Origin of the sequence: Leptolyngbya boryana PCC 6306, assembly GCF_000353285.1 — a bacterium.
Lineage (GTDB): Bacteria > Cyanobacteriota > Cyanobacteriia > Leptolyngbyales > Leptolyngbyaceae > Leptolyngbya > Leptolyngbya boryana.
Window position 1 is genome coordinate 18577 of the sequence record NZ_KB731324.1, and the last position, 57671, is coordinate 76247.

The 57671-nt window shown below is 46.8% G+C and carries 37 protein-coding genes and 7 pseudogenes; 16 read left to right on the forward strand and 28 right to left on the reverse strand.

All coding sequences use genetic code 11. The features are described from left to right. Nucleotides 1–95: pseudogene (locus LEPBO_RS42100) on the forward strand (IS1 family transposase); the annotation flags it as partial. A gap of 11 nt (nucleotides 96–106) precedes the next feature. Here the strand turns inward: LEPBO_RS42100 and LEPBO_RS43820 are convergent. Next, nucleotides 107–672, reverse strand: a pseudogene (locus tag LEPBO_RS43820) (IS1 family transposase); the annotation flags it as partial. A 98-nt stretch (nucleotides 673–770) separates the two neighbouring features. On the opposite strand from LEPBO_RS43820, the gene LEPBO_RS35630 reads away from it, so the two are divergent. After that, complete coding sequence (locus LEPBO_RS35630; protein ID WP_263970844.1) at nucleotides 771–1343, forward strand: SDR family oxidoreductase; 573 nt, start codon at nucleotides 771–773, stop codon at nucleotides 1341–1343. 22 nt (nucleotides 1344–1365) lie between these two features. On the opposite strand, the gene LEPBO_RS44245 is transcribed toward LEPBO_RS35630, so the two are convergent. From LEPBO_RS44245 to LEPBO_RS0100175, 13 genes are all read right to left on the reverse strand, one after another. Further along, complete coding sequence (locus tag LEPBO_RS44245) at nucleotides 1366–1515, reverse strand: hypothetical protein (protein WP_017285485.1); 150 nt, start codon at nucleotides 1513–1515, stop codon at nucleotides 1366–1368. A 66-nt stretch (nucleotides 1516–1581) separates the two neighbouring features. Next, on the reverse strand, nucleotides 1582–1983 hold the full coding sequence (locus LEPBO_RS0100120) for a RidA family protein (RefSeq protein ID WP_017285486.1): 402 nt from the start codon (nucleotides 1981–1983) through the stop codon (nucleotides 1582–1584). A gap of 226 nt (nucleotides 1984–2209) precedes the next feature. Continuing rightward, on the reverse strand, nucleotides 2210–2518 hold the full coding sequence (locus LEPBO_RS0100125; RefSeq protein WP_017285487.1) for a hypothetical protein: 309 nt from the start codon (nucleotides 2516–2518) through the stop codon (nucleotides 2210–2212). 107 nt (nucleotides 2519–2625) lie between these two features. Continuing rightward, complete coding sequence (locus LEPBO_RS0100130) at nucleotides 2626–3321, reverse strand: stage II sporulation protein M (RefSeq protein ID WP_017285488.1); 696 nt, start codon at nucleotides 3319–3321, stop codon at nucleotides 2626–2628. 53 nt (nucleotides 3322–3374) lie between these two features. After that, nucleotides 3375–4166: a CPBP family intramembrane glutamic endopeptidase gene (locus tag LEPBO_RS0100135; protein ID WP_017285489.1), complete on the reverse strand. Its 792-nt coding sequence runs from the start codon at nucleotides 4164–4166 to the stop codon at nucleotides 3375–3377. 28 nt (nucleotides 4167–4194) lie between these two features. Then, entirely contained in the window at nucleotides 4195–4917 is a 723-nt protein-coding gene (locus LEPBO_RS0100140) for a CPBP family intramembrane glutamic endopeptidase (protein ID WP_017285490.1), read from the reverse strand. 35 nt (nucleotides 4918–4952) lie between these two features. Continuing rightward, complete coding sequence (locus LEPBO_RS0100145; RefSeq protein ID WP_017285491.1) at nucleotides 4953–5915, reverse strand: CPBP family intramembrane glutamic endopeptidase; 963 nt, start codon at nucleotides 5913–5915, stop codon at nucleotides 4953–4955. Between the two features lie 51 nt (nucleotides 5916–5966). After that, nucleotides 5967–6254: a hypothetical protein gene (locus LEPBO_RS0100150; RefSeq protein ID WP_026148303.1), complete on the reverse strand. Its 288-nt coding sequence runs from the start codon at nucleotides 6252–6254 to the stop codon at nucleotides 5967–5969. A gap of 47 nt (nucleotides 6255–6301) precedes the next feature. Then, nucleotides 6302–6760 (reverse strand): peptidoglycan-binding domain-containing protein, encoded by a 459-nt coding sequence (locus tag LEPBO_RS0100155; protein WP_197693300.1) that lies wholly within the window; start codon nucleotides 6758–6760, stop codon nucleotides 6302–6304. A 65-nt stretch (nucleotides 6761–6825) separates the two neighbouring features. Further along, on the reverse strand, nucleotides 6826–7383 hold the full coding sequence (locus LEPBO_RS0100160; protein ID WP_017285494.1) for a DsbA family protein: 558 nt from the start codon (nucleotides 7381–7383) through the stop codon (nucleotides 6826–6828). Nucleotides 7384–7485: 102 nt separating this feature from the next. After that, nucleotides 7486–8166: a GOLPH3/VPS74 family protein gene (locus LEPBO_RS0100165; protein ID WP_026148305.1), complete on the reverse strand. Its 681-nt coding sequence runs from the start codon at nucleotides 8164–8166 to the stop codon at nucleotides 7486–7488. A gap of 271 nt (nucleotides 8167–8437) precedes the next feature. Further along, nucleotides 8438–9061 carry a response regulator gene (locus LEPBO_RS0100170; protein WP_017285496.1) on the reverse strand — a complete coding sequence of 208 codons (624 nt, stop codon included), beginning with the start codon at nucleotides 9059–9061 and terminating at the stop codon, nucleotides 8438–8440. 7 nt (nucleotides 9062–9068) lie between these two features. Then, the gene (locus tag LEPBO_RS0100175; RefSeq protein ID WP_017285497.1) at nucleotides 9069–11354 is read right to left on the reverse strand and encodes a PAS domain S-box protein; all 2286 of its coding nucleotides are present in this window, start codon (nucleotides 11352–11354) and stop codon (nucleotides 9069–9071) included. Between the two features lie 542 nt (nucleotides 11355–11896). Here LEPBO_RS0100175 and LEPBO_RS42735 point away from each other — a divergent pair. Beyond that, the gene (locus tag LEPBO_RS42735; RefSeq protein ID WP_154660816.1) at nucleotides 11897–12055 is read left to right on the forward strand and encodes a hypothetical protein; all 159 of its coding nucleotides are present in this window, start codon (nucleotides 11897–11899) and stop codon (nucleotides 12053–12055) included. A gap of 163 nt (nucleotides 12056–12218) precedes the next feature. Here the strand turns inward: LEPBO_RS42735 and LEPBO_RS0100185 are convergent, their stop codons facing one another. The 3 genes and pseudogenes from LEPBO_RS0100185 to LEPBO_RS41525 all read right to left on the reverse strand — a co-directional run. Then, the gene (locus LEPBO_RS0100185; protein WP_017285499.1) at nucleotides 12219–12959 is read right to left on the reverse strand and encodes a MerR family transcriptional regulator; all 741 of its coding nucleotides are present in this window, start codon (nucleotides 12957–12959) and stop codon (nucleotides 12219–12221) included. 29 nt (nucleotides 12960–12988) lie between these two features. Continuing rightward, entirely contained in the window at nucleotides 12989–13432 is a 444-nt protein-coding gene (locus LEPBO_RS35635) for a nucleotidyltransferase domain-containing protein (RefSeq protein WP_017285500.1), read from the reverse strand. A 146-nt stretch (nucleotides 13433–13578) separates the two neighbouring features. Further along, nucleotides 13579–14453, reverse strand: a pseudogene (locus LEPBO_RS41525) (IS630 family transposase); the annotation flags it as partial. Between the two features lie 175 nt (nucleotides 14454–14628). Between LEPBO_RS41525 and LEPBO_RS0100205 the strand changes: the two are divergent. Next, on the forward strand, nucleotides 14629–15150 hold the full coding sequence (locus LEPBO_RS0100205) for a hypothetical protein (protein ID WP_017285503.1): 522 nt from the start codon (nucleotides 14629–14631) through the stop codon (nucleotides 15148–15150). Nucleotides 15151–15174: 24 nt separating this feature from the next. On the opposite strand, the pseudogene LEPBO_RS42105 reads toward LEPBO_RS0100205, so the two are convergent. Beyond that, a pseudogene (locus tag LEPBO_RS42105) lies at nucleotides 15175–15318 on the reverse strand (IS3-like element ISAcma13 family transposase); the annotation flags it as partial. 158 nt (nucleotides 15319–15476) lie between these two features. Here LEPBO_RS42105 and LEPBO_RS35645 point away from each other — a divergent pair. Then, nucleotides 15477–16151, forward strand: a pseudogene (locus LEPBO_RS35645) (IS6 family transposase). A gap of 80 nt (nucleotides 16152–16231) precedes the next feature. Here LEPBO_RS35645 and LEPBO_RS42110 read toward each other — a convergent pair. Continuing rightward, complete coding sequence (locus tag LEPBO_RS42110; protein ID WP_017285506.1) at nucleotides 16232–34579, reverse strand: Ig-like domain-containing protein; 18348 nt, start codon at nucleotides 34577–34579, stop codon at nucleotides 16232–16234. Between the two features lie 577 nt (nucleotides 34580–35156). On the opposite strand from LEPBO_RS42110, the gene LEPBO_RS35650 reads away from it, so the two are divergent. Beyond that, nucleotides 35157–35903: a hypothetical protein gene (locus tag LEPBO_RS35650; protein WP_017285507.1), complete on the forward strand. Its 747-nt coding sequence runs from the start codon at nucleotides 35157–35159 to the stop codon at nucleotides 35901–35903. A gap of 167 nt (nucleotides 35904–36070) precedes the next feature. On the opposite strand, the gene LEPBO_RS0100230 is transcribed toward LEPBO_RS35650, so the two are convergent. Then, nucleotides 36071–37123: a GNAT family N-acetyltransferase gene (locus LEPBO_RS0100230; protein ID WP_017285508.1), complete on the reverse strand. Its 1053-nt coding sequence runs from the start codon at nucleotides 37121–37123 to the stop codon at nucleotides 36071–36073. 234 nt (nucleotides 37124–37357) lie between these two features. Between LEPBO_RS0100230 and LEPBO_RS0100235 the strand changes: the two genes are divergently transcribed. The 4 genes from LEPBO_RS0100235 to LEPBO_RS0100255 all read left to right on the forward strand — a co-directional run bounded on the left by LEPBO_RS0100235 (nucleotide 37358) and on the right by LEPBO_RS0100255 (nucleotide 44316). Then, nucleotides 37358–41008, forward strand: coding sequence for a WD40 domain-containing protein (locus LEPBO_RS0100235; protein ID WP_017285509.1), 3651 nt, complete (start codon nucleotides 37358–37360; stop codon nucleotides 41006–41008). Nucleotides 41009–41125: 117 nt separating this feature from the next. Then, entirely contained in the window at nucleotides 41126–42481 is a 1356-nt protein-coding gene (locus LEPBO_RS0100240) for an AAA-like domain-containing protein (RefSeq protein WP_197693298.1), read from the forward strand. A gap of 273 nt (nucleotides 42482–42754) precedes the next feature. Continuing rightward, nucleotides 42755–43861: a DNA polymerase IV gene (gene dinB / locus LEPBO_RS0100250; protein WP_239741249.1), complete on the forward strand. Its 1107-nt coding sequence runs from the start codon at nucleotides 42755–42757 to the stop codon at nucleotides 43859–43861. A 146-nt stretch (nucleotides 43862–44007) separates the two neighbouring features. Next, nucleotides 44008–44316: a hypothetical protein gene (locus LEPBO_RS0100255; protein WP_051077744.1), complete on the forward strand. Its 309-nt coding sequence runs from the start codon at nucleotides 44008–44010 to the stop codon at nucleotides 44314–44316. An 82-nt stretch (nucleotides 44317–44398) separates the two neighbouring features. Here LEPBO_RS0100255 and LEPBO_RS0100260 read toward each other — a convergent pair whose 3' ends face one another. After that, nucleotides 44399–44884, reverse strand: coding sequence for a PKD domain-containing protein (locus LEPBO_RS0100260; protein WP_017285513.1), 486 nt, complete (start codon nucleotides 44882–44884; stop codon nucleotides 44399–44401). Nucleotides 44885–44975: 91 nt separating this feature from the next. Between LEPBO_RS0100260 and LEPBO_RS0100265 the strand changes: the two are divergent. Continuing rightward, nucleotides 44976–45367 (forward strand): annotated as a pseudogene (locus LEPBO_RS0100265) (IS1/IS1595 family N-terminal zinc-binding domain-containing protein); the annotation flags it as partial. A 64-nt stretch (nucleotides 45368–45431) separates the two neighbouring features. On the opposite strand, the gene LEPBO_RS0100270 reads toward LEPBO_RS0100265, so the two are convergent. Both LEPBO_RS0100270 and LEPBO_RS0100275 read right to left on the reverse strand, forming a co-directional pair. Beyond that, nucleotides 45432–46673 (reverse strand): GAF domain-containing sensor histidine kinase, encoded by a 1242-nt coding sequence (locus tag LEPBO_RS0100270; RefSeq protein WP_017285515.1) that lies wholly within the window; start codon nucleotides 46671–46673, stop codon nucleotides 45432–45434. A gap of 139 nt (nucleotides 46674–46812) precedes the next feature. Continuing rightward, nucleotides 46813–47412 (reverse strand): Crp/Fnr family transcriptional regulator, encoded by a 600-nt coding sequence (locus tag LEPBO_RS0100275; protein WP_017285516.1) that lies wholly within the window; start codon nucleotides 47410–47412, stop codon nucleotides 46813–46815. A 322-nt stretch (nucleotides 47413–47734) separates the two neighbouring features. Between LEPBO_RS0100275 and LEPBO_RS0100280 the strand changes: the two genes are divergently transcribed. Both LEPBO_RS0100280 and LEPBO_RS0100285 read left to right on the forward strand, forming a co-directional pair. Further along, nucleotides 47735–48766 carry a sensor histidine kinase gene (locus tag LEPBO_RS0100280; protein WP_225885723.1) on the forward strand — a complete coding sequence of 344 codons (1032 nt, stop codon included), beginning with the start codon at nucleotides 47735–47737 and terminating at the stop codon, nucleotides 48764–48766. Beyond that, a complete protein-coding gene (locus tag LEPBO_RS0100285) occupies nucleotides 48763–49449 on the forward strand; it encodes a response regulator transcription factor (RefSeq protein WP_017285518.1) in 687 nt (228 codons plus the stop codon). The genes LEPBO_RS0100280 and LEPBO_RS0100285 overlap by 4 nt, the downstream gene beginning before the upstream one ends. 112 nt (nucleotides 49450–49561) lie before the next feature. On the opposite strand, the gene LEPBO_RS0100290 is transcribed toward LEPBO_RS0100285, so the two are convergent. The 3 genes from LEPBO_RS0100290 to LEPBO_RS39665 form a co-directional block, all read right to left on the reverse strand. Then, nucleotides 49562–51832, reverse strand: coding sequence for a glycosyltransferase (locus tag LEPBO_RS0100290; RefSeq protein WP_017285519.1), 2271 nt, complete (start codon nucleotides 51830–51832; stop codon nucleotides 49562–49564). A gap of 360 nt (nucleotides 51833–52192) precedes the next feature. Continuing rightward, nucleotides 52193–52681, reverse strand: a complete 489-nt coding sequence (locus LEPBO_RS0100295; protein WP_017285520.1) for a hypothetical protein — start codon at nucleotides 52679–52681, stop codon at nucleotides 52193–52195. A gap of 148 nt (nucleotides 52682–52829) precedes the next feature. Continuing rightward, entirely contained in the window at nucleotides 52830–53174 is a 345-nt protein-coding gene (locus LEPBO_RS39665) for a hypothetical protein (RefSeq protein WP_190653403.1), read from the reverse strand. Between the two features lie 211 nt (nucleotides 53175–53385). Here LEPBO_RS39665 and LEPBO_RS0100305 point away from each other — a divergent pair, with 211 nt between their 5' ends. Both LEPBO_RS0100305 and LEPBO_RS0100310 read left to right on the forward strand, forming a co-directional pair. Next, nucleotides 53386–53772 carry a hypothetical protein gene (locus LEPBO_RS0100305; protein ID WP_017285522.1) on the forward strand — a complete coding sequence of 129 codons (387 nt, stop codon included), beginning with the start codon at nucleotides 53386–53388 and terminating at the stop codon, nucleotides 53770–53772. Between the two features lie 147 nt (nucleotides 53773–53919). Beyond that, complete coding sequence (locus LEPBO_RS0100310) at nucleotides 53920–54951, forward strand: DMT family transporter (RefSeq protein ID WP_026148310.1); 1032 nt, start codon at nucleotides 53920–53922, stop codon at nucleotides 54949–54951. Between the two features lie 76 nt (nucleotides 54952–55027). Here LEPBO_RS0100310 and folE read toward each other — a convergent pair. Continuing rightward, nucleotides 55028–55560, reverse strand: a pseudogene (folE, locus tag LEPBO_RS35660) (GTP cyclohydrolase I FolE); the annotation flags it as partial. 184 nt (nucleotides 55561–55744) lie between these two features. Between folE and LEPBO_RS0100320 the strand changes: the two are divergent. Then, entirely contained in the window at nucleotides 55745–56887 is a 1143-nt protein-coding gene (locus LEPBO_RS0100320; RefSeq protein ID WP_017285525.1) for an IS4 family transposase, read from the forward strand. A 23-nt stretch (nucleotides 56888–56910) separates the two neighbouring features. Here the strand turns inward: LEPBO_RS0100320 and LEPBO_RS0100325 are convergent, their stop codons facing one another. Further along, nucleotides 56911–57405: a hypothetical protein gene (locus tag LEPBO_RS0100325; RefSeq protein ID WP_017285526.1), complete on the reverse strand. Its 495-nt coding sequence runs from the start codon at nucleotides 57403–57405 to the stop codon at nucleotides 56911–56913. Between the last annotated feature and the right edge of the window lie 266 nt (nucleotides 57406–57671).

Consider the following 57671-nt stretch of genomic DNA (forward strand, 5'->3'; position numbering starts at 1 on the left):
TGCGAAAACCCTTGTCTTTCTCCAAGAAGGTGGACAATCACATTGGAACGATCTGGTACTTCATTCATCACTACAATGCATCCTTACCTGTTTAGGACTACCTCCGATTGGTCAAACCACTCTCCTTGCCAACCGCCCGATGCCGTTTACTGGGGAAAACTGCTGCATAAGCTGCCCAGAAGTCGGTATAGCAGATGGCACATTGTCGGTAGACTGGCGGCAAAGATTGCCACAAGGCTTTAGCTCCCGCTTCTGAACGGTTTCCGATATGCACCCCCACAATTTCCCGTGTCTTTGCATCTATCGCCAGCCAAACCCACTGCTTGTTCCCTCGGTGGGAAACGAACGACCACAACTCGTCGCACTGGATCGTTAATCGCCCCTTTTTTTAGCGCTCACGCTCACTCGTCGCGGCACAGTCACATATTTAGCGTTCACGTAGCGTTGCAGCCATAACTCAGACACCCCGGTGACTCTCGCAATTCCTGCTAACGACAGGCGTTCCAAGATCAGCTTATCAATCAAGTCTTTGGTCGCCTGGTCAATCAGTTTGTTCTGCGGGTCTTGCACGAACTGTCGTCCACAGTCCCGACAGCGATAGTTCTGTTTGCCGTTATGGATTCTGCCATTTTTGACCGTGTGTTTTGACTCGCAACTTGGACAAGAAAGCATGACTGCGACACCAGGAAAACCTAAACATCAGCTTTCATTTTATCCTTACCTGTTTAGGACTACCTGGAGCAGAACATTTTGCCGAGTTTGATAACCCCATTTGGGAAGTTGATTTAGACCGGGGATTACGCCTGTTACGATCGGCGATTGAGACTCATCTCATTACCAGTCACTTTGCCCTGCCACTGCTGATCCAGAAGCCAGGAGGATTCGTCGTTGAACTCACCGATGGCACAGCAGATTACAACAATCAGCACTATCGGCAAGCCTTAATTTATGATGTCGCAAAGAATGCAATTATTCGGATGGCGTGGGCATTAGCGCAAGAGCTTCAACCGCATGGCTGCACAGCAGTGTGCCTGACTCCCGGTTGGTTGCGATCGGAAATGATGCTGGATAGTTTTGGTGTGAGTGAAGCGAACTGGCAGGATGCGGCAGTCAAGGAACCGCACTTCATCGTTTCCGAAACACCCCACTTTGTTGGACGTGCCGTTGCTCATCTGGCAGTTGATCCGGAGGTCGCCCGTTGGAATGGTCAATCGCTTTCCAGTGGTCAACTTGCCAAGGTGTATGGTTTTACTGATTTGGATGGTTCTCAACCGGATGCTTGGCGTTACATTCAGGAGGTAACAGAAATGGGCAAACCTGCTGATGCAACTGGATACCGATGAGATCAGCACTTACTCTGATTCTCTAAGGTGGGCGATCGCCCGAACACGGTTCCAGAACGTCTAGTGCATCAGGATCGTTGTCGTCGGTGCAGAACGACAAAAATCTTTCATAGTTGCCTTGGGCGATCGCCGCGTTTGCCGCTTCTAAGATGGCTTTACTGTTGTTTGACATCTAAATTTTTCCTCTGTTCAAGTGGATACTTTAACGGAGCCGCCTCTGCTGCCACTGATACGAAACTCATGGAACAATTGCAGTAACGCGGATTTCAATTCGCATCGTTGGAAGTCCAAGAGCCGCGACTCCTACCTGTGTCCAAATTGGGGCATGGTTGGGCATGTAATGGCGATATAGCCTGACCATCACATCGTTAACCTCTGGGGGCAACCCGCCAACATGGTAAGAATTGACGTGGACAACGTGCTCCCAACCCGCCCCGGCAGTTGCCAGGGTTTGCTCCACGTTCCGAAACGCCTGAGCAATCTCGTCCGCGAGCGATTCAGGAATTTGTAGGTTGTCATTCCAGCCACCTTGACCGGATGTCTCTACGCGATCGCCAATCTTTACCGCTTGCGAGTAATGCAAGTTATTCAGCATGTATTCCCCATAGCCGGGGGTAACAAAAAACTCGGGCTTATTCATGGTGTGACTTGTTCTGATTGAGATACTAATGTTCAGGATTTACTTGCCATGTAATCACAATGATTTCTGCAAGTATTAAGACGGCTAATAGCCACGAAAACGCTTGTAACATGGCTTCCATCGTCCAGTTCTGACTCTCAAGCGCGATCGCCGTCAGGCAAACTCCAAGCGCTAGATACAGGAAAGTAAACCAGGTAGATCATTTCATTACTTTCTCCGATGAAGCTTATTCTCTGTACCAGACACGCACACATTGAAAGCAATTGATTGCAAGACCCTGGCTGATCATCACTGGGTGGAAAGCATTACTGGTCGTCACTCCGTAGACATCATCACTGGTGCCTTCGATGCGATCGGGTAAAACAACGGTTTCAACATTGATTACCTGTATCGTTGTACTTTCGATCCACTGATTTACAGTACTAACAACATCAGAGAAGGATTCATAATCGGAAGCTCCGCCGAAGGGTCCCCGTTCAGTAATTCGAGGCGCAAAATCTTTGTACTTAATCAAAGCCACTTCATCTTGTCTCATTCTGCTTCTCCTGTTTTAATCAAGACCGACTTTCAGCCCAAAATCACACTGCGAACAGTCTGTAAAACCCTTCACAGTAAAGTTTTGTGGGCAGTATCACCTACTGGCTACAACAACCATTGGGTCAGCGGAGGAACCAGGTAGCGCAGCGAGAACGCCTCCCAGATCGCGCCGACGATGAACAGTGGGAGCGTGGACAGACTCAGCCAACCGAACTGTTGCAGCCCACGGACGTAACCCTGACGATGGTTCCGAGTGCCGATGGTGGCGGGGCGAACCCAAGACCGACCCAGGATATATGCGCCAAACATCAGGAGGGCGTAAGCTTGGAATTCGATGAGTATTGTCAGCGAGTGCGGGATCAGTGCCACCGCCATCATCTTGGTAGTCGGAGCCATTGCTAAACCCAGAGTGAACGTCTTATACGCAAACATGGCGATACCAGCAAAGGGAACGATCAGCGAAGGGAGCACGATCCACAGCGCGCCGGTCGTGAGGTTGACTCCCAGGATAGTCAGCGAGAACAGCCAGGGGTTATTGAATAGCGATCGGACAAGAGCCGCCGTTCCGTTGTCTTCCAGGATGGCTGCCTGAGTTGCGCTCAGGTTGGGGAAGACCATCGCCACTACCAACCCGATGATGACTAAGCCATACACAATGGCGTTGATAGTGAGGTAGGCGCGAAAATTAGTGCCAATGATCTGAAAGGGTTTGCGAAGAAATCGCCGAAGCGGGTCTTTGGCACTAGGAGTAAGCGATCGTTGTGGAGACTGGTCTTTGGTGGCGATCGTTTTGCGTGACATGTTTTAGCTCCAATATTGGGTGATGGCTACAGTGATGCTTGCCAGCAAAAAGCTTAGGCAGATCTTGCCAGCAAAAGGCTAAGAGCAAAGGAAAAGGCATGAAAGCTGACATGGGATAACATCGCAGCCTCAAGCGAGTATTGCCAAAAGAGCCAACCAAACGCAATGCCAGCAATCCCATTGAGTAATATCGCTCGGATAATCACAACTGGAGTGAGGGGAACGATCGCGGCAGTCGCTGGCAGGTGTAGCAGTCCAAATACCAACGCGGCTAGAACGATCGCACCTTGATAAATTCCTTGACTTGGCAGCGTAACGCCTTGTTTTAGACCTTTCCACGCGATCCAAACAAGCAGCGACATTAAACCCCAACGCATCAAAATTTCCTCAGTGATGCCGCCATAGAACATTGCTGTGAGCAAATTCAACCAACTTCGTTCTGTATTATTGGCTGCCCGTAGTGCTTCAGGTAGGGCAGGTTGCATCAACCGATCGAGCAACAAGAGAACGAGCGCTGCCGCTGCGCCCACACCCAAACTCCACTTCATCTCAACAGCAAAAGATAGAGACTTAGTGGTATGAAACACCCAATGATCAACCAAATGGGAGCGTAATCCAACACGGTAGGCACAACCAATGCCGATCAGAATGCTGATTGCCAGTAGAACTGAATACTGTAGTCCTTGCAAAAGCATTAAAATCCACAATGGAGGCACTTTTTCGATTGTTTCTGGAGACAGTTTCGCTAACTGTTGCTCGATTAAAGGAATAGACGTGACCGTAAACATCACAATTCCCACACTGCCCAATACAAATAAAATCCCGAATTGTTTCAGAATTGCCATTGGTTTAATCTCCAGATGATCTGTCCTATTAGTTCATGCCAGCAATTATCATCACCGGGATTGTAGGCAAATTGAAAACGACGTGAACAACGACAGCAGTCCAAATTGATCCGCTATGGCGGAAGATCTCGGCAGTAGCGAGACCAGCCACTATAGCTGCGGGAAAGACAATGTTGATGCCATGAACAAGGGCAAAGATCAGGGTGCTACCCACAACCCCAATGAAAGGACCATAGCGCAGCAGCGCGTTGGTGACGACCCCCCGAAAGAGCAACTCCTCGCCGAGGGGCGTGACGATTCCAAGGAAAAATGTTGCTAAAACCAAAGATAGTACTCCGCCGCTACCGCCCTCTGCGTACACACTCTGGACACTGTTATTGTTCCCGGTGATCTGAATCCAACCCAGAACAGCCAGCCCTTTGAGTACGAAGGCAACCAGTCCGACTCCGATCGCGATGAGTAACCAGCGCTTAGAGACCGGACGCAAACCAAAGGCGTTCAGGGAACGAATCCGCAGTAGCACTGCTGCTGCAAATCCGGCAATTCCAGCGATACCAGAGAGCGCGGTGAAGACCAGTCCGTAAACCACGGGGTTAAGACCGAGCCGCTTGAGTTGCGAGCCAATCCCGATTCCCACGATCGCGAAGACGACAAGACCGACGGCGATTTCAGACCAACCCGGACGGGAGGCACGGTTTGGTGCGATCGCGGCAGGGGTCTTTTGTGGGTGGTTAGAAGACACTTTGGACATGGTGATGAACTCCTTTGATCGAGTTGCTGATGGGTTCAGGAATCGACGGGTTCGGCTGCCTTGTCACGCTTGAACACCTTGTAAGCGATCGCCAGGAAGACGGGAATCAGCACGAGAGAGGTGATGTCGTAGAATCTTGCGTGGTACTCACTGATGCTGAATAGAGCTGGCGCGGAGAAGAAGCTTCCAGACCAGTTGAACAAGAGAAAATACGCGATGTTGTTGGCAAAGTGTGCGCCGATCGCAAGCTCGGTCGTGCCGTCGATCAATGAAACGATCGCATACAGCAGACCCGTGCCGACGAAGATTCCGACGAACATCCCGATCCAGCCACCCTCCTGTGACTCTGGGTTAGTGGCGTGCGGCAGGGTGAAGATCACGGCTGAGACGATCGCCAGAAACACACGGTTCGACCAGATTAGGCTTGCACCCTGCACAATGTACCCGCGAAAGAAAAGCTCCTCGGTGGTCGTCTGGATTGCAGTGAGGATTAGCGCGATCGGTACAAAGAGCGCGAACGTCTTGAGGTCGGAGTTGAAAGAGAAGCTATCGGGGTAGAGGAGGTACTGCCCCAACCCGCCGAGCAGTACCCAGGGCACAAATCCAGCCACGAAGCCGTGACCGACGCGCCGCCAACTGATCTGCTTCCGCGCCGTGATCAGCGTCCGGGGATGGCGCTGGTGGATGAGGGTGACGGCGATGAGAATTCCTGCGAGGAACACCGGAAAACCCGCCATGGACACGACGAAGCCCCCCACAGGACCAAACGCCGCGAAATCCAGCCGACCAAGCGCTGCGGCACCCTCTTTGCCGCCGAGCGCCAGCGCGACAAGCGCACTGGCAAGGTTGGCGACGACCATCCATGCAAAGAGGATAATCATCAGCCCCAGAACATACCGCCACCACCGATACTTACCCCACCCAGCAGCCTCGACGTAAGTCGCGTCTTTCACTTCCGTTCCGATTCTCGGCGTTCCTTTGGTTGCTTTGAATCTCATCTTTGTCTCCTTAACTTTTGTGTGGATGTAGTGCCTGGATCTGACCGCTAGTTACGTGGGAGAACGCTTACACTGAATTGCTTTCACATTTCGTAGATAGCTCAACTCAGGCTCAAAATCTGTAGGACAGAAAGCATACACAATGTCCTGAGGTTGGCTAATGACTAAACGGTAAGCGGGTGGAATTCCTTCAGAACTTTCAATCACTTCAATTCTGGGAATCACCTGTGGACTAATTTGAGCCAGAGATGGGAAACTGAACAGCAACAATAGGCTGACCAATATTGTTGCTGAAATAACTCGCGGGGATTGTTGAAGCCTGGACAGAATCTTATTCATTAGAAGTATCCTTATGAGTTTTTTCGGAAGTTTTTCTGAATGATTAATTAGGATTTCCAGGGAAGCGGCGATCGATAGGGATTCTCCCGCATATCCAGCACTTCCCAAGTCATAGGGTTGACCTGTCCTGTGACGGAGATGTCGTAGCGTTGTTGTAAATCTCTCACCGCAGACTCTGTAATCGCACCAAATACACCATCAACAGCAGCACCATTGGGAGTTCCTAACCTGACTCCGGCAGCATGCAAAAAACCATTATCCGAGAGAATTTGCTGCAACATTTGTACCTCTCTACCGCGATCGCCCCGTCTTAGGGTTGGCAACGACAGATCCGTGTAGGCGGTTGCAACGAGAATAGGAGATTGTTGCGGTGGAGGGGTGGCGATCGCTGGGTGCGTTCGTGAACTCCCAATCACTCCTGTCACCGTGATGATTGATAGAGTAGTTTTAGCAAATATCGCAGTGATTCTAGAAGTTAATCGTCGTATTGTGGTTAATTGCATCATCTTTCTCCTATTTGTCGCTATGAATGATTTGCATCGTGTAAGCGAACCTGTTTTGAGGGTATTCCTTAATGACTTGCAGCAATCATAGCTGTCGTCAATTCTGTCATTTTCCAGCGTCTGGTATAGCGAATGTTGTTGATAAATAGGGCTGGAGCCGTTTTTACTCCACTGTGTATTCCACCTTCGATATCTTCATTGATGCGATCGATATGGACATGTTTAGACAAGTCTTTGAGAAACTGCGGAATATCAAGCTCCAAATCGTTGGCGTATTCTAGAAGGTAGCCGTTCTCTAACTTCTGTTGATGAACAAATAAAGTATCGTGCATTGACCAAAACTGTCCCTGGGCAGCGGCGGCTTCAGCAACTTCGGCGGCTCGTTGAGCATGAGGATGAATCTGTGTTTGCGGAAAATGACGGAAGACAAAGCATAAATAATCTTCTCCAAGAGAAGCACTATGCTCTTGTTTGAGCCGTTTAATCAGCTTGTAAGCGTCCGCACTTTTAGGGTCTTGATAGTCTCCATACATCACCAACATAACCTTTGCACTCAGCACACCTTGCATCCAATCTTGGGTTGAAGGAGGGACAAGTAAGGGACTGTAACTACTATCGTCGTTCATTTTTCTACGTTTGCATCCAGCAGAACACTCTGGACAAGTCTGACAGAAAAGCTTTCCTGTCAAATTTTCCCGGGCTATCGTTCTATAAAACTCCTAACGATTTCATCTGACATTGACTGCACCCAGAGTCGCGGCTGTTTGAACGGTGAAAATTGCTTTTGAAACTGCTTTGCCGACCAACTCCCCTTCTGCGATCGCCTTAATTCGCGATCGTGCTTCAGGACGTTCTTCAGGCGTGAACACCGCATCGGTCAGGTGAGAGGCTTGCATCAAACTAATCAATGCTGCCATTCGAGAATTCAGTCCAATGCCTTCTAATACGGCTGCACGAACTTGCTGGACAATCTCGCGTTGAATGGATTCATCGGTGAGAAAATATCGCTGCGTTGGGAACAGTCCAAAAATGCGTTGCTCTTGTCGTTCTAAAACACCTAAATCAACTAAGTTTTGCAACACAATCGTTTGAATGCCCAGGTATCTTCGTCTCCAGCGAGTCACCCAGAACCTTGCAGTTCGAGGACGAGACGATGCTAGGACTTCACTGAGGCGTTGATCTAAGAATTCATTGCCTGTATTGCCTGCGGTTCCTGCGGAGTTGCGCAAAGCGCTAACCGCACCGATCACACGATTATCGTTGTCGATCTCAAGTTTGCCTTGCAGTACTAAGTCTAGTAATAAAGAACCAACCAAGCCATAATCGAGCGCAGAGTACCAAGAGAAGCGAGTTTTCCCAGTTTGAGGATTGAGTGCAAGAAGAATTAAGTCCTGTGAAAGATATTGCATGATGAATTCCTTTCGCATTGAGCAATTGTTATAGCTCAGTAACAGCAGCATCGAATCGTGTTGGATCTATAGTGATGAAAGTAGAGATCCTAGATTTATCTTTTGACTGCATGACAGTTTGCATACATTCAATATAGGAAATTGCTTTCAGTCCGTCGTCTACAGTGGGTTAAATTTTTTACAGTACAAATTGATATAGTAACTCTGCGATCGCAAAGTAGAAGACTGGTTATAACTTAAGTTAGAATCCGAATTCGATCGAAAGTACACTCTACAAACTGACAATGCCGCGTTTAACGGCAACAATCACAGCTTGAGTGCGATCGCCCACATCTAACTTATTCAAAATCCGATTCACATGAGATTTAACCGTACCTTCCCCAATACTCAAAGCAGTGGCAATCTCAGCATTACTCATTCCCTGAGCCAGTAAGCGGAGTACTTCTAGCTCTCTTTCACTCAGTTCTGGATTGCTGAGGCGTTGTGCTAACTTTGCGCCCACATCAGGCGGAATATACTGCTGACCCCGATGAACGGTGCGAATCGCATTCAGAAGCTCGTCCGGTTCAGTTTCTTTCAACAGATACCCTTTGGCTCCTGCCTGCAATCCCCGATAAATATCTTCGTCACTATCATAGGTGGTCAGCACAATAATCCGAGCGGATTTAGCGATCGCACAAATTGCAGTAATGGCGGCAACTCCTTCCATTTCTGGCATTCGCAGATCCATCAGCGTGACATCCGGTTGATGTTCCTCAAATAGCGCGATCGCCTGTTCCCCATTTTCCGCTTGGGCAATCACGTTCATATCTGGATCACGGTTAATAATTGTGGCTAATCCTTGCCGAAAAATGGCATGATCGTCTGCAATCAGAACCCGAATGGCTTGATTCATCGTGTTGCTACTCCCGATTAACGGTGACAATCATCTGCGTTCCCTGTCCAGGTTGACTCCTAATTGTGAGTTGTGCGCCGATGCGCTCTGCCCGTTCGCTCATGCCGAGTAAGCCAAACCCCTTAGAGGAGGGAATGCTACCGACTCCAAAGCCCTGCCCATTGTCTTTCACGCGCAAGCAAAATTGATCGCGATCGTAGACTAGCTCCACTCGGATTTCGTCAGCGTTGGCGTGCTTGATCGCATTGGTTAATGCTTCCTGCCCAATTCGCAGTAGGTTACTCTCTACTTCAGTTGATAGAGTATACGCTGTCCCCTTGACTTCATAATACAAAGTGGTATCGTTTGCAGCCGCTCTGATTTGAGTTACGAGACGATGTAGAGCGTTCTGTAGACTGCCTTCTTCTAAAAGCTGAGGACGGAGTGCAACGACCGATCGCCGTGCTTCAGTCAGTCCAGTTCGCGCCAATTCTTTGATCAGGTCTAGGTGCGCCTGGGTTGCTTCTACATCATCCGTTAGCACCTGGTTTGCCGCTCCGACTTGAGCCAGAATGCCTGTAAACGACTGAGCAAGGGTGTCGTGAATCTCGCGTGCCATACGGTTGCGTTCTTCCAGAATCGAGGTGGCTTCTGCTTGCTTTTGCGGCGTAATATCTCGCGCCAACCAAATCACCTGCTCATGCCGAATCGGGGAAATGCGAGCCGAAAACCAGATTTCTCGTCCAGCTATCCACTGACTGTATTCAACTGTAAGTACTTGTTGAGTTCTCAACACCTGCTGAATATAACTCAGGAATTCATCAGCTTGTTCCCTGTCATAGAGTCGATGCAGTGTCTTACCAATATACTCCTCCCGATATAACTCTCCATAGGACGGATTCCCTTTGATTGCACAGATCAATTGCCCCTCACCATTGAAGATACACATTGGATCGGGAATGGCTGAAAAGAGCGATCGCAGTTCTGCTTCAGAGGCTTGCAACGCGACTTCTGCCTGTTTACGATCGCTAATATCCGCAATCACTCCTTCGATGTAGTCATCCCCTGTATTCAGATAAGAAGAGAAAAGCCCCCAAAAGACTGTCCCATCTCGTTTTCGCATCTGTGCTTCATAGCTTCGCACTTCCCCATCCCGCTTCATCACCTCGATGCCTTGTTGGCGATCTCTGAGATTGACCCAGTAGCCTGTAGTGTGTTCAATCCCAATCATCTCCTGGGGTGAATCAAAGCCAAACAGATCGGCAAAGCGTTGATTAGCATCGAGAATTAATCCATCACCGATACGAGTACGGTAGATACCAACCTGCGAGTTTGCAAAGATGTTGCGGAACTTGGCTTCACTGCGTTGTAATGCCTCTTCTGCTTGTCTACGCTGAGTGGTGTCATTGCCCACCGATAAGATTTCAACGACATCTCCCTGGTCATTAAAAATAGCTTGATTCGACCAGACCATCCAAATGCGCCGACCGTCTCGACACAGGTTTTCACCCTCGCCTTGCGGGTACGATTTGGGATTGCGAAGTAAATCATGGACAAAGGGTTTAACATCGCGTCCAGAGATTTCGATGTCTGGAATGATGGTTTCAAATAAGGTTCGCCCTAAAATCTGATGTTCTTCATAGCCCAGAAGTTTTATCCCATAATCATTGATGTAGCGAATCCGTCCTTGCGGATCATAGCGAATGATGACCGAATTCGCGGTTTGTAGCAGGTTGCGATAATTTGCTTCACTTTGTCGTAATGCGTCTTCTGTTCGTTCGCGATCGATGATCTCCTGCTGTAGAGCTTGAGTTTGTTCTTCTAGTTTCCTTTCCAGTGTTTCGGCATAGTTTGCTAACCGTTCATACCGCCGAGTATTTTCTAGTGAAATTGTTGCTTGAGCTATCAACAGTTCAAGGATTTGTAAGCGATCGCGGGTAAACACTCCGGTACTGAGATTGTTCTCTAGATAAAGGATGCCGATCAGCTGACGTTGCTGAAGAATTGGCATACACAGGAGAGATCGCGTCTGGTGGTGTTGGATGTAAGGAGCAGTTGAAAAAGACAATTCGGTGACTGCATCATCAAGCACTAAAGTTTCTTGAGTGCGTTCTACCGAGTGAATGACGGAGACAGGAATCGTTGCACAATCAGCAACAGCAAGCTTTTCCAGGTCACACTGTCTATTTCCGCTGCATTGAGCGACTACAATGAGTTGATCCTCTTCCAAGAGAATCAGAGCGCCCCTTTCGGCTCCTGCATATTCGATCACCCCCTGCATCAATGTGGCTGTTAATTGCTCAAGATGGATCATTAAATGCTCCTCCGACGAAGGACTGTTAGCCACCTCCCAAAGTATATCGCTTGACAAAATCCAGAAAATTAAGCTTCTGGACGAATTTTTTGAAGGTTTTCCAATGGTTGCATTAAAGCCTTGAATGATGAGATATAGTTTGTCAGATTCTTAAGCCATTAGCGAACCTACTTGGAGATTATCCCAGTGAGGCGTTTGAACTGTTGTGTCAGATGGCTTTAACTAAAGAAACCAACTTATAAGCCGATGCCTACGTCAACATCTCTCTAACAGGAGGAATTTTGCCAATCTGTAAGCAGATCATTCATCAAGGGCTGCTGTTGTCTCAGTCTAACTGATGTTTTGAGAGAGACAAATGTGGTAACACCGATGTCAGCAAGCAGGGCATGAGTTTGCCAGAAACTTTATCCATTCTCACGCAGTTTCCGACGAGTTCGATACGATCGATAAAGCAGCAATTTTTAAGACTCAAGCGATCACTACCAGGATTTGAACTTCAGGACCACAATTAATCGACAACCTCAAATGCGGAGGAATCAGTGATGGGAAATTCACAACGTAGCATGGGTGCGAGTATTGCTTTGGGTTTATCGATTGGAGTTGCAATTGGATTAATCGTAGAAAATCTTGTTTTTGGAATCGGCATTGGTTTAGCTGTTGCGATCGCTCTTAATCTTGTGCTTGAGCAAAGTAAAAGATAAATCTCAACAGAGGCATAATATGTCTTTTGCCATTGGACTGAGCCTCATTACCCACCTGTTTTTTCCCGTTGCTGGTTTAGTTGGGCTGTGGCGAGGAAATGAACTCAGCGCTCTTAATGCCCTATAGTGGGAGATCGCAAGCAAATCAGACCGCCCACTTCTATCACTCGGATTGCTCCAGAGCAGATCTAGCCCTAGCCAAATATTCCATCATCGCTGCATCGACCATTCCTCGACTAACCACTTCAGGCTGCTCCTGTTGCCACATCCGGTTTAAGGCTTGTTCAACTCCAGGATCACCTCCTGTAAACGCTTGGATTAATTCAATTGATCGTCGCGCTAGAGCTTTAACGGGTGCGGCGGTTAGATCAGTCCCTTTCGCCATCTCTACTTGGACTTGATCAAATAAATCTTGCCAGTCAGCTTGAACTTGCTGAATCCGTTCTTCGCCTAATGATTCCTGACGTTGCCGAAGGGATTTCAATTGTTCAGGGGTGTAATATCGTTCCAACATATTCATTGCCTCAATGGTTTGGATGACTGCTTCCACAGATACGGTTTGCATCGAACCCACCGCTTGAGCGATCGCGTCCAGTCGATTGAGCAATTTTTGAGAAAGTTCAATTTGCTCACGCAGGCGGGCAGTATGGAGTTGAATAATGTGATCGAAGGAAAAACTGTGTTGCTCTAGGCACTCACGAATTTCTTCGAGGGAGAAGCCAATTTGCCGCAGCGATACGATTTGCTGCAAGCGAATGATGTCTTCCCTGTCATACAGTCGATAACCTGCTTCAGTGCGATGAGAGGGCGAAAGTAAGCCGATTTCGTCATAGTAATGTAACGTCCGTACCGAGACCCCAGTTTGTTTTGCGAGATCACCGACCTTGAGTGCAACTGATTGCATCTTCCCCTCCTGACCTAGTCCAGACAACCTTAAGCTGTGAATGCATCTATGGTAAGAACCTCACGCTCCGTCAGGGTCAAGGGGTGAAGCCAAAAAGTTTTGAACTGCTCATGTAAGTTTTGTGTTGCAGTTTCACCAAACGATTCTCTGGCAAGTGCAAAACTCGAAAAATCTTTGGGTCGCCACTCGCTCTGTGGAACTTCTTCAATGTAGTAAAAATAATCCCAGAGAATGGCTGCCCAACTGGTGCAGCGTAGCATCCTACCTCCAAGACTTCCTGTGGGTTCGGATGGGCAGGTTCCCGGAGGTAAGCCTTCAAGCTCATAGCTCTCTTCAACGCGAATACAGGGTTCACAGTCCAGGAGAATGCCCTGCATTTCTGCCAGAAAACCGTAGGAGGTTTGTTCTGTAATGACACCACCAAGGGAGTGTAGTAACGCCAGAAACTCAGTAATGCGATCGCCTGGATACACAATATCAATATCCTTATGCTCACGGGTGATGCGATTTAATTTGGCATCGGTGACTTCGGCTCACGCGAAGCGTGTTCGCCCAGCCACCCTGCAACCACAATGGCAGATTTATCTGATCTGCTGCCGAAAATATAGCCCGACCTAAGTACGTTAGGACTATCTCTAAAAGCGACATCGACACAGTCGCGAAAGGTCTCAAATTCATCCCAGCGTTGCCGCATCCAATTCTTCAGCACAAACCACCATCGCTCGATTTTGTTCAAGTCTGGTGAATAGGGCGGTAGATACCAGAGTTCACACTCAGCTTGCGCCACAATTTCATCCATGGCTTGGGAGCGATGGAAACTGGCATTGTCAATGATAATCACACTGCCCGGTTGCAGTTTTGGTAGTAGACAGGTCTCTAGCCACACCTCAAACAAGTCTCGGTTGCATGAGCCAGAAAACGTCATTGGCGCAAATAACTTGCCTTGCTTGAGCGCGGCAATCCAACTGACGCGCTCAGTGCGCTTACCGGACTTGAGGGCATCACAGCGTTGCCCAAGCTTGCTGTAGCCATAGGGATACTCGTCCCGATTGTCGATGCCTGCTTCATCAACGTAAACAAGTTCAGCATCCATTTTGGTCTTTAATCGTTCCTCGAACTCAACCCGCTTGAGTTCATCCCGTTCGCGATAGACGTACGTCTTTTTTTTCGACTCATGCCCAGCTTTTTGATCGCTGCACTCATATTTTGCTGCGTCACCCCGTCGCCCCATAACTTTGCCATTTCTGCTTGTGTCTTGCCGTTATGCTGGACAACAAGGGCTTCAAAGCGTTCCCAATCCGTGATTTTATGCCGACAGCCTTGCTGGAAGTTCGTAATCGCTTGGCAGTCTCCGGTCTCCTGTTCGCGTTTGACCCAGAGGTCGAGCGTATTGCGACTGATATGGAACATCTTACTGACATCGGTTTTCTGTTCTCCGCGCTTGACCGCAGCAACGGCTTTGCGGCGCAAGTCTTCACTGTAAGGAGCAGGCATCGGCAGGTCTCAATCACGCTTTCTACCCCTAACTACAAGTCCTAATGTAGCTTGGTAGGGCTATATTGTCATCTAACAAGCGTCCTTGATGCGGTAGTGGGATCAAGAAGGCAGAGTAAAACCACAGCGACTCCTTGCCAATCATCCTCAAACGATCGCAGCAACCTCCACAGAATTGCTGACGAAATTAGATCTCGAAAAAGCAACTTGTCGAGATTGCCGTTGGCACGAGCCTGAACCTGAAGGGAATCAGTACGGGGTCTGGTGTGGATTTTACAAAGATACGCTGAGTCTCGATCGCATTCACGAAATGCCGCTGCGCTGTAATCAATATCGACACGAAAGCAATGCTGATCCCCTTCCACCTGCCCGCACAGAACTTCCGGTTGAAACTTCCATTCTTCCGATTCCACAGCGCCCTTTTACAAAAGTGGCAATAATTCCACCCGATTTAAGATCAGATTTACGAAATCAGAGTTCTGATTTTAGCGAGGAGCAAGGTTCAGCAACGATGCCTATTCAGCTTGATCTGGACTATTGGCTTCAGCAGATCGAAGCACTTCCAGATGAAACGCTGCAAGTCTTGGAGGAGAAACTTAAGCAAATTGCGGCTGCGATCGCTCGCCGTAAGCAAATCTCTCAATGTCAAGAATGTGAAATGCCCCCTTCAATTCAGACAGAAGCACAAACAATATAAGCATAACGACTTTCTACCACATTTCTACTTCTGTTGTTCATTCCATTTCTGCTCGTATTCATCAGGAGTTAAAGAACCCAACGGTGAATGTATTCTCTTCTTCATGTACACGTCCTCCAAAAATTGCTCGATCTGCCCATACGCTTCCGTGAAATTTTGGGTGGTGCTACAGAAGTAATGATTTGTTGTAGGCATGAACAAAGTACCAAATTGCACCAATATGGTTTTCTAAAGTTGTGTCGCAAAAATGGTAGGGTATGGAAGCTCAATTTTCTCTAGCTCTGCTCTCAATGATGGCCGATTCCTTGTTCAAATGACGGCACTTTTTGCCAGAAATCATCTTGCTAAATGTACTCTGATATTGTCGTTATGCCTTGAGCTAGTGAGATTTGGAGGAGATGATGCAAGAGCGTGGAGTCGCCGTGGATCATTCCACCCTCAATCGGCAGGTATTGAAATATGCTCCAGAAATAGACAAGCGAATTCGTCCATTCTTGAAGCCCACGAACGACCCGTGGAGAGTCGATGAAACCTATATCAAAATCCGAGGAAAGTGGAGATACCTGTACCGAGCGGTGGATTCGGAGGGCAACATGCTGGACTTCATGCTGAGTGCGAAGCGAGACGGGAAAGCTGCAGCGCGCTTCTTTCGCAAGGTGCTGGGAGCGAAACACACTCAAACGCCACGAGTGATTACGGTGGATAAAAATGCCGCTTATCCAGTTGCTGTAGAAGAATTGAAGCAAGACCAAATATTGAAAGCTCAAACCAAATTGCGGCAGAGCAAATATTTGAACAACGTGCTTGAGCAAGACCACCGGAACATCAAACGGATTGTCAAACCAATGATAGGATTTTAATCATTCAGCAGTGCAAGGAGAACACTGCGAGGGATCGAGGCAATGGCGATAATTCGCAAAGGACAGGTGAAAGGAATCATTCGTAGGGACAGGGTGTCTGAAGCAGAATTTATCAATGAACTCTTTGGAGTAATTGCTTAAGGCGATACAGATGAGATCCGTTCGTTTGTTACTTCATAATCTTTCACAACCCTTTAATTTGCCTTAAGCTTGAGCTAATTCTATTTGTTTTCCAAGTACTTGATAGTACCATCCTGCTGACCTACAATGGCATCAGAATCACCATCGCCATCAATATCGGCAAAGGTGATTGAACTATTTTCACTGATGCCCGTGATATTACTGAATGGATTAGCAGTTACGCTTTGAGCAGTAAAGCTACCATTGGCATTACGGTAGTAGGCAATGCTGGCTTTTCCATCTCCAATGAACATATCGAGATCTCCATCCTTATCGATGTCAGCAAAGCCATAGCGAGTGTTTACACCCACGCTCATTCCATTAAAGGGATTGGCGGTTCCCGTCACTTGGGCAAAGCTACCGTTGGTATTGCGATAGAATGTAATTGAGCCTGTTGTACTGGTCGAGCTACTCGCATTGGTGATGAAAGCATCTAAATCCCCGTCACCATCAATGTCTGCAAAAGTAGGAGCACCCGTTGCGAAAGTCAATCCAGAGAACGGATTCGTGTCAGAGGTAAAGGAACCATTATTGTTCCGGTAGAATCCAATGATACCCTTAGAGCCACCAATGAAGGCATCTAAATCGCCATCCCTATCAATATCTGCAAAGGAAATACTGCTGTTATCGCCCCAGTCGATTCCATTGAAGGGATTCGCTGTTCCCGTGACTTGAGCAAAGGTTCCACTGGTATTGCGATAGTACCGGATGGTGCCATCTGATGAACCCACGAAGGCATCTAAATCACCATCTTTGTCAATATCTGCAAATGCAGGAGTTGCTTTGTCACCAACATCTAATCCATTGAAGGGATTTGAGGTGCCAGTCCGTTCTCTAAAAGTCAATCCAGTGATAGACAGAGAGACCGCCGCAGTGCTGATACCACCTTTACCATCGCTAATTGTATAGGTAAAGCTATCACTTCCAGTTCCACCCATCTGAAGAGATGAGAACTTACCATTGGGATTGTAAGTAAACGTGCCGTTGCTATTGAAGGTCAATTTTGCTCCAGATGTGAGCGTAATCGTAGAGCCAGCTGTAATTGTGGTTCCATTGACTTGAGTGATACTCAAGGTATCGCTCGTATCAACGTCGGAGTCATTACTGAGAACAGTCACTGTAATTGCAGTGTCTTCATCAGTTGTAGTACTATCAGCTGTTGCCACAGGTCCATCATTCACGCCAGTAATGGTTAGTGTTGCTGTTGCAGTACTAGTGCCACCTTTACCATCGCTAATGGTGTAGGTGAAGCTATCTGTTGCTGACTTGCCCGTACCGAGATAATCAAATTTGCCATTGGGATTGTAGGTAAAGGTGCCTGTGCTATTAAGGGTCACTTTCGCTCCCGAAATCAAGGTAATTGTTGATCCAGAGGTGATACTGGTTCCATTGACATGAGTGACACTCAAAGTATCTCCCGTATCAACATCCGAATCGTTGCTCAATACAGTTAACGTGGCAGACGTATCTTCGTTAGTTGTACTACTATCAGCCAGCGCTATAGGTCCATCATTCACGCCAGTGATCGTCAAATTAACCGTCGCGGTACTGGTACCACCTTTACCATCGCTAATGATGTAGGTGAAGCTATCTGTTGCTGAATTGCCCGTGCCGAGATAATCAAATTTGCCATTGGGATTGTAGGTAAAAGTGCCTGTGCTATTAAGAGTCACTTTTGCTCCTGAAGTCAAGGTGATGGTCGATCCAGCAGTAATGCTTGTTCCATTCACTTGAGTAATGTTAAGAGTATCCCCTGTATCAACATCCGAATCGTTGCTCAATACAGTTAACGTGGCAGACGTATCTTCGTTAGTTGTAGCACTATCAGCCATCGCTATAGGTCCATCATTCACGCCAGTAATGGTTAGTGTTGCCGTTGCGGTACTGATGCCACCTTTACCATCGCTGATGGTGTAGGTAAAGCTATCCGTTGCTGACTTCCCAACACCTAGATATTCAAATTTGCCGTTCGGGTTATATGTAAACGTTCCTGCCGTGTTTAGGGTCACTTTTGCACCAGAGGTCAGTGTGACAGTTGAGCCAGAAGCGATCGTCGTTCCATTGACTCTCGTAATAGTCATTGTGTCAGCTGCATTAGCATCAGAGTCGTTGCTCAATGCGCTAATAGTCGTTGTCGTGTCTTCGTTCATCGTGACACTATCGTTCACGGCGACGGGTGGCGTATTCGTGTTCTCAAAGTAATTGATGTTGCCATCAAATTCACCGATGAAGGCATCTAAATCACCATCGCCATTAATATCAACGAAGGAAACCGTGCTGTTTTGACCCACATCTACACCATTGAAGGGATTGCTGGTTCCGGTGACTTGAGCAAAGCTGCCATTGGTGTTGCGGTAATAATTGATCGTGCCGTCGGATTCCCCAATAAAGGCATCGGAATCGCCATCTTGGTCAATATCAGCAAACGCGATCGTACTGCTATCTCCCACATCTACACCATTGAAAGGATTAGCAGTTCCAGTGACATTGGCAAAACTACCATTGGTATTGCGATAGAACTTAATCGTACCATCACTTTGTCCCGTGAAAGCATCCAAGTCGCCATCGTTATCAATATCGACAAAGCTTGGAGCTATAAAATCAGCAATGCCATTGCTCGTGTCAGTAATTTGAGTGAAACTGCCATTGGTGTTTTGGTAGTATTTCAGAACCATCTTGCCATCACCGATAAAGGCATCGAGATCACCATCTCGATCGATGTCAGCAAAGGAAATTGACGTATCCGAAAAACCCGATACACTATTCAAAGGATTAGCAGTTCCCGTCACTTGGGCAAAGCTGCCATTGGTATTGCGATAGTAGCGGATTGTTCCATCGGATGACCCCATAAAGGCATCTAAATCACCATCCTTATCAATGTCAGCAAACGCTACATTGCTAGAGTAGCCTACATCAATCCCATTCAATGAATTATTGCTGCCCGTGCGCTCATAGAAGGTTCCACCACTAATCTTCAGCGAGACGGTTGCCGTACTAGTTCCCCCTTTGCCATCACTGACCGTATAGGTGAAGCTATCGGTTCCGGTTTCGCCCATGCCCAATGTGACAAATTTGCCATTCGGGTTATAGGTAAAGGTGCCGTTTGCGTTCAAGGTCAGTTTGGCACCGGAAGTCAGGGTCATGGTTGAACCTGCTGTAATGACGGAGCCATTTACTTGAGTAATACTGAGAGTGTCTCCAGTATCAATATCGGAGTCATTGCTCAGGACACTAATCGCGGTAGACACATCTTCATTAGTAGTAGCGCTATCTGCTTTTACAGTTGGCGCATCATTGACCCCAGTAATAACCAGAGTAACGGTTGCAGTGCTGGTGCCACCCTTGCCATCACTAATGGTGTAGGTGAAGCTATCCGTTGCAGTTTTTCCAGTTCCCAGGTACTCAAATTTACCATTGGGATTGTAAGTAAGACTGCCATTAGCATTCAGGGTAACTTTTGCCTTGGAGCCAATCAAGACACTAGAGCCAGCCGTTAGAGTTGTACCATTCACTTTCGTGATACTCAAGGTATCACCCGTATCAATGTCGGTGTCGTTGCTTAGAGCAGCGATCGTCACTGTACTATTTTCCGTGGTGGTAGCGCTATTCGCACTAGCAACAGGGGTGTCATTGATCCCATTAATCGTCAAGGTAACAGTTGCAGTGCTCGTACCGCCTTTGCCATCGCTAATCGTGTAGGTGAAGTTATCGGTCGCCGTTTTGCCAATTCCCAAATACTCAAATCGACTATTGGGATTGTAGCTGAAGGTGCCATTGGTATTAAAGGTCACTTGCGCACCGGAAGCTAGAACGCGAGTTGTGCCAGATGTGATAGCTGTGCCATTGAGATGGGTGATTGTGAACGTATCGCCTGTATCAATATCAGAGTCATTGCTAAGGGCAGCGATCGTGACACTGGTCGCCTCATCAGTTTCGACGTTATCTTTTGTTGCTATCGGCACATCATTGACCCCATTAATCGTGATACTGACAGTCGCAGTATCTACCCCACCCATGGCGTTTTTCACGCTGTAGGTGAAGCTATCGGTTGCAGTTTTGCCTGCACCTACAGCGTCAAATTTACCATTGGGATTGTAGGTGAAGGTATTGTTGGCATTGAAGGTCACTTGAGCACCGGAGTTTAAAGTGACAACGCTGCCTACAGTTGCGCTGCTGCCATTGACTGTACTGATGCTAATCGGGCTGAAGCCATCCCAGTTGATGTCATTGCCTAGTACGGTAAAGATCGTACTCGTCTCTTCGGTGGTACTAGCACTATCATTTCCAGCGATCGGGGTAATTTTCACCGTTTCGCTATTGCTGTAAGCGATCGTACCTAAACCTCCACCGGTAATCGTGAGATTGCTGAAATTCCAACTCGCTCCTGAGCGGGTAGGTTTGACTAAGAGCGTATCATTACCCCCACCAGCATCCACAGTGATATTTAAGGTGGAATTGAGGCTGTCGGAACTGCTGAAGAGGGTGATAGTGTTGTTGCTGTTATCGCCTGTAATAGTCACAGCACCGCTTGTTCTACCAGAGAAATCGACACTTAGATCATCAATGGTTCGCAGATAGGAATCCTGCGTTGTGTTCAGTTTGACTTCTGAATCATTCGTCATTTCCAAATCCAACGTATTAGTGCGGGTTCCCACTGATATTGCATTCAGTGTTAGGAAATCACTTTGGAGATTGGCTTCGGCATTTTGATTGGCATCGACAATGGCACCTGTAGAAGACAAGCTGACGATATTTTCAGCATAGACTTGATCAACATTGAGGGTACCGATCGCGTTGGCAACATAGATATTTTCCTTGGCGCGAGCTGTTAAGCTACCACCGAGAGAACTAATTTCCACAATGCCGCGCATGGTTGCAGTTGAGGATGCATCATTCCATTGGCGATTGCTGCCATAGTTCATGGAGACGTAATCTTCATTACCGTTCCAATTATTGGGTTCGCCTGGTGCCCAGTTCCGGTAGGGGGTGGTTTCACCACTTGCCCAGGCAAAGGTGCCTTCCGTCACTTTGTCGGTTAAGCCAATCCAGAAGCTTTCAGTGTTGCTAAAGGTGTTGCGTAACCATTGCTCTTCAGCCGCATCGTTGATTGTCACCAGGTTGCCACCTACTGCTTGGGCTGCGGTTTGTGCGATTTCCCAGGTAGCGATGGGGTTGAGCAAATAGAAATGACCGTTGTATTCCTGAACGTTCAACTCAATGATGCCGCGCATGGTTGCAGTTGAGGACGCATCATTCCACTGGCGATTGTTGCCATAGTTCATGGAGGCGTAATCCTCATTGCCGTTCCAATTATTGGGTTCGCCTGGTGCCCAGTTCCGGTAAGTAGTAGTTTCACCATTTGCCCAGGCGAAGGTGCCTTCCGTCACTTTGTCGGTTAAGCCAATCCAGAAGCTTTCGGTAGTGCCAAAGGTCGTTCTGAGCCAAGCTTCTTCGGTTGCATCATTGATCGTTACGAGGTTGCCACCGAGACTTTGGGCATAGGTTTGGGCAGCTTCCCACGTTGCCGAGCTACTGAGCAGATAGAGCTTACCGTTGTGGTAATAGATGTTGTCCTTCAGGTCGATCGTAATTGGAGCGGTGCTGCTACCTACGCTGGAACTTCCCGCTTCAAGGACTAGATCACCCCCTCCAACGACGTTGACTGCTCCCGTTGTAGCGACGTTGACAATGCCTTGAGCAGCCTTAATCCGCACTTCACTGCCTGCTTTAACTTGGTCGAGGTTGATATCTTGCTCCGAACCGAGAAAGACATTCCCACCAGCAGTGAGGTTGATTTCGCCAGTTGCATCAATATCTACATCTTGCTTCTGACTGATAACGACTTTGGAAATCGGAGCAGTCGATTTTTTAGGATCTAAAATCTTATTTCCAGCCGCATCGTAGTAGGTGATGTCATCCCGTTCTGCATAGCTAAGGGCAAGGCGTTGGGCTTCGGTGAGATCCGTTGCCCAGTTTTTGATACTTGACCAATTGTTGATCGTAATGCTGCCTTCGGTACGCCCGATCGCACCGCTAGCCGTAACAGCGACATCACCGCCTGCTGTAATGTTGGCTTCTTCGATCGTGTATTGCGTATCTGTAACAGAGCCAAACAATCCCGGAGCGACGGTATTTTTCAGTTGATCCAGGCTCCACTTACTGCCCTGGCTGAGACTGCTCTGTTGACTGCTGCTGACGTTATATTTCTGTGCAATCAGATTCGGATCGTAAATACTGATATTCGTCAAGTTCTTGCCTGTAAAGTCGCTGTCCTTAAATAGGTCAGTGATTACGGTAGACATGTAGGCATCGTCGCCCGTTAGAGTCACACTACCACCACTAAATAGGGTATGGAGGGTTTGATATTGCGTGGTTTTCTCCGCCGCCATTGCTATGATTTCGCTATCGCTGTAACCTTGAGCACGCAGTTGAGTCTTGGCAGTATCACTGTAGCTGTAGGAGAAATTTGCGTTGTAGGCATCAGCAGTATAGACGGTTTGACCCGTTGAATTCACACTCGATTTAACATTGCGGTAGTTCCAGTAGGTTTCGTACAGGTGCTCTGCCTGTTGCTTGAAGCTCGCGATCGACTTAGAACTACGATCGGTGGTCAATCCAATTTGTGACCAGAGGCTTTCGAGTTGGGTTTGGGAATAGGGATCGATCGTTTCAGCTAAGTTATTGTCAACTAACCCGCCACTAGAGACCGTCAGATTAACATTACCTCCTGCGGTGGCACTAACCAGATAGAGATCTCCATCCGTTTCCTTGAGGTAGATATTGTCAGCAGCATCCAGGGTTACACCTGATGTTCCATCCGCAGTGCTGAGTAGTGTTGCGGTTATTGAAGTGACCATACCCATGATCGTTGTCGTTGTTTTGAAGCCAGAGTCAACCCGCAAAGACTGAGTAGAAGAACCGATCGAGCCAGTTTCGGACGTGAGATCGATCGTGTAAGCCTTGATGTCATAGCCGCCCGCACCGGCACTTAAGAGAGAGCCATTGGTAGACAGCGTGACGGTACCAGAAGACGAATAGCTTTCACCGAAAATCGTCACATTACCATCAATGTCGGTAATCGAGACATTACCCGTTGCATTGAATTGCAATTGACTCACATCGGTACTGAGATCCATCAGCTTGCTACCCGAAAGGGTTAGGCTATTACTAGTGATCACACCGTTAGTAGACAGGTTATCAATGTAGCCTGAAGTAGATTTAAGGGTAGTGCTACCACCTTTATTACTGATTGAATTTAGCAACAGGATGTCTTGGGTTGAGGTGATGCTGACTGAACCCGTGTCATAGCCGATAAAGGTCACCGCAATAGGTGAATCGGCATCATAGCTGTGGGTATTGATCGTCTTTTTACCCTGCTGGTAGGTATCACGGCGATAGTAAGTCTTTTTCTTGAAGATCCACCAGCCGCTGGTCTCTGTCCAGGTATCTTGATCGACGAGTTGATTACTACTCGTAGTCACCACTTCACGATTGTAGGCATACAGATTGCTGTTGGTAGTAGTTTCGATATAAGCCCCTTCTAGGAGTGGAGTTTCATCCAGTAACATCGTTGTAGTTTCGATCGCAGTTCCTGGATCTTTTGCAAGGTCATCAGAACCCCAAAAACTAGATTTACCATAGGTTTTCTGAGTTTCCGTGATACTAGACTGTCCTGTGACCCAGGTGTAACGCTGATTGGCAAGAGGATTATAGCTGGCAGCACGGGTATTCGATAAGGTTGTCGTCTTGCCGCTAGTCGTGGAAGTATCGGTGACAGTGACGTTACTACCAACCCGAGTGTAGGTTGTCATTAAAGCTTCACCATTTGCACCCGTTTTAGCGGTATCAATGATTTGTAACTTGCCTTCGATACCACTGCCACCTGCATCAATGCTATTGATGGCAATGTCATAGTTCGTGTTGTTCGTGATATTGATGCGACCAAACCCATCCATCACCCTCAGGTTGCCATCTCCGGTGCTGATGATGTGTCCCACCAATTGCATATAGCCGCCTTCGATCTCAACATCATCTAGTTCGATACGATTTTCTTCAGCGTTATATTTCGCGTCAATGCTGGTACCATCTGTATCGGTTGATAGCGTGAGATATTTGGTCGATGGAGTTTTACCGGCAGCAATTGTACTGTCGTAGCTGGATTTGAAGGCGCTGATGGTGGCATTGAAACTGTTGCTGAGGGTGAGAGTACGATCGGGGGTTCCGCTTTGGATCACACCATTGATATTCAGATAGCGGGCGTTGATAAATACGTTACTGCTCGCAGTGATACTGCTGCTACTGCTCGGATCAACCGATGAAGAGCCACTGGTTTCTGGTCCATTTTCAAAACTAGTTGCAGTGCTTGAGAGTTGGCTACGAGGATTACCACCCACATGCAGGAAGCCTAAGTCGTCTGTCAGGCTGAGGCTATGCTCAGTACCGCTACCTGTACTAGTGAGATCAATTTCTTTTGAGGAATTGAGCGTCAGGCTACCACCGCTGCTGAGAGTGACATAGCCGCTAAATCCCCCACCAAATATAGGTGCATAAATACTGGCTAGCTTAATCGTGTTGTTGTCAATCTTATCGACGTAATAGGTGGCAGAGATTGAGCCATTGGAACTGCGGTAAACTACTTGATCGCCATCGCTTAAGCTATGTCCTGTTAGTGTCAACTGGCTACCGCCACTCGACAAAGTATAAGTTTTGTTGGCGAAGGCATTATCCTCAGTCGAGGCGAGTTTAATCGTGTTGCTATCAATCACGATCGCGTAGTAGCTCCGATTGTCGGACAAGCCACCGATACTGGTTCCAGTCCCATTGCTATAAAAGACTTGATCACCTGTGCTCAGACCATGATTGGAGATCGTAATCGTATTCTGGAACGTGCTGACCTTACTCGAAGGATTAAATTCAAAGACTGTTCCATCATCAGTCAGGACAAAATCGCTGCCAGATTGGATGTCGATTGTTTCTGCGTTGAGGCTACCATAGACAATCACACTACCTTCATCGTTGATCAATTGCACTGTGCCTTTAGCATTATCTACAGTTCCAATGACTTCGAGATCAGGTGCTTCAGGCGTATCCACACCTAATGCAGCAAATTCGCTTGCCTGTACTGCAAAGGTCGGATCGTAGGTATTCTCCACTTGAATCAAGGCATCATCACTGTTATCTGAGGTGATAACTTGACTGAAGTTGGCAGTATTTTCAGAGGTGTTACGAGTATTAATCGTACTGTTGCTGGTAACAGAAGTACTGTTAAATAGAATTCGTCCACCTTCGACTTCAGGAATTTTCAGGTTATTCACCCGTAGGTAATAGGGACTGCCATTGGTAATGGTAATTTTGGCATCACCTGGCGAATTCAAGACACCACTGCCCTTGAGATAATCGCCTGTTACCCGAATATCACCAACTTTCACCTTGATATCTGGAATCTCAATGTAGGTGACTTGGCTCACTGAACCGAGTTCCTCCAGTTGATTTTCCCAATAGGCGATTTCCGCGGTGTATGCAGCAACCGTACTCGTATCGCCTGCATAGGTCGATTTCAATTCTTGCAGTTGCGAGATATAAGTACTGATGTTGCTGTAGAGATCTTCAACGCTGAGGGTGACTGTTCCAACGCCATCAGATTTCTGCGTGATATTGATGGGATAAATACTCACACCATCTACGGTTGTGGTTGAGATCAGGGTCAGGCTTTCATCAATGGTCAGGGTTTCTTGGTTTTCGATACTGACCTCGATCGTGCCATTCACAGTTACGCCAGTTGTGGCCGTAATGTCATTATCTGTTCGCTTAATATCTGCAACTGATGCTCCCGTAATCGTGCCAATCAGTGCCTCATAACTATCCTGGCTCTTCAGCAGTCCAACGGCTTCTATCTCTCCTTTAGTGGTCAGAAGATTCGTGTCGTAAACCGTTTGGATTTGGGCACCAGCATCGATCGTAATCGTATTTTCCAAGGTCACTGTGGCATCTGAAGATCCAGCACTACTCAGAGGTGCCGCTGTGTAATTCCAGACGTTCGATCGAGCGTTCACGTCAATCACATTAGTATCGCCATTAGCATTCTGTCCCGCCAATAGGTTGACATCGCCTTCGGAACGCAGATAAGCCCCATTTTTCAGTTGGATTTGGTTCTGAGTATTGGTACTCGCGATCGATTCCGCTGAAGGTTCCCCTGCCAAACCGTAACTAGAGGCATTTGCCGTTACATCTAGCGTGACCTTTGCTTTTGCTGAGAGCGTAATATCTCCATTGCTGTAAAGGTTTGCATCCTGGATTGTGACGATCGCTTGGTTGGTTTGTTGCTTTACAGTGGATTCTGCGGCTGCTATGGAAATAACACCACCGCTATCTAACGTCGTTTCATCCCAAGCAGAGACATCGTTTGACGCTCTTAAATTGATCTCACCTGTCGTTGAAATCGTTGTGTCATAGGCATTTGTAGTAGAACTGTCCCCGATCGTGATTGTCGTTGCATTATTGATCACAGTACTGCTTATAACCGCAGAGGCATCAACCACACCACCAGAACCAGCTTCAGCCGTTTCATCACTCAATTCTGCTTTGAGGATGGTTTGAGTGGCATTTACAGTGAAGCTAGCAGCATTGATAACCAGGTTTTGATTGGTATTGTCGCTATCGATCCCGATCGTCACCTTAGATATTGTATTCACCGTGTTGTCTGCAAAGGCACCGCTTGCCCCAACAACCGAAGCGTTGACACTATTGGCTTTACTGTTGAACTTCGTGGTTTGATCAGCGCTGATCTCGATCGCATTACTGACATTGATTTCTACATTACCGCTCGTAGAATCACCATCTTCGATACGAACTTTAGCCATGCTTGCGTTATTGGTCGAACTCAAAGCAGCTTGCCCAGACACGACACCGCCACCACCTGCAACTGCATTGGCATAATTGTAATCGTTACCGATTGCTTGAATCTTCAGATCCTTCGCCGTAATGTTAACGCCTGTATCCAAATATGCTTGTGTCGTCAAGCTTGACTCTGCATTAGCGATGTTAGCACCTAGCGCCAAAATTCCGCCATTATAGCCATCGGCTTCTGCCGTTTGTTGGCTGTCTGCATCTGCTTTAATCGAAGCCGTATTGGTAATCGTCAGCTTGCTGTTTTTGCCCACATAGGCACTCACCTGCCCCGAATTGGTTGCGGTACTTTCACTAGCGTTGACCGAACCAAACAAAGCACCACCCGCACCCGTTGCCTCAGTATGGGCAGCATCTCCACTGGTCGGAAGGCTTTGCTGTGCGAGAACCGTCAAATTGCTGGCGCTAATTGTACTGCTACTTCCAACATAGGCATCAACTTGAGGTGTTACTTCAGCCGTTGCAGCCGAATACCCTGCTTGCACAAGTCCTGACACACTCAAACCAAAGGCATTAGCATCAGCATCCGGTTGAGCAGTGGCGGTGATATTAAGATTGCCTGTCAGAGAAATCGTTGTGGAATCGCCTACATAGGCTTTCACCGTAGAATCAAATGTGGCATCGGCACTATTGCCAGATCCAGAGGCTAATACGCCACCTGCGATCGATATAACCCCGGCATCAACTTTGCCATCACCAGTACTAGTAATGTTGAGATTGGTAGCAGAGAGGGTTGCTCCAGTGACATGAGCTTTAGTTGTGCTTTGAGTGATGGAATCTGCAACACTAGCACCGATCGCCACCATACCTGCACTCGCTCCATAAGCATCGGTTGCCACATCATCGGTACTGTCTGCGGTGACATTGATCGTTTTACCCTTCACCGAACTACCAGAGCCAATCCGAGCTTCGACCGTCGATTTTACGGTTGCAGTTGCTTCTGCTCCGGTTCCCGCGCCCCCCCAAAGGCTTGCTGCCACTGAAGTTGCGACTGAGAGTGCATCAATATCTGGATTTGAGGTTGCAGCCAGGTTGAGGTTATCGTTGTTGGAGGCAACTTTGGCGTTGTCGATGTAGGCCTGCACTGTGTTGTTTACCGTTGTATCGGTTGTCGAAACGCCCACCGATGCACCGATCCAACTTGCTACTGCGGAACCACTGCCAACTGTAGGATCAATGTTGGACGTATCGCTTGCAGCCAGGCTAATTTCGCCCGTCGCTTGAATATTGTAGGTACTACTGGTATTGACATTGCGAATAAAGGCTCCCACTTCGTTAGTTGTGGTCGTGGTTACACTTGCTCCGGCTCCACTAAAGCTTGCGCTAGTTGGGGCAACACCTGCTGCGAGAGAAGCTGCGACAGCCGTATTTTCCGTCATCGTCAGTTGGGATTGTGCTTTGAGCGTAATATCATCTCCAGCACTGATGGTTGTGCTATCAGTCGTGCTCTGACCGATGAAGGATTGAACGGTATTGTCGATCGTATTCTCAACCGTAACGGCACCGATCGCCATGCTAAAACTAGCGCTACTACCAGAAATTGCAATACTCCCTCCGACCGCTATACTTTTGATCGTGCTTTGGTCGATCGCATTAAGATTTAGATCGCCACCATTGTTTGAGTCTGCCGTGGTCGTAATCGTACTGCTATTTTGAATGTAGGACTGAATGGTATTCCCTAGCGTATTAGTTACACCTGTCCCTGCGCCTGCTGCGCTTACCGATGCACCACTACTTACCGCAACACTAATTGCGCCTGCCAAGCCAAAGTTTTCAATGGTGGCAGTAGAGTTTGCAGTAAGGTTGAAATCGCCTGCGCTGACCGTTCCTTTATCCACGTAGGCTTTGACGGTATTACTGATTTCGTTATCCGCGATCGCGACTCCAACGGAAGCCGCTCCTGAAGCATCGGTGCTACCCCCGATTGAAAGACTCGCGGCACCCGCATCGGCAATAATCTCACTGTCATCGATCGCGGTTAATGTCGCTGTTTCATCGGTAGTGACTTTGCCTCCGTTTTGAATTCCTGCGGCGATCTTGGCTTTAATCGTGTTCTCAATCCCTGTACCTGAGCCAGACAGGCTAATGGTTCCGCCACCCGTAGAACCAGAAGCTGCGGCTGAACCACTGAAGGCTAAACCATCGATTGTTGCAGTAGATTTTGCAGTTACAGTCACAATGCCATCAGCACTGATTGTCGCATTGTCTACCAAGGCTTGAATCGTATGGCCTTGCGCTTGTCCAATTTGGTTTGTTGCAACGGCAGCCCCAATTGACAGAGAAGCACTCGAACCATCACCAAGCGTCGCAGCGATCGAGACTCCACCCGCATCCGAAGTGATAGTGCTGTTATCCGTCGCTGTGAGATTCACTGCTGCATTATTGGAGGTCTTAACCGTTGCACTGTTCTTGATTTGGGCAGAAATCGTATTGTCAATATTATTGTTTGTGCCGGCACCCGCACCGCTGAGGCTGAGACTACCCAAATATCCAGAAGAACTGGAAGCAGAACCTCCAATGCTGAGGGCATCAATTTCAGCGGTCGATTGGGCAGTGATATTGACCGCACCCGCAGAGGTAAGCGTAGATTTATCAACGTAGGCATCGATCGTATTGTGGATGTCGTTTTCTGCGATCGATACCCCAACCGAGCCGGAAGTACTTACAGAACTGTAGCTTAGAGCAAGCGAATAACCACCGCTATCCGCCGTGATGTCGCTGTCATCAGTCGCGCTAATCGAAATCGTGCCGCTGTTAGAAGTCGTAATACTGCTGCCATTCGTCACGTAGGCGCTAATAGTGGTTTCAATGTCGTTATTTGCGCCTGCACCGGCACCTGACAAGCTCATCGCTAGCCACGAAGCATTCGTGCTCACCGCCGCTGCCGCCCCCAAGGCAAAGCTATCGATCGTTCCCGTCGATGCTGCAGTAATCGCTACATTGCCACTGGCAGTGAGTGTAGACTTATCCACATAGGCACTGACCATATTGGTGACATCGTTATAGGACAAGCCTGCACCAGCACTAACCGATGCAGCATTCGAGGAGGGCTTGATTGCGATCGCTAGAGCTGCTCCACCTGCATCCGCATGTAAGGTCGAATCATCTGTTGCGCTAACCGTGATAGCACCTGAGATTGTGGTTGTAGAATTGGCGATATAGGCTTTTGTAGAATTGTCAATTTCATTGATGGTAACTGCGCCAGCAATCCCAACATTGATAGCTGAATTCGCTGCTCCGGAACCACCTGCGACGACTGCATAAACCTCACTGGTATTCGTTGCATTCACCGTCAGTGATTTAGAATTGCTCAGAGTCGTGTTTTCTAAATAGGCATTAGTCGTCTGACTAACGGTATTTTGACCATAGGAACCTGCTAAGCCTACAGAAGCCGTGGATTGGTTGTTATTCCCGATCGTCAGTGCAACTGAGCCACCGATCGCGAGAATTTCACTATCATTATTTGCCGTGACACTGACCGTCGAGGAGCTATTCGTCGTCACTTTGACATCACGCAAATACGCCTCAGTCGTATCCGCGACTTCATTCAACGCCACATCGCCAGAAATTCCAACTCCAAAAGTGGTCGATCCTGTCGTTGAGCCATCGGAATTAGTCGTGACACTACCGCCTGTCGAAATCGCGGAGGCTAGCGAGAAGGAACCAATATAACCATCATTCTTGGCGTTGATGCTGACATTGCCACTGCTAGTAATTGAAGTCGTTGCATCCGTTTCGCCAGAATCGCTCAAGTTGCCAATCACAGCGCGGGTCTTACGATCGACGGTATTAAACCCAATGCTGGCACCAAAACCAATGCTTTCAGACACAGCAACACCACCCATTATATTGATGACATTACTGGTATCCTCAGCATTCACAACCAAGCTAGCGGTCGAGCCACTCACCAGGTTATCACCCACAACCAGGGTAACTCCATCATCAATTTGTGCTGTCGTAGTATTGTCTACATAAATCCAGGTGCCCACGCCACTGAAACCAAAGGTATCGGCACTGCCACCTGCCGCAGCGACATCAATACTCATCGTTTCACTATCGGCATTAACCTTCAGACTATCGGCATATAAGGTAACACCATCTTCAATTCTTGCTGTTACATCATTGCGATAGTCAATCACCAAGACAGCGCCGCCAATAGCATTACTCGCCTTAGTTCCAGCACCACCAATACTAAAGCCCAACGAATTGGTTTGATCGTTCCAGTTTAATCCTGGCAACGCAATGTTGCCGCCAAAGTGAACCGATTCATTGACGCTTGTGGCTTCGACCAGAACAGTTTGTTGATCCGATCGCAAGCTTGTGTTTTGGTTGATCTGAGCGCTTTGGTCAATATAAGCTTTACTTGTTTGATCCAAAGACAAAACAGTCACAGCACCCGCTGCTGCCAATTTACTCTGGCTCTTAGCTGCTGCTTGGCTCCAAGAATCAAAAATGTATTCATCCAATCCCAAATTGCTGTTCAGGTAGCCCGTCAAGTTACTGACAAACTCACCAGCTTTGGAATACCAAGCTCCAGTTCCAGTGAAGGGTTCTACAAGATTGACTCCCCATTCAGCACTGTAGTTATTTAGGGTGTTAGCCGTCACAGATAAGCCTTTATAAGCATTGACAACGGCTGAATTGCCAATATAGGCAGTGACATTATTCACGTAGTCGCCGAGCGCAACCGCTGCCGAACCTGCAAAACTGCCATTAGAGGAGCTACTAGAAGAAGTGGTACTAGAAGAAGAAGTACTTGAGGAACTACTGCTAGAATTGTCGAGCATTGAGATTGCGGTCACATCGGGTCGGTACTCAGCCGTGGCATCAACAATAATGCTGCCAGTTTGAGCCGTAACAGTTGCTGCAGTAGTATCGGTAGTATCATCATCATCAAATCTGCCACCAATGCGGGCTAAAACGGTGTTGTTGTCCTCAATGTAGGCAACAGCAGCCCCAATTTGAAAACTCGACGTTTTTCCTCTGGTTCTACTACTAGCACTCGACGATTTGGTTGATACCACAGACTTTAGTTTGTCCCAGAGAGCTGACGTCGCACTACTTTTAATGCCAGAGAGCACATCGTCTTTAATATCACTGATCCCAGCAGAGGCACGTACACCACTACCACTTGTTATACTACTACCACCAGAAAAAATACTTTCAACATCCTCATTCTTTTGATTCGCTTCAACGGTGACATTGCCTACGGCTGTGACATTTCCATCAATCAAGGCATTGGTTTTGCCATCTTCAAAGGAAACTGCTGCTGCAACAGATAGAGTTCCATTCGAGGCATTATTTGATTTTGCATTAGTTCTATTACGATCGATGGTATTAGCTGTGACGCTAACATTCCCGCCTGCCGTGATCTTTGCTGTATCAGTAATTTCTGCGGTCGATTCACTATATAGTTCACTGATAGCAGCAGCGGCGGTTGAATTCGTTGCAACGTTGGAGCTACTCCACTTTGAGGTGATAACTTGTACATCTACGGTGTTATCAGTCAGTGTGGAAATGGAGACATTGCCTGTGGTTGTGACAGTACCAGCGATCGATACTTTCGCAGTGGAATCTGCTTTGCCATAGGCTGCACCCAGGATGAAGGAAAAGAGAGGTTGAATGATTGCATTAGTGGTTGCTGTCGCGGACGCATCCAAACTTGCAGCAATAATACTCGTATTGACATCTACGGTAATTGTCGCTTTTGCTGTGGAAATCGCTGCTCCACCTGCTAAGGAAAAATTATCCAAGAAGCCGATAATGGAGTTTCCGACTGAGCTAGTATCATCAAATTCTCCGGCATAGTCAGCCTCAGCCGATATCTTCACATCTTTTCCTTGAAGATTAGCTTTATAAAGCGAAATTGTCGCTGTGCTGGTTTCAGTTCCATCAAGAACAGTGGCAGCTAATTCGGTTTCGCTGGCGCTAATTGTGATGTTGCCAGCAGTGTAAGTACTTCCTGTCCCCACCTGGGAATATAGGTTAGCACTAGAGGTACTGCCATTGGTTCCGATCGTGATCTGTTTGCCCGTTAAGGAAATCGTTCCAGAATTCCCTATCGAAGTCCCAGTGGAGTGATCTGTGGCTGAAGTGTTGCGACTTGAAAGTGTACTGCCTGCATTGATGGTAATTGTATTGGAATCAATACTCAGATTCCCACCCTGAGTGTACACACTTGAACTTACCGTGACTGTATCATCTCCCCCCTCTCCGTCAATGCTAAAACTCCCCCCTGCTGTATAGACAGTGCTGTTGAAGTTGATTTTGTCACTACCATCCCCACCATTAATGGTAAATGCTCCGCCTTTAGTATTAATTTCGGTATTAGCAGTAACGGTATCCTCACCATCACCCATATCAAGCTTGAGGCTTACTACATTGGAAAAGCTACTGAATCCAGAGGAGAAGGTAACTTTGTCTGCCCCTGACCGTGTTTTGATCTCAAGTCCAGAAGTGATTGAACTCAGGGCAACTCTCACGCTATAGCTATTGACTTGCGTGATACCAGTTCCGGCTGAAATGGTTTCCGAATAACTTCCACTTGTATTGTTTTCTGTAATAACGAGATCAGTACCAGAGAGTGAGAACGTGAGGTCGTTTTGGTAGTCGAAGGTTATTGCTGACTGCCCATTACTGATTAAATAACTGCCATCCGCATCGTAAACCAGTTTGCCGCTGGTCAGGGAAACCGTTGCCAAAATGTGCTGATAGTCAATGTTGGCAAAGATGGTAGTGTCGATCGTGCCCGTATCAAATTCTAAGATCCAATCTCCACCTAGCGCTGCATTTCCGGTCAGATCATCTGATGCTGCGACATCTGCACCCGTAAGTTGACTGATTTGATTGACGAAGGCTTGCCCCTGTTCGCCCGCTGCCACATCACAGCCATAGATTAGAATGTCGGCGTTGTCAGTCAAACTGGTTTGCCAAGCCTGCAACTTGGTGCGGTAGGAATCCAGCGTTGTTCCACTTAACTCAGCATTACCTAGTCGCAGTGAACCCGCATCACCATGAGCAATGATGTGAATCGCAGAAATTCCTTGACGTTGTGCCAAGATTTCACTGATTTGCTCAACACCATCTTGCGATGCATTCAAGTAGACGATTTGACTCGGTGAAATTTCGCTGAGTAAGCTGGCAGCATCTTCCACGCTGCTATCAATAAAGAAGAGTTCATTGCTACGATCGCGGTTTCCTGAAACGATCGTGTTCGCTGACCAGGGCGTACTCGAAAAAGAATCGCTTGCTGTCTGGTTAAAGGCACGATTGATGCTGAAGTCCAAGTAGGCGCTAGATTGTCCAATATTCGATCTCGTCTTGAAGCTATCAGTGAGCAGAGGAAATGAAGACGGAGCAGAACGAGAGGTGATTTCCCACAACGGCTGATGCGTGATTCCTGTTTGCAACTCGATCGGGAAAGTCGTCAATTGATTGAGAGACTGAGCAGCAAAAAAAGACGCGCGGTTAAAATCAGAACTCATCGTTCAATTCCTTAGAAACAAAGACAGCAAAAATATGAGCATGGAGGCAAGAATCCATACTGCTAGAGCGATACGGATATGAGCGGATTCAAGATTTTGTAACTGGGAGAAGACGATCTAGAAAGGGACGAACGCAGCCAAAAGCGCTAGTAACCTGACATAATCATCCACAAACTTGAAGTGAGCATTCTCTAACCAATGAACTATAGCCATTGGCTAGTACTATTGTTGGAGAAGATGAGCGCTAGACCTTGTGATTTTTCACAACGCCCATCTTTCTAGCATTGAATCAATGATGGGATAAATCTTTGAGTCTTGTAAAAGTAAAAACACGGAAAGAACGCAATATATCAACTTATATTGAATTCAAAAAACGTCATATTATAAAGGTGATAAAAAGTCATATTCACCTCATAAAAACTCATATCTTGATTATTCTGTAGATTCCTGTATTGCTCTCTGGATAAGAATTTTGCTTGTTTAGCGCATTAATTTTAAGAGTTGAACGATTGAATAGTCTGAATCTTTGAAAACAGCAAGGGAATGCTAAGAACATCATTTTTTGAGGATAAGTCTGATGGAGAAATCAGCAGTCTTAGAGAAACCCCCAGAGCAATCTTTAGATCACTCCACGCAACCCCATTTAGAGAACCAAATCGATATTCAAGAACTTTCGATCGTAATCGTTGCTAAAGGAGCTAACCCCGCTCTACTGAATCCAGATTTTTTTGTTTTTAGCGGGATCGTCCCCAAAGATTGGCAACTAGCCCGTAATCCTGTTGTTTCTCAACGAGTTATTCAACTGGTGTTTCAAAATGGAATCAGCATTCTAGTTGAATTGGGCAAAATCAGCTTCTCCGAATCCATTAGCGCCAAATCTGAGGAAGAAATTGCGATCGCGAAAATGGCAGCAAAGTATGTGGAAACCATGCCTCAAGCTGACTACCAAGGTATTGGCATTAATCCCAAGCGGATTGTGACGCTGAAGGATCAACCCGATGCTGCTCAAAAATATTTGACGCAAACGCTGCTCTCTCCAGGTGAATGGCAACAGTTTGGACGAGAGCCGATGCAAGCCTCGCTCAATTTGTCCTACATGCTAGAGGACTGCCGTTTTCAACTCAGCATCAACCCCACGCAATTGCGATTGCCGAATGACGAGCAAATCTCTGGACTGCTGTTTTCTGGTAACTTCCACTACGAGTTATCTACCGTAACGGATACAGAACGTCAGCAACAAATTCACCATGCACTTTCTAATTGGTATGGATTAGTTGAAACCTATCGCACGCTGCTAGAAACTAAGTTTTTGCCCAAAGCCTAGCAAGATTGCTTCTGAAGGATGAGAGGGATGTCGGTGCGGCATCCCTTTTCTTGTGGTCATTGTTCTTATAATCGTTGTTGGAAAACGAATTGCAATTGAATAGCGAAATGCGACCAATGATCGATTGATTCGATATTAGTCGCATTCGATCATCAATTAGGAATGCCCTAACCTAACACCTTGTAGCTAGAACGAGATTCGGATAGGTATGTTGCAAAGGGCTTGTAGTAGCGATCGGCGCAATGCAACATGGGCAAGTTATCGCTCGACACCGCAGCTGTCGCATAGGGAATTCCGCTATCAATCTGGCGTTTGATCGCTTCGGTCAATAACGAAAAACCACGTCCCAGGCGTTGGAATCTGGCTTCCACAAACATCGTCGAATAGCGAATCGTATCCGGTGCAATCCGATGGTTAATTGTCCAACCGATCACTTCACCTTGATAGCGCAGCCCTAAACTATTGATCGGTTCGAGCCGCGGATCGGGGTCCAAGGGACTGAGGTTAGCAGGGTAGGTCTGACGCTGGAGAATCTGATCCCGTTCTGCCTCGCTCAACTCGATCCAGGGAAAAACTGTAAACTTTGGTGGCAGGGGATATTGGTACACCCAGGGCGCTTGTTTGAATGCTTCGATCGTGGTTTTAGTAATCAGAAAATCAGTTTTTGGAGTTTGCCATCCTTGGCGGTGCAGAATCGTTTCGAGTGCGGAGTTTGTCAATTCACCGACTTGATAGCGAACCTGCATTTGGGGGCAGTTGATTCGTTTCAAGCCCAGTTCGACATAACGCACTAGTTGGAAACCAATTCCTTGCCGTCGGTGTTCTGGTACGACAAACAGGGAAAGAATTTCTGCTCGATCGCTTAACAGTTCGACCACTAATAATCCGACCATTTGCCCATTTACGATCGCGGCAACGCCACCAAGATCACCGCGCTGCTGATAGGTCTGCCACCGCTTTTTGAGACTGGGAAAGGTGAGCGCTTCAAATTCCTGACAGTTAGCAACAGTTAAGTTATAGACCCACTGATATTTCACAGGATTGGGAATTACAACCGTCGCAACAGGCTGAGAGCCTTGCTCTGGAGACGTTGACGTTGATAAATCTGGCGGTGATAGGTTTGGCTGAAATATATCGGGCGGCATAGCGTTTGACTGTGGTATCTCTGACTCTGCACGATCGCCAAACAGACTCAAAGCTTTTTGGAAGAAGCTGCTCATTGAAGTGACTATAGGGATTCATTCCCCAGTTTTCCCGCTTCTTCTATGGGACATGCCTGATAAAACCTGATAAAACCTGATATTTCATCTCGATTGAATCCATATTGTCCCCAAAAAAAGATAATTGTTCATAGTTTTTTCACACTTTAATCTTGCCAGGTATAATTTGGTGTTGATTCAAGCTTGATGTTTTTCTAGTTCTCGAATCTTCCCAGATGTTTTGCTTGATCGTCTATGCGTTACCAAGTTGGTGGAAGCTTAACCAATGATGCCCCCAGTTACATTTATCGACAGGCTGACACCGAATTGTATACAGCTCTCAAACGGGGTGAGTTTTGCTATGTGCTGAATTCGCGCCAGATGGGCAAGTCGTCTTTGTTAGTCAGGACACGCACTCGCTTACAAGAAGCGGGTTATCGCTGTGCAGTGGTGGATATGACGAACATTGGGAGCGAAAATATTACGTCGTTGCAATGGTACAAAGGAATCGTCAAAGATTTATGGCGTGGATTTAAGCTCCTCAAACAGGTCGATCTGCAAAGCTGGTGGCGGGATGAAGAAGATATTTCTCTTTTGCAACGATTGAGTCGATTTATTAGTGATGTGTTGCTTAAAGAATTTCCAAATGAAAACTTAGTCATCTTTATTGATGAAATTGATAGTATCTTAAGTCTTCCCTTTTCTGTTGACGATTTTTTTGCACTGATTCGCTTTTGCTATAACCAACGTGCGATCGACGAAGATTACAGACGAATCAGCTTTGCAATTTTCGGGGTTGCCACCCCTTCTGATTTAATTCAAGATCGAAGACGTACTCCATTTAATTTGGGAACTGCGATCGCCCTTAATGGCTTTACTACTGCTGAAGCAGACCCTTTGGTACTGGGCTTAAAGGAACATATAAGCAATGCTCCTGCTGTGTTGCAAGCCATTTTATCCTGGACGAATGGACAACCCTTCTTGACTCAGAAGCTTTGCCAAGCTGCGATTCATTGTGTGCTCAAGTCTAGTCACATTGCAACTGAAGGTCGGCTCACCATTCCTCCCGGCAATGAACCATTTTGGGTCGATAACTTAGTTCAAACCGTCATCCTAACAGAATGGGAATCCCGTGATGAACCCGAACATCTAAAGACCATTCGCAATCGCATTCTCTCGAATCAAGAAACTGCAGGGCGATTGCTTGGCCTATATCAGCAGATTTTAGAAGATCAAATTCCATTACCAGTAGACGATAGTCCAGAGCAGATCGAACTTTTACTATCTGGCTTGGTGGTCAAACAGCAGAGCTATCTCCAGGTAAAAAATCGCATTTATGCCGCTGTATTTGATCTCACTTGGGTAGAACAGCAACTAAAGTCGCTTCGTCCTTATTCCCAGACCTTAGACGCTTGGGTATACTCCCAACGTCAGGATGAATCACGTTTGCTCCGAGGACAAGCCCTGCAAGATGCCCAACAATGGGCGCAGGGAAAACGCTTGAGTGACCTTGACTATCAGTTTTTAGCGGCTTCGGTAGAGAGCGATCGCCGTCAAATCCAGCAAGCTTTAGAAGCCGATCGCGCTCATGCGATGGAAGCCCAATTACAACAGGAACGGCGAGCGATCAAATTACAACGACAACTCTTGGCAACCGTGGCAGTGGCACTGCTGATTGCGATCTGCTTTGGTATGATCACCTTTTTCCAGTATCGCCAAGCAAGAATTAGTGAGATCAGAGCGCTTGCGTCTTCGGCTGAAGGAAATTTTGGGGCACATCATCAGCTTGAAGCACTCGTACAAGCAGTCGATGCTAACACTAAATTGAATACTCTCGGTAACGCTGATCCTGCCCTAGCCCAACAGGTGCAATCGGTGCTCCGGCTTGTGTCTGATGGGATCACAGCGAGTAATCAAATTGATGTGGGTACAGGGGTTCAGGAAGTCGCCATTCGTCCCGATGGACAAATGGTTGCGGCGGTAGCAGTGGATGGAAAATTGCGGCTATTGCAACCAAATGGTCAACTGCTGAAAGCCTGGGATGCTCATCTAGCAATGATTACATCAGTAGATTGGAGCCAGGACGGGCAAACAATTGCCACTGCCTCTGCGGATCGAACGGTGAAACTCTGGCGAGCAGATGGCACTTTACTCAAAACTTTGCCGCTAAACCATTCTGTTAGAAGAGTTCGATTTAGTCCTGATGCTCAGAAACTTGCCATCATTGCAGGCGGACAAAATGCTTATCTTTTCCATACGGATGGTCGCTTAATCCAGCATCTACCCAAAACCGAGCACCTAGCCTTCAGTCCCGACGGTCAATTCCTCATTGCCATCGTTACGCCACCCCCACCTCCACCTCGTCGTCTTAACCCCTTAGAAGGGGAAACAGGTTCAAAACCGGAGTTGCCGCAGCCTCCCCCCTCTCGTCGTCTCAATCAACTAGAAGGAGGGCAAACGGAACCAAGACCCGATCCACCTCAGACCATCAACACGCGGGTTCTACGATCGGATGGCAGCGTCATCGCTGAATTGAGTACCGAAAAAGGTCCCATCTTTGCGATCGCTATTAGTCCAAAGGATCAAACCTTTGCAACCGCTTCGGTTGATGGAGCCGTGAGTCTATGGAATATCAAGGGTGAATTAATCAAATCCTTCATTGGTCATCGATCGAATGTCCGCGCGATCTCATTTAGTCCGGATGGTCAGGAGTTAGCAACTGCTAGTACAGACAACACAGTTCGGCTCTGGCAAACAACGGGGGGATTGCTTAGGACACTATCGGGGCATCATGCAGTGGTACGGGCAGTGAGGTTTAGTCCCGATGGACACTGGTTAGTCTCCAGTTCTGAGGATGGGAGTATTCGGTTTTGGAAACCCCATCATCCTACCTGGAATGTGTTAGCAGGGCATACGGATACCATCGATCGGCTCGTATTTAATGCCGATGGTTCCCAACTGCTTTCTGCTTCGGTTGATTTTCGCCTTAACTTCTGGCGACGGGACACAGCAGGAGAAATTGCACCAATTCCAGAGAAAACAGTCTTCACAAACCAGTTATCGGTGACTGGGTTAACCATTAGTGTTGATGGAGCAGAGATTGCTAATGTGTTTCGGGGTGGGACTGTGGAACTTTTTGACCGAGAGGGTCACAACAAACAAACGCTCCAATCACAAGCGGGAGCACGAGACGTTGCCTTTAGTCCCGATCGTCAGCAATTGATTGTAGGCGGCAGTGATGGCACAGTGCAGGTTTGGGATCGAACTCCCAATGGGCAATTTTCTGAGCAACCAAGTCGTTTTTTCGTCCGACACCAAGGCAGCGTGAACACAGTCGCCTTTAGCCCGAATGGAAAACTGATTGCATCTGGTGCGGAGGACAAGACGATTAAATTCTGGTACCCCGATGGACGACTATTCCAGTCCTTAACGGGGCATCAGGCTGCTATTAATGCATTGGCTTTCAGTCCTCAAGGTGACTGGCTTGCTTCTGCTTCTAGCGACAATACGGTGAAGCTGTGGCGAATCGATGGTTCCTTAGTCCATACCCTAACGGGTCATGCAGCAAGTGTTTTAGAGGTCACGTTTAGCCCTGATGGACAATTCCTAGCTTCTTCCTCGATCGATGGAACAGTCAAAGTTTGGCAAACGAACGGTTCCTTACTAAGAACCTTGACAGGTCACGAGGGTGCAGTCCAAACGGTGGTCTTTAGCCCTGAGAGCCGCGAACACTCGCAGAAATCCAACTCGCTGATTGCTTCAGCCGGTCTCGATCGACGGATCATTTTATGGAATTGGAAGCACATCACTGCCATGAATGATATTAGTTTCGCTTGCGATTGGTTGCAAGACTATCTAAGCACTCATCCATCCGTTACTGAGGAACATCAACAGATATGTCAGTGATTTGGGGGTTTCCCTTCAGCGTTGTATATTGCACCTTTAGGGAATACCCTTTCGTGAAGTCTGAAGAATAATATCGTTGATGATTTCTTAGCCTTTTTCAAATTTTTTATCGAAGTCATGATGCAAACTTTAGAGACATTTCTGGCAGTAGCAGAACAAGTTGCGTATGAAGCTACGGGTGAGCATCTTAATGACCTACAACGCATGATTTTATTGGAGTCTTGGCAGGCTCCCAAGAAAACCTATGAGCAAATTGCCCGAGAGCATAACTATTCTGGGAATTACATTCAGCAAGTTGCGGCTCCGAGACTCTGGCGATTGTTCTCGGAAGCGTTGGGACAAAAGGTGACAAAATTCAATGTTCGCAGCGTTTTGGAACGCCATGTTGTAGCGCAATCGACGACCCATAACCCCGATCGCAATTGTGTTTTAACCAACTTCAAAGGTTCTGTATCCACGACATCACTAGAGTATCCTACGGGCAGTGTTCCGATCGATTCTCCCTTCTATGTACAGCGATCGATACAGGAATCACTCTGTTACCAGAATGTTCTTCAACCCAGTTCCCTGATTCGGATTAAGGCACCTCGTCAGATGGGAAAAACCTCCCTCATGTTAAGGATTTTGGCTTATGCCAAAACCACTGAGATGCAAACGGTGACTTTGAACTTTCAGCAGGTGGAGAAGGCAATTCTTGCAGATCTCCATAAATTACTGCGGTGGTTCTGTACCTGTATCACTCAAAAGCTCAAACTCACGCCTCAATTAGCAACCTATTGGGATAATGACATTGGCAGCAAAATGAGTTGCACACTGTATATGGAAGGCTACTTATTAGAGGAAATTTCGTCTCCCTTAGTGTTAGCCCTAGAAGAAGTAAGTGAATTGTTCGAGTATCCTGCGATCGCGCAAGAGTTTTTCACGATGCTCCGCACGTGGCACGAGCACTCTAAAACCGATTCAACCTGGCAAAAACTTCGCTTGATTCTTGTTCAATCCACAGAACCCTATATCCATCTCAATGTGAATCAATCTCCGTTTAATCTAGGAGTAGAAGTCGCATTAACGCCCTTTACTACTGAGCAAGTCGAAAGCTTGATCGATTTGCATAACTTACAACTTTCTACCCATCAGATCCAGCAATTGATGCATTTGCTCCAGGGACATCCCTTTCTGACGCGATGGACACTTTATTATCTCGCACAGTTCCAACATTCGTTTGAGGAGATGATGGCGATCGCAGTCACCGATGCTGGAATTTATCATGATCACCTGCATCGTCATTTGGGTATTTTGCAACGCTATCCTGAACTCAGGGAAGCGTTGCTACAGGTTCTCAATGCCACTGAACCTGTAGAGCTAGAACAAGTTAAAGCATTTAAGTTATATAGTATGGGACTGGTCAAGTTAGCAGGCAACCAGGTGATGATTACCTGTGATTTATATCGGCAATATTTTCGCGGGCGTTGCTGATCAATCTTCGCTAATGTCGCGTACTGTCAGCTTAACCCGCATATAGAATAATTGTACTATTCAGTGTTGATCTTGCCTGCTTGCCCCTGTACTCCCGTCATCGCTTTCGGAAGCGAAATTATCAGCTTGTATGTTGGGGATAGATTGGTAACAGTTCAAGCATTCGGTGAATCTGGTATCTTGGCATTGAGTTGATTCAGCCACACTCGAAGTAATTTCACAATCGTCACAATCGTTAAAAAGCGTACTGGGGGTGATAGAGTAATAGTCATCTTGTACTACTCTCAAGCGATGGACGGGATTCGCAAAATCATTCACGTCGATATGGATGCGTTCTACGCTTCAGTCGAACAGCGAGATTATCCCCAATATCAAGGCAAGCCGATCGCGGTTGGCAGTTCTCCGACTCAACGTGGTGTCGTCTGTGCTGCGAGTTATGAAGCGAGAGTTTTCGGAATTCACTCTGCAATGCCGTCTAAACTTGCGATCCAGCGTTGTCCTCATCTCATCTTTGTCAAACCTCGCTTTGAAGTCTATCGAACCGTTTCTGAGCAGATTCGCGCCATCTTTGAGCGCTACACCGACCTGATCGAACCTGTTGCACTGGATGAAGCTTACTTAGATGTGACAGAGAGCAAATCAAATTTGCCTTATGCGAGTGCGATCGCCAGAGAGATCAGAGCTTCTATTCAACAAGAAACAGGATTAACCGCTTCTGCGGGAGTGTCCTTCAACAAGTTCTTAGCGAAGATGGCAACGGGGATGAACAAGCCTAATGGATCAACCGTGATTCTGCCAGATCAAGCCGAGGCGTTAATTGAGCAACTTGCGATCGAGAAATTCCACGGCATCGGCAAGGTGAGTGCAACGAGAATGCGAGAACTGGGCATTTGTACTGGAGCAGATTTGAAGCAACGCTCTGAAACGGAATTGGTGCAGCAGTTCGGCAAAATGGGACATCACTACTTCAAAATTGCGCGAGGGCAGGATGATCGCATTGTGGAAGCGAACCGGGTTCGTAAATCGCTGGGTGCAGAAACTTCGTTTGCTCAGGATTTAACAGATCGTGCTGTGATGCTTCATGAACTCGCAACGATCGCTCAGGATGTATGTCACCGTCTAGAGCAACATCAGGCTAAGGGACGCACTCTTACGCTGAAGGTGAAGTTTGGCAACTATCAGCAGATTACACGCAGCAGAACGCTCTTAAATCCGATTTGTGAGCTGGGAATCGTTACCTCTTTAGCGCAGGAGTTGTTTGAAGCGGTCGATTTAGAAGGGCGAAGTGTACGGTTGTTGGGGATTTCGCTCTCAAATTTGGGGACTTCCCATTTGGGGTCTGAGACGCGAGCAGCATTAGTGCAGTTAGCCTTGTTTTAGCGCCATGTCAGAGATTCTGAGTCAAGTCATAGCCGAAGAACTGAACGATTGACAACAACGACTTGAGGAAGCAGATCGACACATCTTTTACCATTGTCGAGCCTGAAAACATTTTCAGAGGAGGCGCTCTACTGAAGATTTATGGTATGAATGTGACCATTTACCCGGAGTACTCGATGCAAACTTCTAATTCTCCCTCGTCTGTCCCTTCCAAAAGCATGGTTCAGAGCAAGACAATTTGGGGCGCGGTGCTGACTGCGATCGCGTCTATTGCTCCTCTCATTGCCAAAAGTGTTACCGCTTATCAGAACACGGGCAAAACTGATCTGAATGACATCGCGCAAATGGTGGTCATACTAGCAACTACGGCATTAACCATTATTGGGCGAATTGATGCCAGTGCTGTGGTTTACACACCCGATGGAATGCCAGGAGCCAATAAGCCCAAAAATTAAGTGACCTTCGAGATGCTGACTACCTTCGAGATGCTTACTTTAAAGGCTTCAAAAATGTCGTCAGAGAAACTAATCTTCAATGTCAAGGAAATTTCAGAGGCTGTTGAACTCCTCCGACGATTGGGGATGCATTGAGAACTTTGATCGTGCGGGTTTCCGTCGTGAGTCCACCATCTTTATCTCTGACCGTTAGCGTCACGGTGTAGATGCCATTGTCTTTGAAGCGATATGCAGCATTTGAGCCCATCACTGGTTCGCTGCCCTCTCCAAAGTTCCAGGAATAAGTCAGTGAATCGTTGCCTGGGTCGATCGCGGTTACGTTGAATTGAGCCACGGAGCCTTCGGTGATCTTCGTATCGCCAGTGAGCGTGATGATCGTTGGAGTTGCATTGGCAACTGTGACCGTAACTGCATCTCGGCTAATCGCTCTGTCTTTGTCAATGACGGTGAGCGTTGGGGTGAGCGCAGCCGTGAAGCCGTCGCCAACGAAGAGTTTGGTGTTGGCGATCGTTTGGAGATGGCGATCATAAACTGGGTTGCCTTGAATGATGCCTGCAAGGTGACCCATCTCGTGCAGGATGGTGGTGAGCAAATCGGGTAGTGCATCAAATTAATGTGGGACTGATAAAGTAGAGGCAGATTTCTTCTGGAGCCTACCAATGGAATGCCCCCTGTGCGGACACCCGAAAGCCCACAAACATGGCAAGATGCCGAACGGTCATCAACGCTACCTCTGCCCGACTTGCAATCAAACATTTTCAGAAAACTTTGATAGTCTCTACTATCGCTGCCATATCAGTCCTGAGCAAATTCAACAAGTGCTGCAAGCGCACAGTGAAGGCAGCAGTCTACGCGGGGTGAGTCGGATCACTGGACTCGCTTACAACACAGTCGTCAGCATTGTTCGAGCAGCGAGTCAGAGAGCGCAACTGGTACATAATGCGGAAGTTCAAGCGGTCGAAACAAGCGAGGTCAGTGCTGATGAACTGTGGTCATTTGTCTCAAAAAACAAAAGCAATGCTTGAGCCAAGAGCGAGAAACTGGAGATTGCTGTTAAATCGCACGTTACTTTTAGCCTCAAATCATTGCAGGAGATTGAACTTGATGAGGTTCATTTAAGGCACGATTGACAATTGAACGCTTACAGTTGTGCCTGCTGCAGAAGAATGAATGGTCAATTCTCCATCATGTGCGGTGATAATTCGCTTTACGATCGCGAGTCCTAATCCTGTTCCAGAAGGCTTCGTAGAACAGAAAGGTGTTGTTAGGTGAGGTAAGATTTCTGGCGGAATGGGTTCTCCATTGTTATGAATATGGATGCAAACTCGCTCTGAATGAAGGGAGCTAATCTCACACCTGATCTTTTCTCCAGGCGAGATTGCTTCAAAAGCATTCCGAACTAGATTGATAAAAACCTGCTTGAGCTTATCTCGATCGGCGGAAATGTGAATGTCCGGTTGTGTGAAGGTTAATTCTATCTGACGATCAGTTGCTTCGGGCATATCCTTAAGTTGTATGAGCAGCTCGCTCAAAAAGTCGCCAAGATTCAACCTGGAGCGCTTCAAGACCTGCGGCTTTGTGTAGAGCAAGATTTCAGTGAGTAACTGCTTCAGACGTTGAGATTCATTGAGAGCTAAGGCTAATCGTTTTTGATCAGAGGTGTTAAGCAATCGTTTTTTGGCATAGTTCAACCCCATCTCGATCGTGGTGAGAGGATTGCGAATCTCATGAATAATTAAGGCTGTGAATTCTCCAATCTCAGCTAGGCGTTCCTGTGTTGCCAATTTTGATTGGATTGCTTGTAGTTCTCTCAGCCCAGTCGCAATTTCCTGCTCTAAACGTTGATCGCTCAATCGTTTCTGCTGGTAGAGTTGATAGTTCTCGATCACCATTGCTGCGCGTTCTGCAAGCGATTGAACGATCGAGATCTTTTCTGAACTGTGTTGACAAGGATGCTGATGAAATGCGTAAAGCGTTCCGATGACTCTGCCATAGATAGTTTGCAGTGGTACTCCCAGAGAATAAATGTAGCTGCCGAGTTGCTCTTGATGGTCGAGGTGGTGTTCTACATCATCAATGTGCTGAAGCAATCCATGCTGAAGTAGAATTGCCGAAAGTTCTGTATGAAAAGAAGATTCAGGGCCTGCTTCATGGAGAAGCGGGTGACTGGCAAGAATTTGCCAATCTCCTTCCTCGCAGATAGTTATAATTGTCCAGTTTGAGTTCAACAATTGACAAACTTCACAGGTAATTCCATGCAAGTAGCGACTTAAGATATAAGCTTGATCGTTCAATTCCGCTAAAGATTCCAGAACATACCGCTGTTGTTCAACTGATTGGCTGTTCTGTAAATTCATAAGCGCGTCTCCACACCAGAAAAATGATGTTAATGAGCGTAGAACAAAGCCTATGCCTACGTCTTTGATTGAAATCAAGCTTGAGAAATTTTTAGGTTGTCTTAAGAATTTCTCCTTCGCGAAGCGTTAGTATCTGCGCTCACTGGTTGAGTTGAATCATGCGTTTTGTTCGAGTAATGATCCCCTCTTTCTGGAGTTGTTTTAGGGTGCGAGATAAGCTTTCAGGACTCACACCTAAATCTTGTGCAATTACCCTCATCGATCGATGAAACTGCATGATTTCTTTACCTGAATCCGCCATGTAGCGAAGATAGTGTAAAATTCGTTCGCGCGTAGACCGAATCCCACGAATTTCTAACATGATCTTGGTTTGGTGTAATCGATGTGCGAGAAGTTCCATAAATGCACTAGACAGTGCAGGATCTTGTTGCAGTGCTGGCCAAAACTCCGATTTGGGAAATCGGGCGACTCGTGCTGGTTCTTCTACGATCGCAGTGCATACATAAGATTCCTTAAACAGAGCAATTTCTGCAAAGATTTCTCCAGCATGAACTCGATAATGGTCGATTTCTTGACCTTCATTCGTGTAATGGAGCAGTCGAATGGTGCCTGACTGTAGAGCAAAGATGGAGTGAGCGGGATCATTTTGGTAGAAGAGATAGTCTCCTAGTGCTAAGTCCTGATAGGTTACAATCGAGCGAAAATGAGACAAAAGCTCTTCGACATCCAAAAAAATCATAGAATTGAAAAACAGAACGAATTAGCTTAAGTAAGCAATTTAACTACTATTGCTAGAATTGCTTAATTCAAGATGAGAGACACGTAAGAACTGGATAAAATATAAAAAATAATATCTAATTCTTAAGAAGTCGCTGAGTTTTGTCGAGTAACCGTATCTCAAGAATTTCATATCATTAGCCGCATTTTGAGCATTTCAGCTTAATGTGGAATGAATCCTCTCTAGGTAATGAGTGAAGTCGATGAATCCGCTGGGTCAAGGTTCAAATCGGTGGAGTAGAAGGCGAAAATGGCTTGATTTCGCCTCATTACAGGTTCGGCTGATGGTCGTAGTGATTGTGATTTGCGCGATCGCACTTGCTAGCTATAAATTGTTCAGTCATTGGAGCATCCAAACGGTGCTAATGATGCACTCCGAGCAACTGACGATCGCGCAATTTTTAACGATTACAGAACAACTCGCAACACTCAGTCTGCTTGTGATCAGCGCAATGGCTGCCACGATTCTAGGGGGGATTTGGCTACTCCTCCGTCCCTTGAAGCAATTTCAGTATTGGGTGCAAACGACAACTACTGTTGCTCAGTTAACGACCTTTAATGCACGTGCTGCCCCTAGCGAGATTCGGACTTTAGCACAGGCATGGGATGAACTCCTCAGCCAGCGAGCAGCCGTCAAACAGCAGCAGCGTCAATTTATCAGCGATGTGGCTCATGAACTGCGATCGCCGTTAAGTACGGTCTATGGTTATCTTCAACGTACCGTCAGACGAATCCCTAATCTATCCGTGTCTCAGCAAGAAAGTCTTGAAATGGCGACTTCGGAAGCCGAGCGGATGACGCTGATTTTACAGGATTTAATTAGTCTCGCACGAGCGGAAAGTTTTGATAGTACTCTTGCTCAAGAACCACTCATTCTCAATGAATTTGTGCGGGACATTTCCAGCATGACAGAAAAGTTTGATCATCCGAATATTCAGACTGAAATCGCTCCGATGCCTATTCGAGTGCAGACGCATCGGGATTACTTAATGCAGGTGCTAGATCATCTCATCCAGAATGCGGTTCGATATTCTGATCCCAATTCACCGGTTCTGATTCGACTCAAGCAAGTTGACAATTTCGCAGTGATTCAAGTGATCGATCGTGGTGAAGGGATTCCTCCATCCGATCAAGTGATGATTTTTGAACCTTTTCATCGCATTGATCCCTCGCGTAGTCGAGCAACGGGAGGAACAGGACTAGGACTTGCGATCGTCAAGACTTTGATCGAAAAGATGGGAGGCACGCTTTCTCTCGATTCTGAGCCTGGGGTTGGCACAACCTTCACATTGACCTTACCGATATTAGGACGATGAGCATGAGCATTCCCCACATTCTGATTGTCGAAGACGAGGTGCAACTTGCACGGTTTATTGCCCTGGAGTTAGAAAGTGAAGGCTATCAGGTGAGTGTTGCCCACGATGGCATGAATGGATTAATGCTGGCTCGTGAAATATCTCCTGAATTGGCGTTGCTCGATTGGATGCTACCGGGTCTATCAGGGATTGAACTTTGCCGCCGATTGCGATCGACTGGGTTTAAAGCACCGATCATCTTTTTGACTGCAAAAGACGAAGTGGGTGATCGGGTTGCAGGACTGGATGCTGGAGCAGATGATTATGTTGTTAAGCCCTTTAGCATTGAGGAATTGATTGCGAGAGTTCGCGCTCATTTGCGTCGAAATCAAGAGACGGATGAAGAAGTCTTGCAGTTTGGAACGTTAAGGCTCAACCACAAAACACGAGAGGTTTATCGGGGAGGACGATCGATTGAATTAACCGCAAAAGAGTTTGATTTACTAGAGTACTTTTTGCGGCATCCTCGCCAAGTTCTGACGCGCGATCAAATTCTCGAAACAGTATGGGGATATGATTTTGTTGGAGACTCTAACATCATTGAGGTGTATGTTCGATATTTGCGCTTGAAGCTAGAAGGATCGCACGAACCCCGCTTAATTCATACGATACGAGGAGTTGGCTACGCTTTGCGAGAAGATTAGGATTTACCCGTGATTAAAGTCCCATCATTAATCACAGTCACTTGCTCAGGGCTGAAAGTTGGGGCAAATGTTCATTAGGACTATATTTTCAAGCATTAACCTGAGTTGATAGCTAAGGCGATACTTGAGCCACAGAAACTATGCTCGCTCTTGCAGTTCGATCGAAGATCACACGAGGTTTCAGTAAAACCTGAAAGAGTAGCCAGAGCGATCGCAGTTCTCCCGGAGCACATTGACTACGCCACTGTCCAGGACGGCAATATAGCATTTGGATCAAACATCGCTCCTGTTCAAGTGAAAGGGGTTCAAAGTGAATGTGCAAGAGCGGAAACTCACTGTTTGAAGGGCGATCTTCTACTTGAGTGACCTGTGCTGGCAGTGTAAGATCCTCTTCTAGAAAGTCTACTTGAATTCGAGAATCTTTTGGAGTTATTTGTTGAGTTATCGCGATCGTTGCTCCAACTTCTGAAATTCCTGTCGTAAAGCCCCATCTGACTTGATCCCCAATCTGTACCTTGAGAGTACGACGCAGATCGAACTCATCATAAGCGTGAGGTCGAGGCACATCAATTAGAATCAGCAATGCAATGCTGAGCGTGAGTAGATTAAAAACGCTCCAGATCCAACCGAGATCGACCCCTTTCATCTGATTCGCAATATCGTCTGTCATCGGCTGCCATGCTCCCATTAGAATTGCATAGCCTAAGTTCATCCACAAACTCATTGCAGTTGCGATGAAAAAGATGATCAAAGGTGCAGCCAATCTCCAGTTAAACTGAAAGCGATCGCGACTCGTTCCTTTAGGGGTCACCCGAAATTCCTGCCCAAAAGGATTAAGCATCACTTGAATCACAGTCAAAGCCAGTGGAAACGCGAGTACCAAAGCATAAAGATCTGCTAGAAAAGCAGACCGAGATCGATGATTGAGCCAAGAGAAAGTTGTGATCTGAACGAGGTAAAACGGCAGAAAGTAATACAAAATTTCAGCATTTGTCGCTCTGACTGGAATGATGTGCAAAAACGCATAAGCAATGGGAAACAAGAGAAATCCAACGCGCGAAAGACTGGTAAACCAATGCAAAATTCCCTCTAAATGAGCAAGCCGTTGCATCGGACGCAATCCTTTAATTGTGAGTGGATTTGCATCGACAAAAAAAGCTTGCAGCGTCCCTCGTGCCCACCGTAATCTCTGAAGCGCTTGGGCTGCAATACTCTCTGCTGCAAGACCTGCGCTCAATTTTTCATTGAGATAGATCAATCGATAGCCTTTCGCAGCTAATCGAATTCCGGTATAGTAGTCTTCGCTCAAGGCTCCTGTAAAAAAATATCCTGCTTCAATCAAAGCAGAGCGCCGCACTACAAACGAAGTTCCAGCACAGATAACGCCCCCAGCAGCATCCCGAATAGGTTGAATTTGCCGATAAAAGACTTCCTCTTCTGGTGTCAGAATATCTTCTAATCCAAGGTTTCGAGCAATTGGATCAGCATTGTAAAATGTCTGTGGGGTTTGGACTAGACCGACTGTTGAATCTTGAAAAAAGCCGACTGTACGAGTGAGAAAGTTCTGAGTCGGAATAAAATCAGCATCAAAGACGGCGATCAGTTCACCACTTGTTTGAGGAATGGCATGATTTAGGTTCCCTGCTTTTGCATGCCGATTATCTGGTCGAGTGAGGTACTGACAGCCAAGTTCGAGACAGAGATCTCTGATTTCAGGTCGTCTATGATCGTCGAGCAGATACACACTTTTAGCAGAATAATTTAATGCTTGACACCCTATGATCGTGCGTCTCAAGATAAACGCTGGCTCGTTATAAGTGGGAATCAAGATATCGACATGAGGCACATAGCTCTGGTTTAGAACTGAGATCGACAGTTGATCTGCTTCTGGCTTTCTATCTCTGACTCTTAGCAACAGGATAAGCTGAATCATGCTGCCACTCAGGATAAGGAGTTCTAACAAGAATAACCCCAGGCTAAAAACACCATCCAACGGATTACTAAAATTGAGCGTAGACAGCGATCGCCAAACAAAATAGCGAATCATCAAAATCCCCAAAACAGCCACCACAAGTACTCTCGACCAGGGCTGAGGACGTGGCGAAATCTTTGTAATCGCGAAGACTAGGAACGTTAAGAGTACTGCCCAAGCCAAAAGATACTCGCCAGCTACCATCGGAACCATCAACCAACCCGGCGGAGTCTGCTGAATCTGATTTAGCCGCTCAAATAACGTCGGAATTGTCCCCTGCCCAGCAAACCAAGCAGTAACGATGAGTGCTGAGATCGCAACAACGCCTAGCATGATCAAAGTGGCGGATTGGGGGAGTTGTAGATTGTTCCGATTAAACCCTAGAAACATCGATCGGGCGTACTGCTTCATCTTTCTACTTCACTCTTAGATTGCGATATGTCAGAGTATGCAGCGCAAAAATGAGTGTTTCCTGAGAATTTCCTGAAAACATCTAGAATGTAGTGATATTGTAATTTTTCTAATGGATAGAGCTAACGTTTTGGGAGGATGGATGAGCTTAGCTCATCATCTATACGATTCTAAGTGTGAGACTGGGTGAGTGAGATCTAATGACAGAAGTCTCGCTCAGGCTCTTGAAAAGTTGTAATCATACAAAAGTTGTAGTCATACAAAGAGCCGCGGAAAGTGTCGAACTAATTTTCAAAAAATGGACAAAGCCATAAGTCTAGGGCTTTGTCCAATATTGGTGCAAACGTGGAAACAACTCAATTATTGATGGCTTGGAACTTGAATTCGGGCTGTGCCAATTGGAATTTCCGTATTAATGCCAGCCTGTTTCGCTGTGATACGGTAGAGCAAGATCTCGCCTTGTTCCATTGCAGTATCTCCATTGGTAAAATCAAGCTCGATCGTACGCCCTGGAGCCACAGGTTGATCGAAGACGACTGCCACTCTGCTTTCAGCCCGGCTGATCTTTGCAGGGATCGTTTTACCTGATTCGTCTTTGACAATGATGCTACTGAATTTTGCCATTTGTGGAGGAATCAGCACCATCAAATCTTCGAGAGACATTCCAAGTACCATAACACGAATCAGGTGATGTTCACCCTGAAGCCCAGAGCTACTAACAAAAGGAGCATTGAAGCTAAATGACATCGCAGACTGAGGCAAAATTACAGGAGCCGTTGCAGTAGCAGGAAGGCTTGCTGCAATGGCTAACGCGATCGTAGAGAAGCTAACTAAGGCAAACCGTTTCATAGGATTCTCCCAGATACAAAGGATGGCTGAATGCAACGGACTGTAGAGTAATAAGATTGCATTTTCCTAGGATGAAGTACGAAGCTTTAGAGAGTCTGAGAGTCAGCTTAAAGTTGGCTGAGAGATTGAAAATCATCCTAACTCATTCTCAATGCAGATTGATTTCTCGCAGTTGATTATCCAAAGCATTCAAGTAGCCACGATTGTTTAACGTGGAATCGGGGAGTAGATGCATTGCGATCGCAGCTTGTACGATATCTTTGTTTGAGACTTTCCCTGAAGAGTGATCTTGAATCAGTCCCCCATAACCACTGATTCCCTGACTTTTGAAATATCCTCGATAAGCAAAGGTAGCAAGATCGGCGGGTGTAAGTCTAATGACTTCTTGAGCGATTGTCATGTTCATCGCTTCCTTAGTTTGAGCGATCGCGCTCGCTCCTGAGAAACTAGAGAACAGCATCAGCAGGAATGATATTTGTAGAAAACGTTTCATTGTGTGACATCCTCAACGGGTTGATATCAGATCAGCATGACAAATCCACCTGAATGAGGTCTGATAAGACCATGAGAATTGACTGAGGACTTAGAAAAAACGTTGAATCTTTTCTACAGAAAAACTCAGAGAGTTTTTAAGCAAATCTCAGCTTCTACTCAGGATTGCTACTTATGCTGAGGTTGAGTGGACGTATAAGGAACTCACCAAAATGACCAAGATGAAACTTCCCGCTTTGTTAACAACAGCAGCCTTGATGAGTATGGTTACGCTATGGGATGCTCCGCTAAAAACATTGAGTCCTCAATTGGTACAAGCATCTGCCGCAGAAATGAAAGATAGTACTGGGTTAACTGCTCAACAAAAAATTGCTAGGGTGACCCAGCATAAAGGGCAGTTTGGGGGTGGCGATGAACTGAGACGATACTTTTTTGGCGATCTAGAACCCCTGGGAGTGCAGCCTGGAGGTGCAGGAATGGTTGTCAATCTCTACAACAAGGCAAACAATACTACCTTTTCCTATTGTGCAACTTATGATGTGGTTGTCGCTGTAAAAACAGGTAGAGTTGCACAGTTTCCGGCTAGCGAAGTCAAATAATTGCATTTTATGTTGGGTCACTCTGTTGCGTTGCACCAATGATCCGCTTGTCGCTAGAACATCGTCTGGACTGGTGATAAAATCCCTAGTAGGAGGCTTTATCGCTAGTCCGGATTTTTAGTATGTGCTTTATTCGGAACTACGATCGTGACAAATTTAAACAGGACTCCATCTCAGCGTAAAATCCCAGGGCAACTTTATCTCTGGCTAGCTGTGCTGATCTTCGGAGCTTCTAGCGCTGTGACTCGTAAGCTGACCGAACTTGGCGCTCAACACTTCATGGATGGGCACAATCCAATCTCATTGTGCAATGTCTTGTTTGTTGGAAATCTCTGTGCGCTACTCGTTTTATTGATCCTGTACGGGCGGCAGTGGAATCGAGCAAACCTAAGACAATTATCGCAGCGAAACTGGGTAAATCTGACACTTGTTGCGATTCTGTCAGGCGCGATCGCGCCCGCTTTATTTTTTCAAGCCTTAGCTCTGACACAGGTAAACAATGTTGTGCTGATTGGGCGATTGGAGCCACCATTCACTTTAGCACTTTCGATATGGCTGCTGCGGGAACGCTCAAATCGATGGGAGGTGATCGGCACAGCCCTGGCATTGATGGGTGTTCTTTTGACAATTTTTTTGCAGCCATCCTTACAGGGGATGAATTTTAGAATCGCAGGGGTGGGTGAAAGTTTGGCAGTGATCGGTGCGATCTCGCTGGCGATCTCAACGATTATTAGCAAAAAGTGGCTGAGTGAAGTTCCTACAGCAATTTATGGAATCTTCCGGACTGCATTAGGCACGATTGTCTTTTTCTTTGCAGCCTTAGTTTTATATGGCAGCCATCATTTTGTCGAGATCTTCTCTCCATTTTTGTGGCGATGGATGCTGATCTATGGTGTGATTATTGTTGTTCTAGGACAATCATTTTGGGTTCGTGGCTTGAGAGCATCTACTGTTTCGACCGCCTCACTGATCAGTTCATTTACGCCGATTGTAGGAGTTTTTGCGGCTTACTGGATTCTCGATGAGGCTCCGACTCAAGCTCAGTATATTGGTGGAAGTGTGATTTTGTTTGGGTTATTTCTTAGTCAAATGGGAAGCTTACAGATGGCTCACCGCAGAAATTTACCGCAGGTGGAACCGATGGAAGTTGAGAATGGAATCGGATTTAAAGGACTTTAAAAACTACGATCGCTGAGATACGAATCCCATCTGCACCAATGCACCTGACGCGATCGCGCTTCTTCTAGTCGCTGTCACCCACCATTGCACTAGTCACAGTCCAAGCTCCTGACTTGTGTACACCACGCATTGTCATACAAAATTGTGTTGCTTCGATAACAACCGCGACCCCTGCGGTTCAAGAACGGTTTGAATCGCATCAGCAATCTGACGAGTCAGGCGTTCTTGTACCTGCAAGTGGCGTGAATACATTTCGACAATTCGTGCTAACTTGCTCAAGCCAACAACCCTCTGATTTGGAATGTAGGCGATATGTGCCCGACCCACAAAAGGCAAGAGATGATGTTCACACAGACTAAACATATTAATGTCTCGAACTAAGACCATTTCGCTGTGCCCTTCATCAAAAATTGCCCCGTTGATCAGTTCTTCCAAAGATTGCTGCTAGCCGCTTGTCAGAAATTGCATGGCTTTTGCCACTCGTTTCGGCGTTTTGAGTAGCCGTTCTCGATCGGGATTTTCACCCATCCCCAATAGAAGCGTTTTCACCGCTTCTATCATGAGACTTTGATGCAGTTCTGATTGCACACTCGATTCGTTCAAGGAGATAGCGGTCTATGAGTTCAAATTCAGAGTAGGAATCAATTTGAGTATCTTTGAGATGCGATCAGATTGAGTCTTAACCCTTAAGGGGTGACGACACGACTGAACGGTAGAAAGGATGCCGGATAGCAGCATTGAGAGACAGAAAAAATGAGGTGATTCCACTTGTTTCACCCCATCAATCTAAAAGATGTTGCCCTCATTCTATCAAACCTGTTTACAATCGCAATTAACGGAAGCGCAATTTGTGACGCTAGAAATCTTGGTCGAACTGTTGCAAAAAGAGCGAAGAATTACGATTGAACGGATAGCGACCCTGTTTCCGCAACCGATTCTATTTGAGAGCAGACGGCGGAATATTCAGCGATTCTTGAGTCTGCCGCAACTGACTCCACAAGCGATCTGGTTTCCGATTGTCAAGCAGTGGATCAAACGACATTACTCAGGTAGAACTCCGCTTCACCTGGTGGTTGACCGGACGCAATGGCAAAACCATAACTTGATCATGGTGAGTCTTGTATACCAGAAGCGGGCAATCCCATTGCACTGGATGTGGCTGAACAAGCAAGGACAGAGTTCGCTGGCTGAACAACGAAAAGTGTTATGTCCGGTATTTCATCTGTTGAAAAAGTATCGCTTCATTTTGCTCGGAGACCGTGAGTTTCACAGTATCGAGCTTGCTGCTTGGTGTGTGGAAAAACAAGTCAAATTCGTGTTCCGTTTACCGAAAAGTACGACCATCAAACCGAATGACAGCGATGCGTTTACTCGCCTCGACGATTTGCCACAAACGCCCGGAATCACTGAGCAATATCTGCACATTCAAGTCACGCAAAATCGCGGGTTCGGCAAGCATAATTTAGTCTTGCGCCAAAAACGCGCCTACCGTCAATCGAATTCTGATGCTTGGTATCTGCTGACCAATCTCGTCGGTGCCGAACAAACTCTGAAAGCTTACTCTAATCGCTTCTCCATTGAGCCGCTGTTCAAAGACTACAAATCCGGTGGCTATCATCTCGAAGATTGCCATGCCGATTCACGCCGATTCAATGCACTACTGGTTCTGATTGCCATTGCTTATTCGCTCTCAACGCTTCAGGGACGACGCATTCGCCAAAAGCAAGTGCAATGCTACGTCGGTCGAGTCAAGGAGCCGAAGCGAACCCGAAACCGACATAGCAATTTCTGGATTGGCTTGTATGGCAGGTTGTGGATTGAACCCTTGCAATTGTGGTCAACTCTGGCGACCAAGTTGATGGCACTCAAGCCGCAAAAACGTCCCTTTTTTCAGCGAGGTCTCAATGCCATTTCCTTGATCCAGTCTGCTCTCTAGCTTCGTTGTCACCCCTTGAGGTCTTAACCTCGTCCCGGAACTTGAATTCTGGCAGTGCCGATCGGAATTTCGTCTCGGATCCCTGCACGGTGTCCAGTCAATCCGTAGAGTAAGATAGATCCCTCTTCTTGGTCAGTCTGGATGCCGACAATGTTGATTTGTAGCAGTTGCCCTGGATTGACAGGCTGATCAAATGCGATCGCAACTTGCTTCTTGTTCGTGGTAATTTTTGCGGCAACTGCTTTCCCAGTTCCATCAGTGACTTGAACCCGACTAAATTTGCCCATTTGTGGCGGAATCGAAATCGTCAAGTCTTCTAGAGACATCCCAAGCACCATGACTTGGATGATATGACTATCGTTGAGTAACCCAGAACTACTGATAAAAGGAGCAGTAAAATCGAAAACCATACTACCCGATGCACTCAGTTCAATTTTGGGAGCAGATGCTAAAGCTGGAGAGAGGATTGAAGCCGAAAGAAGCAATGCAGATAAGCTGCTATAGATGAATCGTCTCATAAGTTTCTCGTTGAGTACTAAGAATCAAAGTTCTCGAAAGGCTTCAAGGAAGCTTGCTCACTATCTTGACCGTTCAAGCTGAGAACTTGCTGATCGCAACCTGAGAATTTCTGAATGATTTGCTGAGGAAAAGGAAAGTCACTCGTTGATCTGCAAACAAAGCTTATTCTCATCATTTAGTTCTCTAAATTCAGGCAGTTTTAAGCTTCTTCTCAGGACTTCTGAAGGCTGATGAGACAAGATGATTGAAACTGAATCAATATTTG

Bases quoted from the DNA above. Each gene is read 5' to 3' on its own strand.
- LEPBO_RS0100260 (WP_017285513.1), bottom strand. From the start codon at position 44,884: ATGGGTCACCTTGCAGGCATCATTCAAGGCAACCCAGTTTATGATCGC.
- LEPBO_RS0100320 (WP_017285525.1), top strand. From the start codon at position 55,745: ATGTTGCCCTCATTCTATCAAACCTGTTTACAATCGCAATTAACGGAA.
- LEPBO_RS0100160 (WP_017285494.1), bottom strand. From the start codon at position 7,383: ATGAACGACGATAGTAGTTACAGTCCCTTACTTGTCCCTCCTTCAACC.
- LEPBO_RS0100275 (WP_017285516.1), bottom strand. From the start codon at position 47,412: ATGATTTTTTTGGATGTCGAAGAGCTTTTGTCTCATTTTCGCTCGATT.
- LEPBO_RS0100240 (WP_197693298.1), top strand. From the start codon at position 41,126: ATGATGCAAACTTTAGAGACATTTCTGGCAGTAGCAGAACAAGTTGCG.
- LEPBO_RS0100165 (WP_026148305.1), bottom strand. From the start codon at position 8,166: ATGCAATATCTTTCACAGGACTTAATTCTTCTTGCACTCAATCCTCAA.
- LEPBO_RS42735 (WP_154660816.1), top strand. From the start codon at position 11,897: ATGGGAAATTCACAACGTAGCATGGGTGCGAGTATTGCTTTGGGTTTA.
- LEPBO_RS0100325 (WP_017285526.1), bottom strand. From the start codon at position 57,405: ATGAGACGATTCATCTATAGCAGCTTATCTGCATTGCTTCTTTCGGCT.
- LEPBO_RS44245 (WP_017285485.1), bottom strand. From the start codon at position 1,515: ATGTCAAACAACAGTAAAGCCATCTTAGAAGCGGCAAACGCGGCGATC.
- LEPBO_RS0100140 (WP_017285490.1), bottom strand. From the start codon at position 4,917: ATGTCCAAAGTGTCTTCTAACCACCCACAAAAGACCCCTGCCGCGATC.
- LEPBO_RS0100290 (WP_017285519.1), bottom strand. From the start codon at position 51,832: ATGAAGCAGTACGCCCGATCGATGTTTCTAGGGTTTAATCGGAACAAT.
- LEPBO_RS0100155 (WP_197693300.1), bottom strand. From the start codon at position 6,760: ATGATGCAATTAACCACAATACGACGATTAACTTCTAGAATCACTGCG.
- LEPBO_RS0100255 (WP_051077744.1), top strand. From the start codon at position 44,008: ATGAATGTGACCATTTACCCGGAGTACTCGATGCAAACTTCTAATTCT.
- LEPBO_RS42110 (WP_017285506.1), bottom strand. From the start codon at position 34,579: ATGAGTTCTGATTTTAACCGCGCGTCTTTTTTTGCTGCTCAGTCTCTC.
- LEPBO_RS0100230 (WP_017285508.1), bottom strand. From the start codon at position 37,123: ATGAGCAGCTTCTTCCAAAAAGCTTTGAGTCTGTTTGGCGATCGTGCA.
- LEPBO_RS35650 (WP_017285507.1), top strand. From the start codon at position 35,157: ATGGAGAAATCAGCAGTCTTAGAGAAACCCCCAGAGCAATCTTTAGAT.
- LEPBO_RS0100130 (WP_017285488.1), bottom strand. From the start codon at position 3,321: ATGTCACGCAAAACGATCGCCACCAAAGACCAGTCTCCACAACGATCG.
- LEPBO_RS0100305 (WP_017285522.1), top strand. From the start codon at position 53,386: ATGACCAAGATGAAACTTCCCGCTTTGTTAACAACAGCAGCCTTGATG.
- LEPBO_RS0100135 (WP_017285489.1), bottom strand. From the start codon at position 4,166: ATGGCAATTCTGAAACAATTCGGGATTTTATTTGTATTGGGCAGTGTG.
- LEPBO_RS0100175 (WP_017285497.1), bottom strand. From the start codon at position 11,354: ATGATCCATCTTGAGCAATTAACAGCCACATTGATGCAGGGGGTGATC.
- LEPBO_RS0100295 (WP_017285520.1), bottom strand. From the start codon at position 52,681: ATGAAACGGTTTGCCTTAGTTAGCTTCTCTACGATCGCGTTAGCCATT.
- LEPBO_RS0100185 (WP_017285499.1), bottom strand. From the start codon at position 12,959: ATGCAATCAGTTGCACTCAAGGTCGGTGATCTCGCAAAACAAACTGGG.
- LEPBO_RS0100235 (WP_017285509.1), top strand. From the start codon at position 37,358: ATGCGTTACCAAGTTGGTGGAAGCTTAACCAATGATGCCCCCAGTTAC.
- LEPBO_RS0100125 (WP_017285487.1), bottom strand. From the start codon at position 2,518: ATGAGACAAGATGAAGTGGCTTTGATTAAGTACAAAGATTTTGCGCCT.
- LEPBO_RS0100150 (WP_026148303.1), bottom strand. From the start codon at position 6,254: ATGAATAAGATTCTGTCCAGGCTTCAACAATCCCCGCGAGTTATTTCA.
- LEPBO_RS0100285 (WP_017285518.1), top strand. From the start codon at position 48,763: ATGAGCATGAGCATTCCCCACATTCTGATTGTCGAAGACGAGGTGCAA.
- LEPBO_RS0100170 (WP_017285496.1), bottom strand. From the start codon at position 9,061: ATGAATCAAGCCATTCGGGTTCTGATTGCAGACGATCATGCCATTTTT.
- LEPBO_RS0100270 (WP_017285515.1), bottom strand. From the start codon at position 46,673: ATGAATTTACAGAACAGCCAATCAGTTGAACAACAGCGGTATGTTCTG.
- LEPBO_RS0100280 (WP_225885723.1), top strand. From the start codon at position 47,735: ATGGTCGTAGTGATTGTGATTTGCGCGATCGCACTTGCTAGCTATAAA.
- LEPBO_RS0100145 (WP_017285491.1), bottom strand. From the start codon at position 5,915: ATGAGATTCAAAGCAACCAAAGGAACGCCGAGAATCGGAACGGAAGTG.
- LEPBO_RS0100120 (WP_017285486.1), bottom strand. From the start codon at position 1,983: ATGAATAAGCCCGAGTTTTTTGTTACCCCCGGCTATGGGGAATACATG.
- LEPBO_RS39665 (WP_190653403.1), bottom strand. From the start codon at position 53,174: ATGAAACGTTTTCTACAAATATCATTCCTGCTGATGCTGTTCTCTAGT.